Origin of the sequence: Streptomyces sp. NPDC004609 (assembly GCF_042873655.1) — a bacterium.
Classification (GTDB): domain Bacteria; phylum Actinomycetota; class Actinomycetes; order Streptomycetales; family Streptomycetaceae; genus Streptomyces.
In genome coordinates, this window is record NZ_JBIALS010000007.1 from 254,149 (window position 1) to 310,421 (window position 56,273).

Annotated in this window: 49 protein-coding genes and 2 pseudogenes (2 of these 51 only partly in view); 27 read left to right on the top strand and 24 right to left on the bottom strand. The window is 72.7% G+C overall.

Annotated elements, in window-relative coordinates; genetic code table 11:
* A protein-coding gene (locus ACFYT4_RS10070; protein WP_389267059.1) for a LacI family DNA-binding transcriptional regulator crosses the window boundary here: on the bottom strand, positions 1 to 423 show its start. 702 nt of this gene lie to the left of the window's left edge; the window shows 423 of its 1,125 coding nt (coding positions 1-423); it begins with the start codon at positions 421 to 423; its stop codon lies beyond the left edge, outside the window.
* Positions 424 to 639: 216 nt separating this feature from the next.
* Between ACFYT4_RS10070 and ACFYT4_RS10075 the strand changes: the two genes are divergently transcribed.
* From ACFYT4_RS10075 to ACFYT4_RS10090, 4 genes are read left to right on the top strand one after another with little or no spacing between them, the layout of a single operon-like run.
* Positions 640 to 1,533, top strand: a complete 894-nt coding sequence (locus tag ACFYT4_RS10075) for an ABC transporter substrate-binding protein (RefSeq protein ID WP_389267060.1) — start codon at positions 640 to 642, stop codon at positions 1,531 to 1,533.
* Positions 1,534 to 1,541: 8 nt separating this feature from the next.
* Positions 1,542 to 2,642 (top strand): amino acid ABC transporter permease, encoded by a 1,101-nt coding sequence (locus ACFYT4_RS10080; RefSeq protein ID WP_389267061.1) that lies wholly within the window; start codon positions 1,542 to 1,544, stop codon positions 2,640 to 2,642.
* Positions 2,642 to 3,385, top strand: coding sequence for an amino acid ABC transporter ATP-binding protein (locus ACFYT4_RS10085; RefSeq protein ID WP_389267062.1), 744 nt, complete (start codon positions 2,642 to 2,644; stop codon positions 3,383 to 3,385). The genes ACFYT4_RS10080 and ACFYT4_RS10085 overlap by 1 nt, the downstream gene beginning before the upstream one ends.
* Positions 3,382 to 4,206 carry a type 1 glutamine amidotransferase gene (locus tag ACFYT4_RS10090; RefSeq protein ID WP_389267063.1) on the top strand — a complete coding sequence of 275 codons (825 nt, stop codon included), beginning with the start codon at positions 3,382 to 3,384 and terminating at the stop codon, positions 4,204 to 4,206. Before ACFYT4_RS10085 ends, ACFYT4_RS10090 begins: the two co-directional genes overlap by 4 nt.
* 280 nt (positions 4,207 to 4,486) lie before the next feature.
* On the opposite strand, the gene ACFYT4_RS10095 is transcribed toward ACFYT4_RS10090, so the two are convergent.
* Genes ACFYT4_RS10095 through ACFYT4_RS10105 form a run of 3 tightly spaced genes read right to left on the bottom strand, consistent with a single transcriptional unit; the run spans position 4,487 to position 6,044 of the window.
* Positions 4,487 to 4,906: an arsenate reductase ArsC gene (locus ACFYT4_RS10095; RefSeq protein ID WP_389267064.1), complete on the bottom strand. Its 420-nt coding sequence runs from the start codon at positions 4,904 to 4,906 to the stop codon at positions 4,487 to 4,489.
* Positions 4,903 to 5,655, bottom strand: coding sequence for an aquaporin (locus ACFYT4_RS10100; RefSeq protein WP_389267065.1), 753 nt, complete (start codon positions 5,653 to 5,655; stop codon positions 4,903 to 4,905). The genes ACFYT4_RS10095 and ACFYT4_RS10100 overlap by 4 nt, the downstream gene beginning before the upstream one ends.
* Positions 5,652 to 6,044 (bottom strand): ArsR/SmtB family transcription factor, encoded by a 393-nt coding sequence (locus ACFYT4_RS10105; protein WP_389267066.1) that lies wholly within the window; start codon positions 6,042 to 6,044, stop codon positions 5,652 to 5,654. The genes ACFYT4_RS10100 and ACFYT4_RS10105 overlap by 4 nt, the downstream gene beginning before the upstream one ends.
* 90 nt (positions 6,045 to 6,134) lie before the next feature.
* Here ACFYT4_RS10105 and ACFYT4_RS10110 point away from each other — a divergent pair, with 90 nt between their 5' ends.
* A complete protein-coding gene (locus ACFYT4_RS10110) occupies positions 6,135 to 6,572 on the top strand; it encodes an ArsI/CadI family heavy metal resistance metalloenzyme (protein ID WP_389267067.1) in 438 nt (145 codons plus the stop codon).
* A gap of 355 nt (positions 6,573 to 6,927) precedes the next feature.
* On the opposite strand, the gene ACFYT4_RS10115 is transcribed toward ACFYT4_RS10110, so the two are convergent.
* Positions 6,928 to 7,908 (bottom strand): DUF3152 domain-containing protein, encoded by a 981-nt coding sequence (locus ACFYT4_RS10115; RefSeq protein ID WP_389267068.1) that lies wholly within the window; start codon positions 7,906 to 7,908, stop codon positions 6,928 to 6,930.
* 152 nt (positions 7,909 to 8,060) lie between these two features.
* On the opposite strand from ACFYT4_RS10115, the gene ACFYT4_RS10120 reads away from it, so the two are divergent.
* Together ACFYT4_RS10120 and ACFYT4_RS10125 are read left to right on the top strand one after the other, a co-directional pair.
* Positions 8,061 to 8,717, top strand: coding sequence for a response regulator transcription factor (locus tag ACFYT4_RS10120; protein WP_389267069.1), 657 nt, complete (start codon positions 8,061 to 8,063; stop codon positions 8,715 to 8,717).
* Positions 8,714 to 10,036 carry a sensor histidine kinase gene (locus tag ACFYT4_RS10125; protein WP_389267070.1) on the top strand — a complete coding sequence of 441 codons (1,323 nt, stop codon included), beginning with the start codon at positions 8,714 to 8,716 and terminating at the stop codon, positions 10,034 to 10,036. Before ACFYT4_RS10120 ends, ACFYT4_RS10125 begins: the two co-directional genes overlap by 4 nt.
* 161 nt (positions 10,037 to 10,197) lie before the next feature.
* Here ACFYT4_RS10125 and ACFYT4_RS10130 read toward each other — a convergent pair whose 3' ends face one another.
* Together ACFYT4_RS10130 and ACFYT4_RS10135 are read right to left on the bottom strand one after the other, a co-directional pair.
* Positions 10,198 to 11,103 carry a serine hydrolase gene (locus ACFYT4_RS10130; protein ID WP_389267071.1) on the bottom strand — a complete coding sequence of 302 codons (906 nt, stop codon included), beginning with the start codon at positions 11,101 to 11,103 and terminating at the stop codon, positions 10,198 to 10,200.
* Entirely contained in the window at positions 11,100 to 11,999 is a 900-nt protein-coding gene (locus ACFYT4_RS10135) for a LysR family transcriptional regulator (protein WP_389267072.1), read from the bottom strand. The genes ACFYT4_RS10130 and ACFYT4_RS10135 overlap by 4 nt, the downstream gene beginning before the upstream one ends.
* Before the next feature lie 171 nt (positions 12,000 to 12,170).
* On the opposite strand from ACFYT4_RS10135, the gene bla reads away from it, so the two are divergent.
* Positions 12,171 to 13,127 carry a class A beta-lactamase gene (gene bla, locus ACFYT4_RS10140; RefSeq protein WP_389267073.1) on the top strand — a complete coding sequence of 319 codons (957 nt, stop codon included), beginning with the start codon at positions 12,171 to 12,173 and terminating at the stop codon, positions 13,125 to 13,127.
* Positions 13,128 to 13,653: 526 nt separating this feature from the next.
* Here bla and ACFYT4_RS10145 read toward each other — a convergent pair.
* From ACFYT4_RS10145 to ACFYT4_RS10185, 9 genes are all read right to left on the bottom strand, one after another.
* A complete protein-coding gene (locus tag ACFYT4_RS10145) occupies positions 13,654 to 15,252 on the bottom strand; it encodes a class I adenylate-forming enzyme family protein (RefSeq protein ID WP_389267074.1) in 1,599 nt (532 codons plus the stop codon).
* Entirely contained in the window at positions 15,252 to 16,151 is a 900-nt protein-coding gene (locus tag ACFYT4_RS10150) for a crotonase/enoyl-CoA hydratase family protein (RefSeq protein WP_389267075.1), read from the bottom strand. Before ACFYT4_RS10150 ends, ACFYT4_RS10145 begins: the two co-directional genes overlap by 1 nt.
* Positions 16,148 to 16,765, bottom strand: a complete 618-nt coding sequence (locus ACFYT4_RS10155) for a TetR/AcrR family transcriptional regulator (RefSeq protein WP_389267076.1) — start codon at positions 16,763 to 16,765, stop codon at positions 16,148 to 16,150. Before ACFYT4_RS10155 ends, ACFYT4_RS10150 begins: the two co-directional genes overlap by 4 nt.
* A gap of 436 nt (positions 16,766 to 17,201) precedes the next feature.
* Positions 17,202 to 18,392 carry a hypothetical protein gene (locus ACFYT4_RS10160; RefSeq protein ID WP_389267077.1) on the bottom strand — a complete coding sequence of 397 codons (1,191 nt, stop codon included), beginning with the start codon at positions 18,390 to 18,392 and terminating at the stop codon, positions 17,202 to 17,204.
* Positions 18,393 to 18,870: 478 nt separating this feature from the next.
* Positions 18,871 to 20,118 (bottom strand): sugar ABC transporter permease, encoded by a 1,248-nt coding sequence (locus ACFYT4_RS10165; RefSeq protein ID WP_389267078.1) that lies wholly within the window; start codon positions 20,116 to 20,118, stop codon positions 18,871 to 18,873.
* On the bottom strand, positions 20,111 to 21,019 hold the full coding sequence (locus ACFYT4_RS10170) for an ATP-binding cassette domain-containing protein (RefSeq protein WP_389267079.1): 909 nt from the start codon (positions 21,017 to 21,019) through the stop codon (positions 20,111 to 20,113). The genes ACFYT4_RS10165 and ACFYT4_RS10170 overlap by 8 nt, the downstream gene beginning before the upstream one ends.
* Positions 21,020 to 21,341: 322 nt before the next feature.
* Positions 21,342 to 22,421 carry a substrate-binding domain-containing protein gene (locus ACFYT4_RS10175; RefSeq protein ID WP_389267080.1) on the bottom strand — a complete coding sequence of 360 codons (1,080 nt, stop codon included), beginning with the start codon at positions 22,419 to 22,421 and terminating at the stop codon, positions 21,342 to 21,344.
* A 227-nt stretch (positions 22,422 to 22,648) separates the two neighbouring features.
* A complete protein-coding gene (locus ACFYT4_RS10180; RefSeq protein WP_389267081.1) occupies positions 22,649 to 24,142 on the bottom strand; it encodes an FGGY family carbohydrate kinase in 1,494 nt (497 codons plus the stop codon).
* 69 nt (positions 24,143 to 24,211) lie between these two features.
* Complete coding sequence (locus ACFYT4_RS10185) at positions 24,212 to 25,267, bottom strand: 2-hydroxyacid dehydrogenase (protein WP_389267082.1); 1,056 nt, start codon at positions 25,265 to 25,267, stop codon at positions 24,212 to 24,214.
* Between the two features lie 138 nt (positions 25,268 to 25,405).
* On the opposite strand from ACFYT4_RS10185, the gene ACFYT4_RS10190 reads away from it, so the two are divergent.
* The 3 genes from ACFYT4_RS10190 to ACFYT4_RS10200 all read left to right on the top strand — a co-directional run bounded on the left by ACFYT4_RS10190 (position 25,406) and on the right by ACFYT4_RS10200 (position 28,584).
* Entirely contained in the window at positions 25,406 to 26,056 is a 651-nt protein-coding gene (locus ACFYT4_RS10190) for a histidine phosphatase family protein (RefSeq protein WP_389267083.1), read from the top strand.
* A gap of 4 nt (positions 26,057 to 26,060) precedes the next feature.
* The gene (locus tag ACFYT4_RS10195) at positions 26,061 to 26,837 is read left to right on the top strand and encodes a DeoR/GlpR family DNA-binding transcription regulator (RefSeq protein ID WP_389267084.1); all 777 of its coding nucleotides are present in this window, start codon (positions 26,061 to 26,063) and stop codon (positions 26,835 to 26,837) included.
* A gap of 274 nt (positions 26,838 to 27,111) precedes the next feature.
* The gene (locus ACFYT4_RS10200; protein ID WP_389267085.1) at positions 27,112 to 28,584 is read left to right on the top strand and encodes an FGGY-family carbohydrate kinase; all 1,473 of its coding nucleotides are present in this window, start codon (positions 27,112 to 27,114) and stop codon (positions 28,582 to 28,584) included.
* Between the two features lie 30 nt (positions 28,585 to 28,614).
* Here ACFYT4_RS10200 and ACFYT4_RS10205 read toward each other — a convergent pair whose 3' ends face one another.
* The gene (locus ACFYT4_RS10205; protein ID WP_389267086.1) at positions 28,615 to 29,814 is read right to left on the bottom strand and encodes an erythromycin esterase family protein; all 1,200 of its coding nucleotides are present in this window, start codon (positions 29,812 to 29,814) and stop codon (positions 28,615 to 28,617) included.
* 58 nt (positions 29,815 to 29,872) lie between these two features.
* On the opposite strand from ACFYT4_RS10205, the gene ACFYT4_RS10210 reads away from it, so the two are divergent.
* From ACFYT4_RS10210 to ACFYT4_RS10250, 9 genes are all read left to right on the top strand, one after another.
* Complete coding sequence (locus ACFYT4_RS10210; protein WP_389267087.1) at positions 29,873 to 30,604, top strand: TioE family transcriptional regulator; 732 nt, start codon at positions 29,873 to 29,875, stop codon at positions 30,602 to 30,604.
* Positions 30,605 to 30,827: 223 nt separating this feature from the next.
* Positions 30,828 to 31,847, top strand: a complete 1,020-nt coding sequence (locus ACFYT4_RS10215) for a helix-turn-helix domain-containing protein (RefSeq protein WP_389267088.1) — start codon at positions 30,828 to 30,830, stop codon at positions 31,845 to 31,847.
* A gap of 819 nt (positions 31,848 to 32,666) precedes the next feature.
* Positions 32,667 to 34,373 carry a hypothetical protein gene (locus ACFYT4_RS10220; protein WP_389267089.1) on the top strand — a complete coding sequence of 569 codons (1,707 nt, stop codon included), beginning with the start codon at positions 32,667 to 32,669 and terminating at the stop codon, positions 34,371 to 34,373.
* Positions 34,360 to 34,806 (top strand): hypothetical protein, encoded by a 447-nt coding sequence (locus tag ACFYT4_RS10225; protein WP_389267090.1) that lies wholly within the window; start codon positions 34,360 to 34,362, stop codon positions 34,804 to 34,806. The genes ACFYT4_RS10220 and ACFYT4_RS10225 overlap by 14 nt, the downstream gene beginning before the upstream one ends.
* 5 nt (positions 34,807 to 34,811) lie before the next feature.
* Positions 34,812 to 35,669, top strand: coding sequence for a hypothetical protein (locus ACFYT4_RS10230; protein WP_389267091.1), 858 nt, complete (start codon positions 34,812 to 34,814; stop codon positions 35,667 to 35,669).
* Between the two features lie 190 nt (positions 35,670 to 35,859).
* The gene (locus ACFYT4_RS10235; protein WP_389267092.1) at positions 35,860 to 37,668 is read left to right on the top strand and encodes a protein kinase; all 1,809 of its coding nucleotides are present in this window, start codon (positions 35,860 to 35,862) and stop codon (positions 37,666 to 37,668) included.
* Between the two features lie 530 nt (positions 37,669 to 38,198).
* Positions 38,199 to 38,714, top strand: coding sequence for a lytic polysaccharide monooxygenase auxiliary activity family 9 protein (locus ACFYT4_RS10240; RefSeq protein ID WP_389267093.1), 516 nt, complete (start codon positions 38,199 to 38,201; stop codon positions 38,712 to 38,714).
* 314 nt (positions 38,715 to 39,028) lie between these two features.
* On the top strand, positions 39,029 to 40,069 hold the full coding sequence (locus ACFYT4_RS10245; protein WP_389267094.1) for an NlpC/P60 family protein: 1,041 nt from the start codon (positions 39,029 to 39,031) through the stop codon (positions 40,067 to 40,069).
* Positions 40,070 to 41,202: 1,133 nt separating this feature from the next.
* The gene (locus ACFYT4_RS10250) at positions 41,203 to 42,726 is read left to right on the top strand and encodes an AMP-binding protein (RefSeq protein WP_389267095.1); all 1,524 of its coding nucleotides are present in this window, start codon (positions 41,203 to 41,205) and stop codon (positions 42,724 to 42,726) included.
* A gap of 154 nt (positions 42,727 to 42,880) precedes the next feature.
* Here ACFYT4_RS10250 and ACFYT4_RS10255 read toward each other — a convergent pair.
* Positions 42,881 to 43,501, bottom strand: a pseudogene (locus ACFYT4_RS10255) (hydroxymethylglutaryl-CoA lyase); the annotation flags it as partial.
* A 162-nt stretch (positions 43,502 to 43,663) separates the two neighbouring features.
* Here ACFYT4_RS10255 and ACFYT4_RS10260 point away from each other — a divergent pair.
* Positions 43,664 to 44,371: a TetR family transcriptional regulator gene (locus ACFYT4_RS10260; protein ID WP_389267096.1), complete on the top strand. Its 708-nt coding sequence runs from the start codon at positions 43,664 to 43,666 to the stop codon at positions 44,369 to 44,371.
* Between the two features lie 281 nt (positions 44,372 to 44,652).
* Here the strand turns inward: ACFYT4_RS10260 and ACFYT4_RS10265 are convergent, their stop codons facing one another.
* Both ACFYT4_RS10265 and ACFYT4_RS10270 read right to left on the bottom strand, forming a co-directional pair.
* Complete coding sequence (locus ACFYT4_RS10265) at positions 44,653 to 45,729, bottom strand: Zn-dependent alcohol dehydrogenase (protein WP_389267097.1); 1,077 nt, start codon at positions 45,727 to 45,729, stop codon at positions 44,653 to 44,655.
* 23 nt (positions 45,730 to 45,752) lie between these two features.
* Positions 45,753 to 47,210 carry an aldehyde dehydrogenase gene (locus ACFYT4_RS10270; protein WP_389267098.1) on the bottom strand — a complete coding sequence of 486 codons (1,458 nt, stop codon included), beginning with the start codon at positions 47,208 to 47,210 and terminating at the stop codon, positions 45,753 to 45,755.
* A gap of 815 nt (positions 47,211 to 48,025) precedes the next feature.
* Between ACFYT4_RS10270 and ACFYT4_RS10275 the strand changes: the two genes are divergently transcribed.
* The 5 genes and pseudogenes from ACFYT4_RS10275 to ACFYT4_RS10295 all read left to right on the top strand — a co-directional run bounded on the left by ACFYT4_RS10275 (position 48,026) and on the right by ACFYT4_RS10295 (position 50,778).
* Positions 48,026 to 49,048 carry an alpha/beta hydrolase gene (locus tag ACFYT4_RS10275; RefSeq protein ID WP_389267099.1) on the top strand — a complete coding sequence of 341 codons (1,023 nt, stop codon included), beginning with the start codon at positions 48,026 to 48,028 and terminating at the stop codon, positions 49,046 to 49,048.
* On the top strand, positions 49,011 to 50,132 hold the full coding sequence (locus ACFYT4_RS10280; protein WP_389267118.1) for a flavin-containing monooxygenase: 1,122 nt from the start codon (positions 49,011 to 49,013) through the stop codon (positions 50,130 to 50,132). Before ACFYT4_RS10275 ends, ACFYT4_RS10280 begins: the two co-directional genes overlap by 38 nt.
* Entirely contained in the window at positions 50,084 to 50,353 is a 270-nt protein-coding gene (locus ACFYT4_RS10285) for a hypothetical protein (RefSeq protein ID WP_389267100.1), read from the top strand. Before ACFYT4_RS10280 ends, ACFYT4_RS10285 begins: the two co-directional genes overlap by 49 nt.
* A gap of 126 nt (positions 50,354 to 50,479) precedes the next feature.
* Positions 50,480 to 50,623 (top strand): annotated as a pseudogene (locus tag ACFYT4_RS10290) (winged helix DNA-binding domain-containing protein); the annotation flags it as partial.
* A 29-nt stretch (positions 50,624 to 50,652) separates the two neighbouring features.
* Positions 50,653 to 50,778 carry a hypothetical protein gene (locus ACFYT4_RS10295; RefSeq protein WP_389267101.1) on the top strand — a complete coding sequence of 42 codons (126 nt, stop codon included), beginning with the start codon at positions 50,653 to 50,655 and terminating at the stop codon, positions 50,776 to 50,778.
* A 121-nt stretch (positions 50,779 to 50,899) separates the two neighbouring features.
* Here ACFYT4_RS10295 and lysA read toward each other — a convergent pair whose 3' ends face one another.
* The 4 genes from lysA to ACFYT4_RS10315 all read right to left on the bottom strand — a co-directional run bounded on the left by lysA (position 50,900) and on the right by ACFYT4_RS10315 (position 54,676).
* The gene (lysA, locus tag ACFYT4_RS10300; RefSeq protein ID WP_389267102.1) at positions 50,900 to 52,243 is read right to left on the bottom strand and encodes a diaminopimelate decarboxylase; all 1,344 of its coding nucleotides are present in this window, start codon (positions 52,241 to 52,243) and stop codon (positions 50,900 to 50,902) included.
* A gap of 30 nt (positions 52,244 to 52,273) precedes the next feature.
* A complete protein-coding gene (locus ACFYT4_RS10305) occupies positions 52,274 to 52,810 on the bottom strand; it encodes an SAV_915 family protein (protein WP_389267103.1) in 537 nt (178 codons plus the stop codon).
* 184 nt (positions 52,811 to 52,994) lie between these two features.
* On the bottom strand, positions 52,995 to 53,642 hold the full coding sequence (locus tag ACFYT4_RS10310; protein WP_389267104.1) for a LysE family translocator: 648 nt from the start codon (positions 53,640 to 53,642) through the stop codon (positions 52,995 to 52,997).
* A 203-nt stretch (positions 53,643 to 53,845) separates the two neighbouring features.
* A complete protein-coding gene (locus ACFYT4_RS10315; RefSeq protein ID WP_389267105.1) occupies positions 53,846 to 54,676 on the bottom strand; it encodes a response regulator transcription factor in 831 nt (276 codons plus the stop codon).
* Between the two features lie 112 nt (positions 54,677 to 54,788).
* On the opposite strand from ACFYT4_RS10315, the gene ACFYT4_RS10320 reads away from it, so the two are divergent.
* On the top strand, positions 54,789 to 56,273 hold the 5' portion of the coding sequence (locus tag ACFYT4_RS10320) for an AMP-binding protein (protein ID WP_389267106.1). 195 nt of this gene lie beyond the right edge of the window; 1,485 of the gene's 1,680 nt are visible here — the first part of the coding sequence; the start codon lies at positions 54,789 to 54,791; the stop codon falls past the right edge of the window.

Below are 56,273 nucleotides of genomic sequence, written 5' to 3' on the forward strand. Positions count from 1 at the left end.
GCGGTCGACCGCCTCCACCATGGCGCCCGCGGTGAGGGAGGCGTAGTAGGGGCGGTAGGTGCGTTCCCACGCCTCGGCGCTCTGGTGGCCCGCCGCCAGCCCGACGACACCGGTGCGGCCGGTGAGGAGGACCTGCGCGGCGGGGTTCGGGCGGTAGCCCAGCTCGTTCGCGAGCAGGCGTACGCGCTCGCGGGTGCGGGCGCTGACCTTCCCCTTGCCGTTGAGGGCGTGCGAGACGGTGGTGATGGACAGGCCCGCGGCGCGGGCCACGTCCTTGATCCCCACGCTGCGGGCCGGTTCCTGGGCGGGCTCCGGCCCTTCGGCGGCGGGCGTGCCGGCGGGCGAGGGAGCGGGCTCCCGCCCCTCGGCGGCAGGGGTGTCGGCGGAAGCGGCGTCGGCGTGCGGTCCGGCCGGTCCGGGCATCACGTCTCTCCTCTGGTGGTCTCCTGGCGGCGGCCCATGGCCGTACCGACTCCTGGGGGCATGTCCCGGAGTCGACCGTATCGGCAGCATTCTGCGGAGAACTCTTGACTGCCAAAACCTTTTGGTTGAGCATAACGGCCATCCCTTCCGCCCAAAAGGTTTTGGCTGACGCTGCACCTGCCCCGGGCGGTCCCCCTCGGAAGCCTGGAGCAACACGTGCGCCGCCGCCCCGTCCAAGTCCTCGCGCCCGCCCTGGCGGTCGCCGCCGCCCTCACCCTCAGCGCCTGCGGCGAGAACAGCCCCGGCGGCTCCTCCAGCGCCGCCGTCACCTCCGCCAAGGGCGGCGCCTACGGCGACTGCAAGGTCTCCGGCACCAAGGGCTCCGTCAAGCTGAAGACCGTCGAGTCCGGCACCCTCACCGTCGCCGGAGACCTGCCCTCGCGCGGCTGGTGGAACGGCAACACCGTCGCCGACATCAAGAGCGGCTTCGAGTACTGCCTCGCCGCCAACATCGCCCACCGGGCCGGGCTGGAGAAGCTCCGCATCCGCAATGTCTCCTTCGACGCGATGGTCGCGGGCAAGGGCAGCGGCTACGACCTGGCCATGGCCGAGATCTCCATCACCGAGGAGCGCAAGAAGGCCGTCGACTTCTCCAGCCCCTACTTCGCCTCCAACATCGGCGTCCTCGCCAAGCCCGGCAAGGTCACCGCCGAGAACATCCGCGGACTGCGCCTCGGTGTCAAGCAGGCCACCTCCGGCGCCAAGTTCGTCCAGGAGACCGTCAAGCCCACCAAGGCCGCCCAGGTCTTCCCCGGTGACGCGGAGATGCTCGCCGCGCTCCAGGGCGGCCGGATCGACGCCGTCCTCACCGACACCGCGATCGTCCTCGGCCAGGCCAAGGGATCCGGCGGAGCGGTCGCCGTCGTCGGCCAGTACGAGACCGGCGAGTCGTACGGCGCGCTCCTGCCCAAGAACAGCGCCAACACCGCCGTGGTGAACGGCGTGCTCGCCGACCTCACGTCCGAGGGCGCGCTCGACGGCCTGTCCAAGGAGTACCTCGGCGAGGCGCTCGGCGGCGACCCGGCCGCCGTCCCGGTCTGGAGCCTGTGAGGCCCGTCATGAGCACCGTCACCCTCAAGACCGCCGCACCGGCCGCGCCCGCGCGCGTGCCGCTGCCCGCGGTCCTCGCCCCGGCGTCCCTCGCGGTCGCCGCCGTGAGCTGCGCGTTCGCCGCCTGGACCGCCGCCACCCTGTGGCAGGCCGCCCCGGACCAGGGCACCTGGTCCTGGGTGCTGCGCGCGGTCGCCGCACTCGGCGGACTGACCTCGCTCGCCGTGCTGAAGCCCTCGTCCGAGGCCCTGCGCCGCACCGGCCGCGCCCGTGCCGCGGCCCAGCGCCCCGGGCAGGTCGCCGAGGCCCGCGCGGAGGCCGCCGACGCCCGGGAAGCGGCGTGGGTCGCGATCGGGGGCTCGCTCGCCGTCGTCGCGCTCACCCTGCTCACGGTCTTCCTGCTCGCCAACGACCATGCCGTCCAGGCCACGTTCTTCAGCCCGGCCGCCATCGCCTCCAGCGCCTGGAACGTCACCCAGGCGTTCGGCACCAACGTCTTCATCGCCGTGGCCGCGGAGATCCTCGTCCTCGTCTGGGGCCTCGGCCTCGCCGTCGCCAAGCTCGCGCCCGGCCGCGCCGGACGACCCCTGCGCTGGCTCGCCACCGCCTACATCGACATCTTCCGCGCGGTGCCGAGCATCGTCATCATCTACCTGATCGGCTTCGGTCTGCCGCTGGCCCAGATCCCCGGGCTCAGCTCGCTCACCCCGACCTGGGCCGCGATCCTCGCGCTCACCCTCACCTACGGCGCGTACGTCGCCGAGGTGTACCGGTCCGGCATCGACTCCATCCACTGGAGCCAGACCGCGGCCGCCCGCTCCCTCGGCCTGTCCCACGGCCGCACCCTGCGCCACGTCGTGGTGCCGCAGGCCGTACGCCGGGTCACGCCCCCGCTCCTCAACGACTTCATCGGCCTCCAGAAGGACACCGCGCTGGTGACCGTCATCGGCACCATCGATGCCTTCAACCAGGCCAAGATCTACGCCTCCAACGAATTCAACCTCTCCTCGGTGACCGTGGTGGCCGCGCTCTTCGTCGTGATCACCATCCCGCAGACCCGGTTCGCCGACCGGCTTCTCGCCCGCAGCGGCGCGGGGAAGGACAGCTGATGGCATTCCTGGACATCGAGGGCATACGCAAGTCCTACGGCCGCCACGAGGTCCTGCGCGGACTCGATCTGACGGTGCGGCAGCACCAGGTCGTCACCCTGATCGGCGCCTCCGGCTGCGGCAAGTCGACCCTGCTGCGCTGCGTCAACGCCCTGGAGGAGATCGACAGCGGCCGCATCCTCCTGGACGGCGACCCCATCTCGGGGCGCGGCGTGGACGTGGACCGGCTGCGGCGGGACGTCGGCATCGTCTTCCAGCACTACAACCTCTTCCCGCACATGGACGTGCTCCGCAACATCACCCTCGCGCCCACGGTCCTCGGCCGCAGCGGCAAGGAGGAGGCGGAGGCCCGGGCCATGGAACTGCTGAAGCGGATCGGTCTCGCCGACAAGGCGACCGCCCTGCCCGACCGGCTCTCCGGCGGCCAGCAGCAGCGCGTCGCCATCGTGCGGGCCCTCGCCATGCGCCCGCGGCTGCTGCTCCTCGACGAGATCACCTCCGCGCTCGACCCCGAGCTGGTGGCGGAGGTCCTCTCCATCGTCCGGGACCTGGCCGAGGACGGCATGACCATGCTCCTGGCCACCCATGAGATGGGCTTCGCGCGTGAGGTGGCCCACAAGGTCTGCTTCCTGCACCAGGGAACAGTCCTGGAGGAAGGCCCGCCGGAGCAGATCTTCGGCGACCCCCGTGAGGACCGCACCAAGGCGTTCCTCCAGCAGATCGTGGAGGCAGGGCGACTGTGACGGCGTCGGCAGACAATCAGCGGCCCGCGGACGTACGGGAGGCGGCGGACCCGGCGCGCCCCGCGGATGCCCGGGAAGCGGCGGGCGTACGGGAAGCCGGGGGCGCGCCGCGGGTGCTGGTGGTCCAGCACGAGGACGGGACCGGTCCCGGACTGGTCGGGGAGCAGCTCGCGCAGTGCGGACTGGAGCAGCGGATCGCCCACCCCTGGGCGGGCGGGGAACTTCCCGGGTCCCTCGCCGGATACGCCGGACTGCTCGTCCTGGGCGGCGCGCCCAACTGCGAGGACGAGGAGGCCGCGCCCTGGCTCCCGGCCGTACGGACCCTGGTGCGCGAGGCCGTCGGCTCCGGCGTCCCGCTCCTCGGTATCTGCCTCGGCGGCCAGATCATGGCCTCCGCGCTCGGCGGCTCCGTCGTGGTCCGGCCGCAGGGGCCCGAGGTGGGCGCCGTGCGCGTACGGCGGCTGCCCGCGGCGGACGGGGACCCGGTGTTCGCGGACGTGCCGGACGGCGCGCCCGCCGCCCAGTGGCACTGGGACGAGATCAGCGAACTCCCGCCGGGCGCGGTGCCGTTGCTGACCGGGGACGACTGCCCCCACCAGGCGTTCCGGGTCGGCGAACGAGCCTGGGGCGTCCAGTTCCACCCCGAGGTCCTCGGTGACGCCGTCGCCGAGTGGGCGGCCTCCGACGGCCCCTCGGTCGCCCGTGCGGGGGCCGACCCGGTCAGGGCGGTCGACTCGGTCCGCGAGAGTGAACCCGCGCTCCGCGAGATCTGGTCCCGGACGGCACGCGCCTGGGCGGCCGTGGTCCACGAGTACGCCTGAGCGGGGGAGCGCCTGCCGTCCGCGCATGAGCACGGGGTACGGCAGGGGCGCTGGCAGCGCACTCCCGGGACGGTTGCCCGCGCCACGGCCCGACCCGGCCCGGGCCGCGCCCCTGTCCCGTACCGGTGCGGCCGGGCGGTGCCCGGGCAGCTCGGCGGCGTCCCCACGCCTCCCGGGTCGGGGTGCTGCCCCTCGTCGGCACCGAACCGGCGGATCGCCGGGACCCGCTGGGCGTGCGCGGGCCGCATCGGCCGGATGCGCACGCCCGTCACGGCGGCGGTCAGGCCGTCGAGGGAATGCCGAGTTCGGCGAGCAGTCCGCGGACGCGCTGCTCGATGGCGTCGCGGATCGGGCGCACGGCCGCGACGCCCTGCCCGGCGGGGTCGGCCAGCTCCCAGTCCAGGTACCGCTTGCCCGGGAAGAAGGGGCAGGCGTCGCCGCAGCCCATCGTGATCACGACGTCGGAGGACTGAACCGCCTCCACCGTGAGGATCTCGGGTGTCTCGGCGGAGATGTCGATGCCGACCTCGGCCATGGCCTCGACCACGGCCGGGTTCACGGCATCGGCGGGCGCGGAACCGGCCGAGTGGACCCGGACCCGGTCACCGGCGAGGCGGGTGAGGAAGGCGGCTCCCATCCGGGAGCGGCCCGCGTTGTGCACGCAGACGAACAGCACGGACGGGACGGCGGGAGTGCTCATGAGGTCGGGGTGCTTCCTTCGGCAGGGCGGGCGGGAGCGGCGAGGACCGTGTCCGTCGCGGTGGGGGCCGGGCGGCCGAAGCAGGCCGCCACCAGGCCCAGGCCGAGGACGCCGCCGAGCAGTTGGGCGGCGATGAACGGTGTGAGGGAGGCGGGGGCGATCCCGGCGAAGGTGTCGGTGAACGCACGGCCGACGGTGACCGCGGGGTTGGCGAAGGACGTGGAGGAGGTGAACCAGTACGCCGCCCCGATGTAGGAGGCGACCAGCACCGGAGCGAGGTGGGCGCGGCCCGCGCGGGCGAGGCCGAAGACGAGCCAGACCAGCCCGGCGGTCGCCACCACCTCGCCCAGCCACAGGTGTCCGGCCCACCGGTCGTGGGTGGAGAAGGACAGCACCGGCTCGGCGAACATCGCGTCCGCGAGCACCGCGCCGCCGATCGCTCCCACGGTCTGAGCGGGGACGTACGCGGCGACCTCGCGCAGGGTGGGCCCGTCGCCGCCGCGGCGGCCGGTGAACCAGGCGGCGAGCGTGACGACCGGGTTGAAGTGCGCCCCGGAGACCGGGCCGAGGAGCGCGATCAGCACGCCGAGGCCGAAGACGGTCGCCAGGGAGTTGGCCAGCAGCCGCAGGCCGACGTCGTCCGTCAGCCCGGTGGCCTGTGTGCCGGAGCCCACGACCACCGCGACCAGGGCCGCCGTGCCGGCCGCCTCGGCCACCGCCCGGCGCGGCAGCGGCGCGGGGACCCTCACGCGCGGGCCTCCGCGGGCGCCTTCGCGGGCGCGGCGGGGATCCGGAGCAGGCCGGACAGCCGGCTCAGGGCCTCGGGGAGCACCCAGTAGTACACCCAGGTCCCGCGCCGCTCGGAACCGACCAGTCCGGCCTCGCGCAGCACCTTCAGATGGTGGGAGATCGTCGGCTGGGAGACGTCGAACGGGCCGGTCAGGTCGCACACGCACGCCTCGCCGCCCTCGTACGAGGCGATCAGCGACAGCAGTCGCAGCCGCACCGGGTCCGACAGCGCCTTGAACATCCGCGACAGCTCGGCCGCGGCCTCCTCGCCCAGCGGCTCGCGGACCATCGGCGCGCAGCACTCCGCATCGTCCTGCCCGAGCACCGGCAGAACTGATTGTTTCGACATGCCTCTATATTGACGGTCATCTCATTCGGGGGCAAGGTATCTGTATCGACAGATGTCGAAGCAGTGATGTCCGGAATGAAGGAGACCGCCATGTCCCGTGTCCAGCTCGCCCTGCGCGTCGCCGACCTGGAGGGCGCGATCGCCTTCTACTCCAAGCTGTTCGACACCGAGCCGGCCAAGCGCCGGGACGGCTACGCCAACTTCGCCGTCGCCGAGCCGCCGCTCAAGCTCGTCCTGATCGAGGGGGAGGCGGGCGAGGCCACCCGCCTGGACCACCTCGGCGTCGAGGTCGCCACCACCGAGGACGTCACCGCCGCCACGACCCGCCTGAAGGAGGCCGGGCTGGTCACCTCCGAGGAGAACGACACCTCCTGCTGCTACGCACTCCAGGACAAGGTGTGGGTGACCGGCCCCGGCGGGGAGCCGTGGGAGGTCTACACCGTCAAGGCCGATGCCGGCACCCTCGGCAGAAGCGCCGACGGCGCACCGCAGGCGGGCTGCGGCACCACCGCGCCCGCCGCACCCTGACGGTCAGGCGGTAGGCCCCGCACGGACCCCGGCCGAAGCGCGGGCCGGCGTACGGCGGGGCCGCCGTTCCTGCGACGTCATACGGTCAGGCGCTCGCCCGCGCCCATCAGCGGATCGGTGTCGAACAGGTCCATTTCACGGCCGAGCCTGCGGTGGTCGTTCATCGGGGTCTCCTCGCGGTACGGGGGGCGAGTGACCCGACGACGAAGCCCCGGGGCATTCGCCCCGGGGCTTCGAAGGACATCTGTCAGCGCGCCGGGACACTCTCCGGCGTTGTCGTCATGGCAGCGCGCTTCATACCGGCAACGCTAGCAGAGGGCACCCGCGCGCCCGGCGGCCCGGGGAAGCCCGCGCGTCAGGGCACCCGGGGGCCGTCGATGAGCCGTCCGTCCCCGTCGTACACCCAGGGGTTGGGCGTACAGCCCTTCAATCCCTTGATCTGCTGCATCATCGCGGGCGCGGGCCGGCCCGGACCCGGGCAGCCGCTGTGACCGTGGCCGAGCACATGTCCGGCCTCGTGATTGATGATCAGCGCGTGATAGTCGGCGGCGCGCCCCCGGTACTGCTCGCTCAGCTCGACCCAGCGCCGCACGTTCACCACCAGGTCCGGTGCCTGGGCGCAGTTGACCTGGCCCCCGGTGTCGAGCCCCCAGGCGCCGCACAGCCGGTCGGTCGTCCCGGGGGAGACCACGTGCACCAGCATGTCGTACGGGGGTGAGGCCACCCGCTGGAACGAGGCCGTACCCCCGCGGGTCCAGCCGCGCGGATCGCGCAGGATGCCGTCGATCTCGGCGGCGATGTCGTCGACGTCCAGGCCGGTGCCGTCCTCCAGCTTCACCCCGTACCGGATGAGCCGGCCGCCCGTGCCCGCCCGGCTGCCGGTGCCCCGGGCCCAGGTGTAGGTGCCGGGGCCGTCTTCACGGTAGGAGCGCCGGTCCGCGGTGTCGGGCGCGGCGGACTTCTCCCCCGCGGGCGCCTGTGCCGACCGTGACGGCTTCGGGGACCGCGTGGCCGGGGCCTCCGGTTCCGCGGTCGCCGGGCCGCCGACCGTGAGCGGCGCGGACGTCGGCCGGAGGCCGGGGCCGGTGGCGGCCGGCTCGGCGGAGGAGTCGGGCAGCAGGCCGAGCGCGCCCCAGCACACGGCCGCGGCGCACAGCAGTGCCACGGCGGCCCGCCCCGCGATACGGCCGTGCGAGGGCCGCTTGCGCCGGCCCGTCCGGTGGTCCGGGTCCACAGTCCTGCGGCCCCGGTCCGTCCTGCGGCGGTCCCGGTCCGCGGCCCGGCGGGACCGGCCGTCGCGGCGGTGCGAGCCGTTCGTGAGCCGGTGATGTGACATGCGGGGTCCAGCCTTTGCGCGTGGGGTCAGCGGTGCGTACCCAGTGCACGCGAGGGCGTGTGGAACGTCGGTGAGCGAAGCAGCTCACACCCGCTTCACATCGGACCCGGATACTTGGTGCAGTTCGATCGGGGTGAGGAGAGGTGAGGCGCATGCGGGTGCTGGTGGTCGAGGACGAGGAGATGCTCGCCGGGGCGATGGCCGAAGGGCTGCGCGACGAGGGCATGGCGGTGGACGTGGTCCACGACGGCGAGGTGGCCCTGGAGAACCTGGCGGTGCACGCGTACGACGTGATGGTGCTCGACCGCGATCTCCCGCTGGTCCACGGCGACGAGGTCTGCCGGCGTACGGTCGCCTCCGGCGCGGATGTCCGCGTCCTCATGCTCACGGTCTCCACGACCGTGGCCGAGCGCGTCGCCGGGCTGGGCCTCGGCGCCGACGACTACCTGACGAAGCCCTTCGCCTTCGCCGAACTCGTCGCCAGGATCCGCGCACTCGGCCGCCGCTCGCGGCCCGCGGTCCCGCCGGTGCTGGAACGCTCCGGCATCCGGCTCGACACACATCTGCGCCAGACGACCCGGGACGGCAAGTACATTCCGCTGTCGCGCAAGGAGTTCGCGGTCCTGGAGGAGCTCCTGCGGGCGGAGGGCGCCCCGGTGTCCGCGGAATCCCTGCTGGAGCGGGCGTGGGACCAGAACGTCGACCCGTTCACCACGGTCGTACGGGTCACGATGCGCTCGCTGCGGCGCAAACTCGGCGGCACACCCGTCATCGAGACCCTGACCGGTGTCGGTTACCGCATCCGATGATTCTCCGAGCACTCGGCGGGAGCCTGAGGGTCCGGCTCACGGTCGTCTTCGGCCTGATGTTCTTCATGGCGGGCGCGGCGATCTTCAGCGGTGCGGTGATCCTCGTCGGCAACAGCATGGAGTACACGCTCAAGCTGCCGTTCCCCTCGTCGGAGCAGTCCACGTACGTGCCCGCGCCCATGGACAAGCCCCTTCCCGCGCAGACGCCGGTTCCCACGCCGTGGCAGAGCGCCCCCGCCGAGGCGCCGACGGAGCAATGGGCGCGGCCGGCCGGCGGGCCCGTCCTGATCGACGCGGTGTCCCGGGAGCAGATCCTCGACTCCATGCAGCGCAATCTGATGGCCAAGGGCGGTCTCACCGTGCTGGGTGTGGGCGTCGTCGCCACCACCACGGGCTGGCTCGTCGCGGGCCGGCTGCTGCGTCCGCTCAACCGGATCACCTCGACCGCCGAGCGCATCGCGGGCCGTACGCTGCACCGGCGTATCGACCTCGACGAGCCGCCGGGTGAGGTCAAGCGGCTGGCCGACTCCTTCGACAGCATGCTCGACCGGCTGGACGAGGCGTTCGCCGGCCAGGACCGGTTCATCGCGAACGCCGCGCACGAGCTGAAGACCCCGCTGGCGGTGGGGCGGACGCTGGTCGAGGTCGCCGTCGCCCGGCGGAGCGCGCCGCCGGAGGTGAAGCAGCTCGCGGAGAATCTCCTCGCCGTCAACGAGCGTCACGAGCGGCTCATCGACTCACTGCTGACCCTGGCCCGCGCGGAGAGCGCCGTCACGGGGCTGCTGCCCCTCGATCTCGCGGAGATCGCGGCGGCCGTGGTCACCCACACCGCGCCGGGCGCGGAGGAACGGGGCATCGCCGTCGAGGTCGTGCTCGCTCCCGCGCCCGCGATGGGCGACCCCGTGCTGCTGGAGCAGCTCGTCCGCAATCTCGTCGACAACGCCGTCAAGTACAACGTCGGGGGCGGCTGGATCCGGGTGGAGACCGGGAGTGCCGCACAGGGCTCCCGGATCACCGTCGCGAACACCGGCGCGTTCATCGGCGCACACGAGATCCCGGTGCTCTTCGAGCCGTTCCGCCGCCTCACCGACCGGGTCGGCTCGGCGCGCGGCAGCGGGCTCGGCCTCTCCATCGTCCGCGCGGTCGCCCGTACCCACAACGGCGATGCCACCGCGGTGCCACGACCCGGCGGCGGCCTGGAGGTCACGGCGACGGTTCCCGCGGTCGCGGAGAGCCTGGTCCGCTCGCACCGGCAGCCGCAGGGCCCCGACACGACGATGCGGCTCCGGGCCGGGGAGGGGACACGTGCCTTCGGCTGAGGGAGGGCGGGGCCGGGACCTCGGCGGCTGAAACGGCGGGGTGCCGGGACCTCGGCGGCGATGTGACCGGGTGGCACCCGGGGACGGCTCCGTGCTCCCGGGAGCCCCGGCGGAGCCGTACGGCGGTGCCGCCGCGGACGCTGGGGACACTGCGGTACGGGTCAGCGCAGCTGACGGAGGTGGTCACGGAGTCCGCGGGCGACCTGGGCCATGAGGGCTTCGGCGCCGGGCTGGGTACCGGCCGGAACGAGTGACTCGGTCAGAACGGCGACGGCGAACACCTGGCCGTCGGAGTGCTCGACGACACCGACCTCGTGGCGGAGGTTGAGGAGGGTGCCGGTCTTGGAGGACCAGGTGGTGGCGTCGGAGCTGAAGTCCGGGGAGAGCCGGTGCCGGAGCACGTTGTGGGCCATGAGGCCGCGCACCCGGCCGGCCACGTCGGGGTGGATCGCCGAGGGGGTCCACAGGGCCTGGAGCAGTTCGACGAAGGCGCGTGCGCTGCCGGTGTTGGCGCGGGTGGTGTCGAGCTGGGGCACCCGGTGTCCGCGCCCGCCGGTGCCGGAGTCGATGGCGAGGGCGTGGGCGAGATGGGCCTGGGCGGCGCCGAAGCGTTCCACGGGGGTGTCGGACAGCTCGCCCATGCGGTGCCGGACGGTGATGCCGCGGAGGCCGAGCCCCTGGAGGATGCGGGAGACCTCGGCGGGCGGGGTGAGGTCGAAGAGGGCGTCGGCGGCCGTTCCGTCACTGACACAGGTGCTCAGGTAGAGCAGGTCGTCGATCGCGATCCGGGCCGGGTGGCGGAAACGGCTCAGCCCGGTGGGACCGGGCGTGGTGATCCGCCCGGGTCGCACATCGAGCATCGTCGCTCCGTCGAGCTCGCCCCGGCGGATGCGTTCCGCCGTCGCCAGCGCGAGCGGGACCTTGACCAGGGAGGCGGAGGGCAGTTGGGTGTCCGGCTCGATGCCCAGCTCCTCGCCCGTGTGCAGATCCCGTACGAGCAGACAGCCGTGCAGACCGCCGTCGCGCAGTTCCCGGCGCATCCCGTGCAGCAGCGCCTCCGTGCTCACACCGCCCCTTTCGCGGTGCCGGCCCCGGTGGGCGCGCCGAGGCAGCGGGCGATCGCGTCGCCCAGGCGGGCCGCGATGTGCCGGGGGCTGCCGTCCGCGGCGGCGGCGAGGGCGAACCCGCGGCTGAGCGCGATCCCGCCGACGGGCCGCCAGCTCAGGGCGAGTTCCGCGGCCTGGGCCGGGGAGCACAGCAACAGGTCGCCGCCGCACAGGACTTCCGCCGCGGCGGTCGTCAGATCGGCCGCGGCGACGACCTGTGAGGGCCGCAGGCCGACCGCGTCGCGCAGGCGTGTCAGCGGGTCCCGGATGTGCGGTACGTCGTCCTCCGGCTGGATCCAGACACGGCGGGCCGGGCCGGGGGAGGCCCGGCCGATCCGCAGTGTTTCGAGGTACACACGCTGCACACCGGGATCGTGGGCGCCGGCCAGTCCGAGCGGCACGGACCACTCCGCCTCGTCCGCGGGCACCGCGAGCAGCGCGGCACGCACCTGCTGCGCGTGGATGAGCTCCCTGCGCCGCGCCGGTGCCGCGACACGGAGATCGAGCGTGATCCCGTGCCCTCGTGCCTCGGCGACGAGGCGGGCGAGACCGGCGGTGGGGCAGACGCCGGGCACCGCGAGCCGCCACGGCTTGCTCTTGACCGCTTCCGCCTCGTGCAGCAGCAGATCGGCCGCCTGCACGAGCTGTCTCGCGGCCGGCAGCATCTCCCGGCCGAAGGGGGTGAGGACGGCCCGCCGCGCGGTGCGCACGAACAACTGCTCACCGAAGCGCTCCTCCAGGGCCGCGACACGACGGCTGGCCACCGACTGGGACATCCGGGCAGCGGCCGCTCCGACGGTGAAACCGCCGTGCTCGCTGACGCTGACGAAGGCGCGACTCGCTCCCACAAGATCCACGGCCCGAACTCTATGCCAGTTCGGCATGGAACGGCGCGTGAGCGTATTGGACCGCATGGCTGCCCGGGAGTGAGGGTGGTCCCGGCACTGATCGTCAGTGCCGGGACGGGGGCCGTGCCGCTCCCTCCCCTGCGCGCCCCGGGTGCGGGGCGACCCGGAGGTAACTGGACCATGCAGTACACCCGTGCCCGGCGGGCCGTTCTCGGCGCGGCGCTCGCCACGCTCGTTCTCGTCCCGCTGACGGCCTGTGGGCAGGACGCGTCCCCCCGCTCGCCCGACCCGTCCCCGAAGGCGACCCGTCCGGTCACCCAGTCGGCGGGGCCGGGTGCGGCCGGGGCCGTGAAGCCGTTCGCCGCCCGGTTCAAGGCGCTTGAGCGGAAGTTCGACGCGCGGCTGGGGGTCTATGCCGTCGACACCGGCACCGGGCGCGAAGTGGCGTACAACGACCGCGAGCGGTTTCCCCACCTCTCCACCTTCAAGGCGCTCGCCGCTGGTGCCGTGCTGGAGAAGTACACCCTGGGCGGGATGGACAAGGTGATCACGTACTCCAGGGAGGATCTGGTCCCGCACTCCCCGGTGACGGAGAAACACGTCGGGACCGGTATGAGCCTGCGCGCGCTGTGCGACGCCACCGTCCGCTACAGCGACAACGCGGCCGTCAATCTGCTGCTCGAAGAGCTCGGCGGACCGAGGGCCCTCGACGCCGCGCTGGAGAAGCTCGGTGACGACACCACCAGGATGGAGCGGACCGAGCCGGAGCTCAGCCGGTGGACCCCGGGAGACACCCGGGACACCAGCACACCGCGTGCGCTGGCCGGGGATCTGCGCGCGTACGTACTCGGGGACGTCCTCGGCAAGGCCGAACGCGCGCAGCTCACGACGTGGTTGCGGACCAACACCACCGGCGACGAGGTCATCAGGGCGGGGGTGCCGAAGGGCTGGGTGGTCGGCGACAAGACGGGTACCGGCAGCAACTACGGCGCCCGCAACGACATCGCCGTGGTGTGGCCCCCCGGCTCCGCTCCCATCGTCATGGCGATCCTCACGAACCGCAGCGGCGAGGACGACGACTACGACAACAAACTGATCGCGGAAGCGGCGTCCGTGGTCGCCGGGTCGCTGTCGTAGCGGGAGGCGCGCGCCGCGGGTGGGCAGCGCTCGCGCCCGGGGTCTCGTGTGGGGCTACCACTCGCTGAGGAAGCTGTTCCAGCGCGCGGGCTCGACTGCGGTCACGGGAACCGTCCTTGGCCGTCGGCTGAGCCTGGATTGAGCGTAGGGAGCACCGGAGGTGAACGGTTCGTCGTCCCGGCCAAGCCCGTGGTGGAGGCCCGCCCGGCGGCCGGCCGGGGAACCCCGGGCCCCGGGGCCGGAGTTCCCCGGCGACGGCCGGACCGGTGCCGCCCCGGGCACGGACGACACCCCGCCCCCGCGCCCCCGACGGCCCCGCCCGCGCGACCCGCGACCGGGCGGGCGACACCGGACTCCGTACGCGGGCGGGGGCTGGTGGTCCGTACGGCGGTGGGTGTGCCGGACTCCGTAGCCGGGCGGGGGCCGGTGGTCCGTACGGCGGTGGGGGAGCCGGACTCCGTACGCCGCCGTGCTTCGGCGGCCCGTGCGGCCGGGCGCCGCCGGAGTTCTCCGGCGGCGCCCGGGCTCAGGGCAGGCGCGGCAGATCCGGGAGCCGGTCCCGGAGGAGGAACTTCTGGATCTTGCCCATCGCGTTGGCCGGGACGGCCTCCGCGAGATACCAGTGCCGCGGGGTCTTGTGCGCGGCGAGGCCCGCGCGCAGATACTCGTGCAGTTCGGCCGCCGACGGCGGTCGCTCCGGATCCGCCGGGGTGATCACGGCGGCGACCTGCTCGCCCCACCCGCCGTCCGGCACACCCAGCACCACGGCGGCGCGGACGGCGGGATGGCGGACGAGGGCCGCCTCGATCTCGGCGGGGTAGATGTTCTCCCCACCCCGGATGATCATGTCCTTGAGCCGGCCGGTGATGGTCAGATAGCCGCGCTCGTCCATCGTGCCCAGATCGCCCGTGTGCAGCCAGCCGTCACCGTCGACGGCCGCGGCGGTGGCGTCGGGCTGTTCGTGGTAACCGAGCATCACCTGGTAGCCGCGGGCGCAGATCTCGCCGGGCACCCCGGCCGGCACCACCTCCCCGCTCACCGGGTCGATCACCTTCACCTCGGCCTGCCACAGCGGCTGCCCGGTCGTGGCGGTCTTGTCGGCGATCGTGTCGTCCGGGCTGGTCTGCGCGACGATCGGGCTCAGCTCGGTCTGCCCGTACACGGTGGAGAACCGCGCCCCGAACCGCCGCTCGGCCTCGGTGACCATGGGGGCGGGAACGCTGTCACCGCCGGACATGACGCGGGCGCAGGCCGACAGGTCGTAGGTGTCGAACCCGGGGTCGGCCAGCAGGCCCCCGAGCATGGCGGGCACCCCGCCGAAGGTGTCGGCGCCCCAGTGCTGCATCGCGGAGAGGACCAGACCGGGCTCGTAGAACGGCGGCAGGACGAGGGTGCCGCGCCGCTGCGCCGCCCCCAGGACCGTCAGCCCGCACCCGGCGGTGTGGAACAGCGGCAGCGCGCTCACCCACACCCCGCCCTCGGGGAAGCCGACCCGGGCGGCGACATGGTCCGCGTTGGTGACCAGTCCGCGGTGGTGCAGCACCGCGCCCTTGGGCACTCCGGTGGTTCCGGAGGTGTACTGGATCTGCGCCGCGCTGCCGGGCGCGACCTCGGGCAGCGGCCGGAGCGGGGTGCCGGCCAGCCCGTCGTACCAGCCCGTGAAACCGACGCGCTCGCGCAGCGCGGGCAGCGCCGGCGCGATACGGTCCACGACCGCGGCCGTGTCCGTGCCCCGGAAGGACTCCAGATACACGATGCCGGCCGCTCCGGACTGCCGGAGCACATGCTCCAGCTCCGCCTCGCGCAGGGCCGGGTTCGCGGTGACGAGGACGAGTTCGGCGAGGCCCGCCCCGTACTGGAGGATCACCCACTCGGGAAGGTTCAACGACCAGACGGCAACGCGCTCACCTGGGGAGAAACGTTCCAGCAACCAGGACGCGGCACGTTCGGCGTCCCGCAGCAGAGCGGCGTAGGTCCACTGCCGTCCGGTCTCGCCCGGCGGGAGGAACTCCGCCAGCGCGACGGTGTCCGGTGCGGTGGCCGCCGCGTCGCGCAGCACGCCGCCGCAGGTGTTCTCCAGGACCGGCCGACGGGTGTCGGCGGGCCAGTACGAGAGCGCGGTCATCAGTTCTCCCCCTTCGCCCCGGGACCTTCCGCGCCGGGACCCCCGGCGCGCAGCTCGTCGGCGGTCGGGGCGGGTCCGCCGCCCTCGGGAATCCACCGGCCCGAATCCCGCCACCGCACCGCCTCGTGGAAGCCGTGGGTGGCGGCGAACTCCTGGAACCAGCGCCCCTCGGGGGAGTGCCGGGTGATCCCGTCGAACAGGGTCGCCAGGATCTGCGTGCCCTGCAGCCCCATGTTCTCGTACGCCTGGTTGATCATGAGCTTCTGCATGGCGAGCTGGTTCACGGGCACCCCCGCCATCCGGTCGGCGAGCGCCTCGACCCGGGCGTCCAGCTCCCCGGGCGGCGCGGACTCCAGCACCAGCCCCCACTCGGCGGCCCGGGCACCGTCGATGGTGTCGCCGGTCAGCAGCATCCGCTTGGCCCGCTCGGCACCCAGCCGGTACACCCACATCGCGGTGGTCGGACAGCCCCACACCCGCGCGGGCATGTACCCGATCCGGGCGTCCTCGGCCATCACCACCAGATCGCAGGACAGGGCGATGTCGCTGCCGCCGGCGACCGCGTATCCGTGGACCTTGGCGATGGTCGGCTTCAGTGAGCGCCACAGCGAGAAGTAGTCGTCGGTGTTGCGCTTCATCGACCGGTAGTCCTTGATCGGATCCCAGACCCCGCCCTGGGTACCGACGCCTTCCTCGGCGTAGTCCTTGAGGTCGTAGCCCGAGCAGAACGCCCGGCCCGCGCCCTGCACCACGATCACATGCACGGCCGGGTCGTCGTTCGCCCGCTCGACCGCCGCGGACAGATCCCGCGCCAGCTCGAAGGTGATGGCGTTCAGCCGTTCCGGCCGGTTCAGCGTGATGTACGCCTTGCGGTCCCGGGTCTCGTACAGGATGGTCATGCAGGTCCTCCGGAAGGGTCGTACGGGGGTGGGGCGCCCAGGATCGTCCGGGCGACGGCGGCCCACTGCTCCAGCAGGGCCTCGTCGTCCCGGTCGCGGTACAGGGCGTCCGAGATGGCCAGCCCGCGCAGCAGCTGGACGGTCAGCTCCGCCACGAGCGGATAGCCGGGGGCCGCGGCGATCTCCGGGCCGAGGAGATCCCCGATGACCCGGTACAGATCGCGTCTGGCCGCGCCCTCGGCCCGCCGCAGCACGGTGCGCAGCTCCTGATCCGAACGGGCCGCGGCCCACAGCTCCAGCTCCGCGCCGAACGCGGGCCGGGCGTGGGAGGCCCGCAGTACCCGAAGGGCCCGCGACAGCGGGTCCGCCCCGGGCGGGGACTCGGCCAGCAGTTCCCAGACCGCCGCCTCGTTCCGGGCGACCAGCTCGGTGATGGCCGCGCCGAACAGCTCGTGCCGTGAGGGGAAGTGGTGCAGCAGGGCGCCCCTGCTGACCCCGGCCCGCCGCTGCACCTCAAGTGTGGTGCTGGCCGCGTAACCGGCCTCGATCAGCGACTCCACGGCCGCTTCCACGATCCTGCGGCGAGTGGCCTCCCGCTGGTCCTCCCGTGGCATGCGCCCACCTCCTTGACAGTCAGGGCTGACTGTCAAGCGACCATGCCACAGTCAGCCCTGACTGTGAAGCCCCGGCGAAGGGAATGTCCGCAGGCGGGCGGCCTTCGCGGCGCCGGACCGGGCGCCCGCACGTCCGGCCCGGCCCCGGCACGCGCCCTACGGCGGGCACGGAAACGAGGAGCGCTCCACGGCGAGGGCGAGCACGAGGAGCGGCCCCGCGTCGGCCGGGCACACGAGGTGCGGCCCCACCGCGGCCGGACATACGAGGTGCCGCCCCGCGTCGGCCGGGCACACGAGGCGCCGCCCCACCACGGTCGGACACACACGGCGCCGCCCCACCGTGGCCGGGCACACGAGGAGCGGGCGCCCGGCGTCGGCCGGAGCGCCCGCTCCCGATCACATCCCGTGGCCGCGGGTGCGGCCCGGTGGATTCCCGTCAGTCCGCCGGCAGCGGTGCGAACGGGTTCGGCGTCGCACCCGTCCAGCGGTGCAGCACCGCGCGGCCGGTCTGCAGGGTGACCCCGCCGGACGAGACGGTGCCCGCCTCGGCGACGTAGTGGCGGCCGTCGTCGAGCGAGATCAGCCCGTACTGCCCGGCCGACTCGTACCCGTACACACCCGACCCCTCGTGATGCTGCCCCCGGGGCAGCAGGGTGAGAAGGCGGCCGTACTCCTTCTCCCGCTGTCCGACCACCTCGCCCGTGCGGGCGCGCTTCGAGCCGTCGACCACGAAGAGGGAGTAGTTGGGGAACGCCGTCTTCCTGCCCTTGTACACGGCCATCAGCCAGTCGCCGCTGCGCGCGTCGTACTCCAGGTTCTGCACCCCGTAGGTGGTGTTGCCGGTGTACGCGAAGAACTTGCCCGAGGGCGACGCCGGGCCGCTGGTGTGCGGGGCGCTCTCGACGAGCGGCTTCTCGTACGCCCTCCAGGACCGCACGTCGTACTGGAGCAGCACCTGGTGGTCGTTGTCCGTGCGGGTGGTGTTCGAGTAGACGCCGTACGCGACGGTGAGCCGGGTGCCGCCCCGGCGGTCGAAGGAGGGCCCGAAGGCGACACCGTCGATGCCGCTGCAACCGTAGCGGTGGTCGGGCGTGTTGCCGGTGTTGCCGTCGAACCTGCCGTCGCCGTTCATGTCGGCCGTGTAGTCCTTGACGACCTCCTTGAGGTGGACGGTGGAGACCACCCCGGTGGACTGCGCGTCCATGTTCATCCGGGTGATGCGGTCCCCGTCGAAGATCGCTATGTAGAACGCCTGCGCGGCCTTGTACTCGAGGGAGCCGTACACCCGGCCGTCGCTTTTGTTGACGTCGAGGTCCCCGAGGTGCCCGGTGAAGCCGGTGACGGAGCCGAGCGGCCTGCCCCGGAGGTCGGTCTTCACCAGGAGGTTGGTGAAGGAGAAGTACATATGGCCCTTGCGGCGGTCCAGGGCCATGCCCTGGAGGTGCCCGGACTGCCAGGCGCCGCCGTCGACGGCCGGCGGAAGGGCGGGCGGGTGGTGCCGGGCCCGGTCGCGGGCGTCGTCGGACGGGGTGCCGGCCTGGGCCGTGCCCCCGCCCGCCAGGACCGCCGCCACGACGACGGTGGACGTGAGCAGTGCCGTGAGCCGGGCGCGTGCGTGCCTGTGCATGGGTGCCTCCGAGATCCTGATCCGGGTTCTGCGGTTCCTGGGCTGCGGTTCCGAGTTCGGGTACGGGGTACGGCTGGTGCGGGTACGGCGCTCGCGGGGGCGGCGTAACGAGATTTCACGGCCGACGTCACACGGGCGTGCACGGGGGATCAGCGCGAGGTGAACGGGACCCGGCGCCGTCGCGACGCCGCACGGGGTGAACGGGAGTGGCCCGCCCACCCGGTGACCCGGTGTCAGCCGTGTTCGCGGTACCTGAGTCGGGGCGGGCGCGCCGGAGCGGGGCATCGCTCCGGGCCGTGTGTACCGGCTCCACGGGGAACCGCGGGGTGTGGCGTACGGGACAGGGGACGCGGGCTGTCGGGCGATGGGAGTGTGGGGGATGCCGGCCCCGGGACCGGTCCCCCGTGCCGGTCCCGGGAAGCCGGCCCCGGCATCCCCTCCCGGCACGGTTCGCACCGGGGGTCGTGAACGTCGCGGCTCAGGCCCGCCCGTGGGCGACCCGCGACCGCCGCGCCACCGAGTCCAGCGCCACCGCCAGCAGGAGCACCCCGCCGGTGACCATGAAGCGGTACGCCGAGTCGAGGTTCAGCAGGGTGAGCCCGCTGGAGATCGACTGGATGACCAGCACACCGAGCAGCGCCGCGAACGCGCTGCCCCGGCCGCCGAACAGACTCGTACCGCCGATGACCGCCGCCGCGATGGCGTTGAGGTTGACGTCTCCGCCGCCGCTGCTCTGGTTGGCCGCCGCGAGCCGGGAGGCCGCGAGGATCCCGCCGACGGCGGCGAGGGTGGAGCACAGGACGAACGCGGCGGTGAACACCGCCTTGACGTTGATGCCCGCGCGCCGGGCGGCTTCGACATTGCCGCCGACCGCGTACATCGACTTGCCGAACCGGGTGCGGGACAGGACGTAGTGCAGGGCGAGCACCAGCGCGAGGAAGAACACGAACATCCAGCCCACGCCCCGGTCGCGGTTGAGGTACCAGACCGCGATCCCGAGCCCCGCCAGCAGGGCCAGACTGCGGCCCACCAGCATGCGTTCCGAGGTGGCGGGCAGCCCGGCCCGGCGCCGCTCCGCCGCCCGCGCGTGCCCCGTCACGTACAGCGCCACAGCGCCGAGCGCGACCAGGGTGTACGCCAGCCACGGCGGGAGGAAGTCCAACTGGGCGAAGGTCACCAGGCCCGAGTCGAAGGGGAGGTTGATCGAGCCCTTGGAGCCGAGGATCCACAGCTGGACGCCGAGGAAGCCGAGCAGTCCGGCGAGGGTGATGACAAAGCTCGGCACTCCGAGCCGGTTGTACACCTGTGCGTAGAACCAGCCGATCAGACAGGCCAGCAGCACGGCCGCGAGGACGGCGACCCAGGCGGGCAGGCCCCGGTCGACGAAGAGCACCGCGAGGACGGCGGCGCTGAGTCCGCTGACCGAGCCGACCGACAGATCGATCTGCCCGACGAGCAGCACACAGACGATGCCCAGCGCGATGATGCCGACCGGAACGCTCTCCATCGCCAGATTGGTGAGGTTGGCACTGGAGAGGAAGATCGGGTTGAGGATCTGCATCACGGTCCAGATCACGACGAGCCCGGCGATCACGGGCAGGATCCCGAGATCACCCCCGCGCAGCCGGTCCGAGATCGCCGAGAGGCCGCTCCGTTCGCCGCCGGAGCCCGCCGGCTTCGGCGGGGCCTTCTTGGTGAGATCGGGCTTCGTGGCCAGTTCAGACATGATCGGTACCCCTGTCGGTGACAGCTGTCGTGACGCCCGGCCCGCCCGTGGCGGGTCCCGCCCCGTCCGGCGGATCCGGTACGGCGGACTCCGGCCCGGGGGCGGGTCCGGTGCGCCCGGCGCGGCGGCTGACGACGTTGTCCGACGCGCCCGTGATCGCCGTCACCAGGTCCGACGCCGTCGCCTCGGCCGCGTCGAACACTCCGTTGTTACGGCCGAGACGGAGCACGGCCACGGTGTCGGCGACGGCCTTCACATCGGCCATGTTGTGGCTGACCATGATGACTCCGAGCCCCCGCTCCCGGAGCCGCTCGATCAGATTGAGCACCTCGGCCGTCTGCGCCACTCCGAGGGCCGCCGTGGGCTCGTCGAGAATGATCACCTTCGGGTCGCCGAGCAGCGACCGCGCGATGGCGACCGTCTGCCGCTGACCGCCGGACAGGGCCGCCACCGGGACGCGGACCGAGGGGATCTTCGCCGACAGCTCGCCCAGGAGCGCGCGCGAGCGCACCTCCATGGCCACATCGTCGAGGCGGAGGCCCCGCAGCTCACGGCCGAGGAAGAGGTTCTCCACCACGTTCAGGTTCTCGCAGAGGGCGAGGTCCTGGAAGACGGTCGCGATACCGAGCTGCTGGGCGGCGGCGGGGGAGGGGACGGTGACGGTCCGTGAGGCGAAGCTGATGGACCCGGAGTCCGGTGCGTGCACACCGGAGAGGACCTTGACCAGGGTGGACTTCCCCGCGCCGTTGTCGCCCACCAGGGCGACGACCTGGCCGGCGGCGACATCCAGGGCGACATCCGTGAGCGCGGCGACCGCGCCGAAGGACTTGCTGATCCCGCGCAGTGAGAGCAGCGAGTCCCCTCGCCCCGGCTGAGGCGACGGGAAGGACGGAGTGGACATGAGGGACCTTCGAGGCAGGGGACGGAGGCTGTCGCGGCCCGCCGCACGGCCGGGAGGCGGCTGATGCGCCGGGCGGCGGGTCGGACCCTTCTTGCGGACGGTGACGCGGACCGGCGGAAGCCGGTGGTGGCGGCCGGGGCCGAGAGGACCCGCGGCCACCGGCTCCGGCTCCCGGTGACCGGCCCGGCGCGGTGACGGGTGCCGACCGGCGGCCGTCGGCGCGGACCCGGAGGTCCGGGCCGGTGACCGGCGGGTCTTCACCCGGTGCGGCGGCCCGGCGCGGTGACCCGCTCCTCCCCGGCGAAGGAGCCGGCCGCACCGCCTACTTGATGCCGAGTTCGGTACAGGCGGCGGCGTACTTCGCGGTGCACACGTCCGCGGTCTTGAGGGGCTTCCCGGAACCCACCAGCACCTCGGCGATGTTCTTCTGCGTCACCACCGTGGGGGTGAAAAGCTCCGAAGGAGTGTCGAAGAGCGTCGCGTTCCCCTTGGGCTTCTTGCCCTCCGCGAACGCGAATGCCGCGACGGCCGCCGATTCCGCGACGGTCTTGATGGGTTTCGAGATGGTGTTGTACTGGTCGCCGCTGACGATGCGCTGTGCGGCGGCGAGTTCCGCGTCGTTTCCGGTCACCGGCGGCACCTGGGCGCCCGCGGCCTTGAACGCCGCGATGGAACCGCCGCCCGTACCGTCGTTGGCCGCCACCACTCCGGCGATCTTCCCGGGGAATTTCCTGATCTGACCGCCGACCCATTCCTGTGCCTTGCTCGGCTCCCACGCCGGGGTGTCGTACTCGGCCAGGAGATCGAATCCACTGGAGTCGACGGAGGTGTGGATGCCCTTCTTGATGAGACCGGCGGCGGCGTCCGTCGGCGAGCCGTTGACCTGGAGGATGCCTCCCTTCGCCGAGGACGCCTTGAGGTGGTCCACCAGCGACTGGCCGATCATGCTGCCGATCTTCTCGTTGTCGAACGACACGTAGTAGTCGGCCTTGGCCGCGGGAATCGGGCGGTCGTACGCGATGACCTTGACGCCGCGCGACTGCGCCGTGCGGACGGTGGTCGCCGCGGCGGCGGAGTCCACCGGGTCGATCACGATCACCTTGGCGCCCTGGGCGAGAGCCGAGTTCGCCTGCTGCTGCTGCTTCGCCGCGTCACCGCCGGCGTTCTGATAAAGGACGGAACAGCCGTCGCAGAGTTCCTTCATCTTGGCCTTGAAGAGCGGTGCGTCGTACAACTCGTAGCGCGTCGACGCGAGATCGGGCATGAGAAAGGCGATCTTCGCGTTCTTGGCGGAGCCGCCGCCGGAGCCACTGGACGGTTCATTCGTCGAACAGGCCGTGGCGGAAACGAGGACGGCCGTCGCTGATGCGGCTACGGCAAGCGTTCTGCGAGAGAGCTTCACTGGGTTCTCCTTGGAGTTCCGCCCTTGGCGAAGGGGGCGGTCGACTGGTGGAGCGACTGTCACCAGATGTGATGCGAAAGGTCGGTCCGTAGCCGGTCGATCCTGATTCCGCGCGGCAAACGTAACATTGATCACGTTAGTACTGTCAACACTTCTGTCAGAATTAACGTCGGCCCTGTCGAGTGCGCTGAGGACACGGCGGGTACGGAAGCGTGGAAACGCCCCACTCACCTGGCGTGGTGTGAGGTTTCCGAGTGCCCGGGAAGACGTGTGACATCGCCCCACCGCGAGCGTTCACGGGCCAGTTCGGCCCGGTACCGCCCGTATCCGTCCTCATGGAGGGCGTGTACACGGGGGCGCGGATCGACCGTGTGATGAGGCCCCGGCCCCGCGGGAGCCGCGAGACGGAGCGAGGCCCTGGCGACCGCCGCCACCCCCAGCGCGCCCACCTGTTCCTCCAGGGGGATACGGACCGGCCGGCCCAGGATGTCGGCGATCAGCTGCGCCCACATCACGGAGCGGGTGCCACCGCCGCACAGGGCGAGGGTGCCGCTCAGCCCGGCGGTGTCCAGGCAGTGCCGGGCCGCGTACCCGATGGCCTCGCACATGGCCCGCACGGCGTCCGCCCGGCCGGTGCCCAGGGTCAGTCCGTCGAGCCGCCCGGACGCGGCCGGTTCGACGAACGGCGCCCGTTCCCCGGCCTCGGACAGGAAGGGGAAGGCGGTGACCCCCCGCGCCCCCGGCGGGCTCTCGGCCAGCAGGGCGTCCAGTTCGCCGGTGGTCGCGCCGACCAGCCCCAGCACCCACTCCAGGGCAGCGGTCCCCACCATGGCGGGCATCGCGCGCAGCCACTGCCCGGGGTCGGGGGTGCACAGCCACATCCCGGCGGGTTCGGCGCGCGGATCGATCTCCACGCGGTCGGTGAGCACCTGGCTGGCGAGCGTGGTCCCGAGGATCAGCAGACCGTCCCCCGGCTCCCGTACCCCGCCGCCGATCGCGCAGGCAGGAAGGTCGTACGGGCCCGCCACCAGCGGCAGCCCCTCGGGCAGGCCCAGCAGTCCGCCCCCCAGCCGGTCCAGGGCGAGCACCGTGCCGGGCGCGGCGGGCGCGGGCAGCAGCCGCGCCTGGTCCGCGACCCCGCACGCGGCCAGCGCCTCCGGAGCGTAGGTACGGGTGAGGGGATCGAGGAACGGAAGCGTGGCGTCCGAGGCGTCCAGGCAGACCTCGCCCGTGAGCCGCTGGGCGACGGCGTCGACGCAGTAGCCCGCGACGGCCGCCCGGTCCAGGGATTCCGGCTCATGCTCACGGAGCCAGGCGAGCAGAGGCCCATGGCATCCGGGGAACATTCCGGATCCGGTGTACGCATAGGCCTTCTGGACCGTGCCGTCCATGAGCCAGCGCGTCACGAGGTCCGAGGCGCGGGCGTCCATCCAGGAGATCGCCGGACGCACGGAGCGGCCGTCGGAGTCCCGCAGCCACAGGCCGTCGCCCTGGCCGGTGAGCGCCACCGCGTCCGGGTCGCCGGGGAGCGCCGAGGTGATCTCGCGCACCACCTCCGCGACACTGGCCACGACATCGTCGAGGTCCTGCTCCACCCGTCCGCCGGGCAGTCTGTCCAGGCGCGAGCGCCGGGACGCCGAGGCCAGCGCGGCCCCCGTCCCGTCGAACGCCACGGCCTTGGTGACCGACGTACCCACGTCAACGCCGATGACGGTGCCCACGACCGGCTCCTTCCCTGTTCCGTACGGGCCGCCCGGCCGGTTCCGTACGCCGTCCGGGCCGCGGTCCGGTCATGGCCGCCCGGCCAGCAGGACGTCCGGGTTCGCCGGGTGGGCGAGTTCCTCGCCCCGGACGAACCGGCCGACCTCGGCGGCGGTGATCGACGCGGCCCGGTGTGCGGTCTCCTTGGTCGCGCCCGCCAGATGGGGCGTGGTGATGACGTTCGGCGCCTCCCGCAGCGCCCAGTCGTCCGGGATCGGCTCCACGTCGTACACGTCGAGCGCGAGCGCGCCGAGCCGGCCGCTCCTGAGCAGGCCGGGCAGCGGGGCGTGGTCCAGCAGGCCGCCCCGGGCGGAGTTGACCAGCACCGCGCCGTGCGGCAGCAGGGCGAGCCGGCGGGCGTCGAGCAGATGACGGGTCTCCGGGGTGAGCCGGGCGTGCAGGCTCACCACGCTGCTCCGGCGCAACAGGTCGTCCACCTCGACGGGTTCGACCCCGTCGGCGACCGCCGCGGCCGGATCCGTATAGGGGTCGGCCACCAGCACCTGGGCGCCGAACGCGAGCAGGACCCGGGCCACGATCCGGCCGATGGCGCCGTACCCGATCAGACCGACCGTGGCGCCGCTGAGTTCGATGCCGCCCTCCTCGTACGCGTACAGATCGCCGCGCCAGACGCCGCGCTTGAGGTCCGCGTCGGAGGAGTTGATGCGCCGCATCGCGGTGAGCATCAGGCCCACCGCGAACTCGGCGGCGGCGGGGGCGTTGCGCCCGGGGGCGAAGCTCACCGCCACCCCGTGCCGGGTGGCGGCGTCCAGGTCCACGTTGACCGGGCCGCCCCGGGAGACGGCGACCAGGCGCAGGTCGGGGGAGGAGGCGAAGACCCGCTCGGTGAACGGCGCCATCTGGGTCACACAGACCGCGGCGCCGGACAGGGCGTCGATGAGCTGGTCCTCCGTGCCGCTCGCCTCCCGCACCCCGGCGACCGGACCGAAGGGTTCGTAGGGCCACGGCAGGGTCAGTTCGGCGAGTTCGGGGGATTCCCGCCCGGTGTGCGCCAGCTCCCGGTCCAGGGCGGCGCGCAGCAGATCGGGACGGACGAAGTGGTCGCCTGCGGCGAGGATGCGCATGAAGACTGGGTCCTTCTGCAGGGGAGGCCGACAGCGCCGGGACCCCTGGTACCCAGAGGTTTCGGCTGCGGAAAGTCTGTTAAATTTAACAGCGAGAACGTGAAGGAGCAACGTTCTTCACACAGAAGGGGGTCCTCCATGACCGCTCGCCTCCTGCTCGTACGGCACGGCGAGACCGAGTGGCACGCGGAGAACCGGTACGCCGGTGTCTCGGACGTCGCACTGACCGGGAAGGGCCTCGCCCAGGCCGCCGCCCTCGCCTCCTGGGCCGCCGCCTCGGGCGTGGACGCGATCGCCTGCTCCCCGCTGAGCCGCGCCCGGCTGACGGCGGGCCCCGCGGCGGCGGCCCTCGGGCTGGAGCCGGAGGTCGTCGAGGAGCTGCGGGAGGTGGACTTCGGCTGGGGCGAGGGCCGCACCATCGAGGAGATGGGCCGCGAGGACCCGGGCGCCGTACGGCGCTTCCGCGAGGACGCCGAGACCGGCGCGTTCCCCGGCTCCGAGCCGCCGTCCGCCGCGGCCGTCCGCGCGACCGGGGCGCTGCGCTCCCTGGCCCGGCGCCACGAGGGGCGGCGCGTCCTGGTCGTCGCCCACAACACCCTGCTGCGCATCGCCCTGTGCGACCTGCTCGGCCTGCCCGTCGGGCGCTACCGGCGGATCTTCCCGCGCCTCGACAACGGCGCGCTGACCGAGATCGAGATCTCCGGCGACGACACGGCGCTGCGCGCGCTCAACGTTCCCGCGCACACCGTTCCCGCCCCCACGCCCTCCTCCCACGATGCGGGAAACTGAGCCCATGACGAAGACTTCCGCCGAAGCGCGCCGCCGGCTCATCGCCGACCATGTGGTGGAGCACGGCACGGCGACCGGCGCGGACCTGGCGCAGCTCACGGGCGTGAGCCTGATGACCGTCCACCGCGACCTCGACGACCTCGAACGCCGGGGAGTGCTCAGGCGCTTTCGCGGAGGCGCGTCCGCCCTGCCGTCCACGGTGTTCGAGTCGAACCTCGACTACCGGCTCGGGGTCAACACGGCGGAGAAGAACGCGATAGCGCGCGCCGCCGCCGAGCTGGTCGAGCCCGGTATGTCGGTGATGCTGGACGACTCGACCACGGTCCTGGCGATGGCCGGACTCCTCGCCGACATGGCCCCGCTCACGGTGGTCACCAACGCCCGGCGGGTGGTGGACCTGTTCACCGACCGGGAGGGCATCCGGCTGATCGCCCTCGGCGGCGAGTACTCCCGTACGCACGACTCCTTCCTCGGAGTGCCCTGCGTGGAGGCCGTAGAGGCGCTCTCCGTCGACCTCGTGGCGGTCTCCACCTCGGCGCTGGACTCCCGTATGGCGTACCACCAGGAGCAGGACGTCGTGCTGGTCAAGCGGGCCATGCTCACCTCGGCCGCGCGCAAGGTCATGCTCATGGACCACACCAAGCTCGCCCGTACCGCACTGCACCGGGTGGGGCCCGTCAGCGATCTCGACCATCTCATCGTGGACGACGGGGTGGGCTCCGACCTGCTCGCCAAGCTGCGGGAGCGGACACAGGTGACGGTGGCCCCGACCGGGGGCTGAGCCGCCGAGGTCCCGATCCGGCCCCCTCGGCCGCCGTGTGCGACCGCTCTTACCACGCTGATGGATCGTGTGTTAACTTCACAGAGATTGTTCACAGTCCGGCTGGGCGCATGCCACGGCCGGATCCTTCCCGACGTCCGAGCCGGCCTCCGCGGTGTCCGCGCCCGCCGGTTCCCCTGCTTCCCCGTCCTCGCGACCCCGAGAGCCCTGTCCCGGCACGGGACGGCCGGCCCGGCCGGTGCCGGACGGGTGACATGAAAGGACGCCCGCTTCCATGAGCAGTGGATCCCACCGGACCACCCGCCACCGCCCGGCCGTGATCGGCGTCGACGTGGCCACCGCCTCCGTCCGGGCGGTGTGCGCCGACGCGGAGGGGCGGGTGCTCGCCACCGCGCACAGTGAACTGCCGTCCCCCGTGCGCGGCGCCGGAGGCACGAGCGAGCAGGACGCCCGGCGGTGGTGGCCCGCCGTGCGGTCCGTCCTGCGCCGGACCACCTCCGCCCTGCCGCTCGGCGGACGCGAGGTCGTCGCCGTCGCCGTCTCCGCCACCTCGGGTACCTTCGTCCCCGCCGGGGCGGACGGGGAACCGATCGGCCCGGCCCTGATGTACGACGACCGGCGCGCCGCCGCCGTCAACGCCGAGGCCCAGGAACTGGGCGCCACCCGCTGGAAGGGGCTCGGCCTCTCCGTCGGTCCGACCGCCGCCTTGGGCCGCGCGGTCTGGTGCGGGCGCGCCTACGGCACCGACCTCCACCACATCCTGCACACCCCGGACCTCATCGGCCGCAAGCTCACGGGCCGTCCCGTCGCCGTCGACTGGAGCCACGCGCTCAAGTCCGGCTACGACGCCCGCGCCGGCACCTGGGCGGAGGAGGTCTTCGACGCCCTCGGCTTCCCCACGGCCCTGCTTCCCGAGGTCCGGGCCCCCGGCACCGAGGCGGGTGTCGTCTGCGCCGGGGCGTCGGCCGCGACCGGGCTGCCCGCCGGCTGCTCCGTACGCCTCGGCATGACGGACGGCTGTACGGGCCAGATCGCCACCGGAGCCGTCGCGCCGGGCCAGTTCGTCGGCGTGCTCGGCACCACCTACGTCCTCAAGGGCGTGTCCGAGGACCTCGTACGCGATCCGGCCGGAGCCCTCTACAGCCATCGCCACCCCGACGGCTGGTGGCTGCCGGGCGGCGCGTCCAACACCGGCGGCGAGGCGCTCGCGGCCGTCGACTCCGCGCGCCTGCCCGCGCTGGACGGCGCCGCGCGGGACCGGGGCCCCGCCTCGTATGTGCGCTATCCGCTGCTCCGGGACGGCGAGCGCTTCCCCTTCGTCTCGGGCGCGGCCCGCGGGTTCGACCTCGGCACCCCGGCCGACGAGACCGACGCGCACCGGGCGACGCTCGAAGGCGTCGCCTTCGTCGAACGCCTCGCCCTCGACCGGGTCCGCCACCTGGGCATCCCCGTGTCCGGTCCGCTGTACGCCGCCGGGGGAGGCAGCCGCAGCACGGTCTGGACGCGGATCCGGGCCACCGTGCTGGACCGCCCGGTCCGGGTCGTCGAGCGCGCGGAGACCGCCTTCGGCGCGGCGGTCCTCGCGGCGACCGGCACCCTGCACGAGAACCTCTCGGCGAGCGCCCGGGCCATGACCGGCGACGGAACCCTGGTCGAACCGGTCACCGCGGAGCGCCCGGCACTGGACGACGCGTACGGGCGCTTCCACGACGAACTCCGCCACCGGGGCTGGCTCGACGGCAGGTGACCCGTCCCCTCCGAGGCGTCCCGAAAATCCTCAGCTCTGCGGGACGTCCTTGACGAACACGATGCCGTCGCCGGCCGCCAGGTGGGCCGGGTCGAGCGGGGCGTAGCCGAACCAGGGGGATACGCGGGCCGCGAGGCGCGTGTCGCCGAGGGCGTTGGCCAGCCGGGAGGCGTCGACGACGCAGCGGTTCTCCGGGAGCGCGTACAGGAGTCCTTCGAGGGTGTCCGGCGGCGGGGTGTCCACGCCCTGGTGCCGGATCGTGCCGAGGGCCGTGGCCAGGAAGGCGTACCGCTCGCCCAGGCGGGCGCTCACCAGCGCGCCGGCGCTCCACCACTCCAGCGGCAGATCCCCCATCCGCATCGTGCTCTTCTCCCGCTGGAGATGGGCGTTGTGGGCGTGGACGAGTGCCGGGCCCCGAGCGGCGACGGCGAGGAGGTTGTCGGCCATCATCCGGTCCCGCACGCCCGCCAACCGCGTCATGCGACCCGGTGAGGTGTCGGCCAGCCAGTAGTGGTAGCGCAGCAGGCCGGTGGCGGTGCGCCCGTACAGGCGCGCCCGCTCCCAGTCCTCCCGCGAGGTCGCCGCGATCAGGTGCGGCGTCTGCTCGTCGAGCAACGCCACCAGCTCGTCGGCGAGCAGCCGCAACTCCCCGGCCTCGGCCGACCGCCCCACGGACCGGGACGGGTCCAGCATCACCGGCTCGGTCCACCGGTCGTCGGTACCGAACAGGCGGTCGAGGGTCTCCGCGACGCAGGGGAGCAGGTCCGCGTCCACCCAGGCCGCGAGGTAACCGTGGAGCGCGGTGAGGGCCTGCCGGGGGCTCGCGGCGCCGGTGATCTCCAGCGGGCCGTCGAAACCGGCGAAGCGGAGCCGTTCGGATACGGTCCGGCCGTCGTTGTAGGCGCGCATCCAGCGCACGAGCTCGCGATTGGCCGCGGACGCGCCGAACCCGTGGCTGAATCCGTGCTCCATGACCTCGTCGAGTGCGCCCGTGCCCGAGGCGACGTAGTCGTCCACGGCCAGGCCCGTCATGCAGTCGCTCTCGATCGCGATCCACCGGTAGCCCTCCTGCTCGACGAGCTGCCGGAAGAGCTCGTTGCGCAGGTCGAGCAGGGTGTCCTCGCCGTGGGTGGGCTCGCCCAGAGCGAGCAGCCGCGGCCGGCCCGGGAGGAGCCGCATGACAGCGGCAGCCTCGACAGCCTGGACGGTGTCCTTGATGTCAGTAGCCATGACGTCAACGCTATCGTTGAAGTCCCGGTTGAAACTTTTCCCCGATATCGGCGGTTCCATGGGACGAAACCTTCAAAACGCTGAGCGGCTCAGGCCGGTTGATCTGGCGCGTCGGCACGGTCTGTCCACGCAGGCGATCAGGAACTACGAGGAGGCCGGCATCCTTCCGGCCGCCGGTCGCACACCCCACGGCTACCGCACCTATACGCCGCTGCACGCGCGGGCCCTGGACGCGTTCCTCGCCCTGGTGTCCGGCCACGGCCACCAGACGGCGACGTCGGTCATGCGGGCCGTGAACCAGGGCGCAGCCGAGGAGGCGTTCCGCCTCATCGACGAGAGCCACGCCCAACTCCTCGACGACCGCCGGACCCTCCAGGCCGTGGAGAGCGCCCTCCGCGACCTGGAACCCACCACGGAGCCCGAGCCTGCCGCCGTGTCCGGGGCCGGGGGCACGTTCATCGGGCCGCTGGCGGGCAGGCTCGGCATCCGGCCCGCGACGCTGCGCGCATGGGAGCGCGCCGGGCTGGTGCGCCCGCGCCGCGACCCGCTGACCGGGTACCGCGTCTACGACGAGCCCGACGTACGGGACGTCCGGCTGGCGCACCAGCTCAGGCGGGGCGGCTATCTGCTGGAGCAGATCGCCCCGCTGATCGCCCAGGTGCGGGCGGCCGGCGGGCTGGAGCCGCTGGAGGCCGCGCTGTGCGACTGGCACGGTCGGCTGTCCGCCCGCGGGCGGGCGATGCTGACCGGGGCCGCCGGGCTGGAGGCGTACCTCCGCGAGCGCGGATGAGACGCCGGCCGCCGGCCGAAGAGAACATAGGGGCACCAACGGTTCCGTCCCGGCCGACGCGTCCGCCCGGTCCCGGGGCCGTTGTGAAGCTGCGTGGTGTGGCCGTCGGCCGTGTCCCGGGGAGCAGGCGGTGCCTTTGAGCCGGACGGGCACGGTGGTTGGCCGGGGAGCTTCTGTCCGCTCCGGGCCGGCCGCAGCAGGATGGTGTGGCGCTGGAGGGGGGATGGTGCTGAGGATCTTCGACACCGACGAGGCGCCCAGGAAAGAGCGGGCGTCCATGTTCACCGAGGCCACGTCGCGTTTCCTGATGCCCGTACGCGTCCACCCGCTCGACGCGGACAACTTCCGGGCCCGTATCGGGTACATGCCGCTCGGGTCCGCCGAGGTGACCCGGGCGACGTGCAGCCCGATGACGACCGAGCGCACACCCCGGATGATCAGGCAGAGTGATCCGGAGTGCTACCACCTGGTCTACGTCCTGGTCGGACACCACGGCCTCGAACAGGGCCGCACCCGCTCCCCGGTAGAGCCGGGGGAACTGGTCCTGTACGACAGCTCACAGCCGTACAAGGGGACATCGGGCACGGCCCGGGACACGGGGCACACCATCGTGCTCCAGTTCCCCCACCGGTCACTCCGGCTCCGGCCCCGGCACGTACAGCACCTTCTCGCCGCCCCGTTCTCCGGACGGACCGGAGTCGGCCGGCTCCTCGCCCAGTTCCTCACCGGCGTCACACAACAGTACGCACACTGCTCGCCCGGGGAACTGGTACGGCTCGCCCAGACAGCCCTCGACCTCACCGCCGTGGCCCTGAGCCACCACATCGGCCGGGACCCGGAACTGACAGTCGAATCACGGCAGCACATCCTGTTCCTGAAGATCACGTCGTTCGTCGACAGGCACCTCGGCGACACGGACCTGTCACCGGCCGCGATCGCCGCGGCTCATGGAATCTCATCGCGTCACGTCCAGCGCGTCTTCCAGGCGCAGGGCACCACCGCGACCGACTTCATCCGCCGGCAACGACTCTCCCGGTGCCGCCGCGACCTGGCCGACCCCGCCCTCCGCCATGTCCCGGTCCACGCGATCGGCGCCCGCTGGGGCCTCACCCGGCCCTCCGGCTTCAACCGCGCCTTCCGGGCGGCGGTGGGGATGAGCCCCGGCCGGTACCGGATCACCACCGGCAGCCCACCACGGTCCACCGCGGACCAGGCCGACTCCACCGTCGACCGTCACGCATAGCGCCCCCGTCACACGGTCACCGAGAGTACGTCCGGGGGCGGCCCCGTGACGGCTCCTCAAACGCCGGAGGGGCTGGAGCTGCTCACCCTCGCCAGGAGAGTGCGTGAGGCCCGGGCACAAGGAGCCCATAGCGGTCGACCCCCTGTCGGGGCTCCGCCCCGAACCCCGCTCCTCAAACGCCGGAGGGACTGGATTGCCGCTCCCCCGGCACCCACTCAGCCGGTTCGGGTGGCCGCCCAGTACCGCTCAGGCCTGTCCGGCGATTGAGGACAGACCCGAGGCACGTCTTCCCGTACGGCCCCGGACGCTCAGGGACGCCCCGGTTGTGTTCCCTACGGCCAGGGGCGTCAAGGCCCGGCGATTCCCGCCGGTCGTACCATGTCCCGCCGGTGGCACCGGACATCGCGGCAGCCGGTGGAGCCGAGCACCGTGAGGCGTGGGCCGCGGCCGGCTCCGCGGCTGTCGGTGCCACCGCCACGGAACGGCACCGGCCATCGCCGTCCCGATCCGTCCGTACGCCTCGGGACGGGACGTCGAGGGTGCCGTCGAGGCCCCGGGTGCCCGGGACTTCGCCCGGAGCCCGGTCGCCGGGACCGTACCGCCGTGTCCAAACGGCCGCGGGCGCGTTGCGTATGTCGTACGATCCCCCCGCGCCGCGCAGGAGGTCACGCCCAGCGCCGACCCGCCCGCGGCCGTACGGCGAAGGCGGCGACACCGCTCGCCTCGCGGAACGGAGAGACTGTGACCCGGATCCCCGTGCCTGGTCAGGCCGTTGGAGAACCCGATCGGAGCTGGGGCAGACCGCCCGTACGGCCCGCGGTGAGCGAGGCCACCCGGTATCTGTGCGCCGGGGCCCATCTCGACGACCGCTACCGCACCGCGGTCATCAACGAGTTGTACGTCCACGAGGAGCGCTTCACCGCGCCCTCGTTCGGCGTCGACGCGGGGCGCGTCCTCGCGCACGCCCTTCTGGCCCGCCGCCATGAGGTCGGGTGGGCGTTCGGCGTGCTGGCGCTGTGGGTGCTCGCGATTCCGCTCACCCGCGGGCTGTCCTTATCCCTGCTGATTCCCTGCCTGCTGCTCTCCTTCTTCTCCTGGGCCCACGGCCGGCTCCGGACGGCACCCCTGCTCGTCAGGGCCATCGCCTTCGGACTGCGCTGGTATCTGCGGCTGGCGCTGGCCCTGATGCTGCTGTTCCTGCTGTTCTTCGGGATCGCCGGAATGTTCGAGGACGACGAGGAAGCCGCCCCCGACCCGCTCGCCGAGGAGTGGGACTACCCGCAGGAGACCACCACGGCGAGCGAGGACGGCATCGCCGAGCTCCTTCTGCCGTTCTCCGCCTCCGACGGCTCCGTCGACTCCGGCCGGGCACTGCTGGCGGTCTTTCTGTTTCTCCTGGTCACCTGTCTGGTGGGGCTCAGGCGCGGCCAGTTCGCCCGGCTGATGGCGGGCCCGCTGTCCCGGGACCGTTTCCCCGACGCGGCCTCCGACCCGGCCGAGGTGACACTCGGCCACCGGGCACGGCGGCTGATCGCCCTGGTGCGCCGGGAGCAGCACTCGCCGCTGGTGATGTACCACTCGGCGAACCCGTTCCGCGGCGCCGGAGACGCCTTCCGGACCTGGACGCTCGCCGTCGAACTGCGGCCCCGCAAGGACCGCGGGCCCGAGCCCGTCGACAACCGCACCATCCTGGAGCGCATCCGGCCGCTGGTCGAAGCCCTTCGGGTGCCGTCCGCCCACGGCTCGCCCGAGGCCGCCGAGGCGGTCCGCGACCGGCTGCGGGAACTGCTGGTCGACGAGTGCGTCTTCCTCCCCGCCGAGGGCATCCCCGGCCGGGACGGCGCACCGTACGACCACGACGGCTTCGCCCGGCAGTGCCGGGACGCCGTGGAGGAGGGCGGCGAGGCTCGCCGCCACTTCCTGCGGATCCGGGTCGGCGGCTGGGACGAGGAGGTCGTCGTCACCGTGTTCGTCCGCGTGCACACCCAGGGCGGGATGCTGATGCTGGAGGTCGCCCCGCATGTGCTCCTGCCGGTGCACCGGCGGTTCCGGGAAGCGGAGCGGACGGCACACCGCTACGCGAAGAACAGCGCGATCGGCAAGGCCGCCTGGGCGCTCACCCACACCCCCCGCTCCGCGGGACAGTCCGCCCTGACGATCGGCCGCTGGGCGGTCAGCGGCTGGGAGCGGCTGACCGGCGGCAACCGCGACGCCCTGCCGGACGGCCCCGCGCTCTCCGTGCGGGAGTACGCCAGCGACCCCGACGGCTCGCTCTTCCAGGAGATGGACGTCCTGCGGTATCTGAAGAGCATCGAGGACCGGGTGGCGGCCGGCGTCAAGCGGGCGCTCCACGAAGCCGGCTGGCAGACCGACGAGTTCGAGCAGAGGATCATCAACGTCAGCGGCGGTGTCTACATCGACTCGGCGAACAACAGCGCCTTCGGATTCGGTGACCACAGCACCGCCACCACACGCAACACCACCACGGGCAACACCACCAAGGGGGCAGGCCATGGCAGGGACTGACGGCGGTACGGGGCAGCGGGGCGGGGAGCCGGGGGCTTCGCGGGAGCCCGGGGCCCAGCAGCCGGGGACACCGCAGGGGATGAACATCCGGATCGGTTCCCTGGACGGGAGCGCCGTCAACTTCGGTTCCCACGGCTCCGCGACGACCACCCATGTGACGCACGCGGCCGTGGAGCCCGTACAACAGCGGGAGTTGCTGGAGGCGGTCCGGGCGCTGCGGGGGGACCTGGCGCGCTTCGCGGCGACGGAGGACAGGGAGATCCTGGACGCCGAACTGGTGGCGACGGAGGAGGAGATCACCGCGTCCGGCGCGGCCGACCGGACCCGGCTGCAGAGGCTGCGGGACTCCCTGGCGTCCGCCGGTGACGTGGTGGGCGCCCTCGGCTCGGGCCTGGCCGTCGGTGAACTGGTGGCCTCCCTGCTGGGGAGCTGACCGCGGTGGCGCAGCACAGGGCCCGGTGGAACGCGGAGACCCAGAGCTGGGACCGGGGCGGGGAACCGGCCGCGTACGCGCCCCCGCCCCCGCCGCCCCCGGGCCACGCGCCGGGGACCGGGGCCCCCGCCGGAGCGCGTGCGGGCTCACCTCTCGTCCGTACGCCCGTCGTGGTGGCGGCCGCGGCCGCGGTCCTGGCGGCGGCGGGCACGGCCGTGTGGCTCACCACGGCCGCGGGGGACGACAAGAACACGGCCACCCCCGGACCGGCCGCCTCGGCGGCACCGTCCGGCACGGACTCCGTGCCGTCGGAGCCGGACGTCTCCGCCGGCACGGCGGGGGACACCTACGCCTCGGAGGAGCCCCCGGGCGGCGAGGACACCGCGACGCCCTCGGCGTCGTCCCCGCCCCCGGCCTTCCGGATCACCGAGGACGAGGAGGGATTCACCATCGCCGTCCCCGAGGGCTGGGAACGCACCTCGGGCCGGAACGGCGTGTTCTACACCGCCGGGGACAGGCGCAGCCTGCTGCAGGTCTTCGTGATCTCCGAGACCTTCATGACCCCCCTGGGCGCGGTCCGGGCGGCGAGCGAGGGCCTCGCGGCGCGGACCGAGGAGTACCGCGAACTCAGCCGGGGCCCGGTGGGCGGCGGCCCCGAGAACCCGGAAGGCGACGCCGCCGAACTGCACTACGCGTACCGGAGCGAGGAGGCCGGCGGTGTACGCGAGTGCGTCGAGCGCGCGTTCACGGCCACGAACGGCACCAAGTACGCCGTCCTGGCCTGTGCGCCCGCCGAGCAGCCGGGCGAGCGGCACTCCGTGCTCACCACGGCCCTGGAGCACTTCGCCCCGGCCGCCGGCTGAGCACCGCGCCCGCCGCCCCGCGCTCCGGCCCGCACGGGCGGCGGGCCCGCCCGGTGACCGCCCGCCGCCCCGCGTGCCGCCCCCCGGTGGGCGAACCGGCAGGCGCGCGCCGCCGTCCCGGCCCATGCACCGCCTCACCTGTGCGGACCGCGTGCCGGGGAAGTCAGCGGCATCTCGTAAGCTCCCGGCCATGAACGGCGGGGATGCGGGAAGACGGGTCATCGACGGGCGGTTCGCGCTGGAGGCGAGGCTCGGCGGCGGCGGGATGGGCACGGTGTGGCGGGCACGCGATCTGGTCCTGGACCGGGCCGTGGCACTGAAGGAGGTGCGGCCCCCCGATCCGGCCCTCGCCGAGTACGACCCCGAGGGCGCGCGCACCCTGCGCGCCCGGGTCCTGCGGGAGGCCCGCGCGCTCGCACGCGTCGACCACCCCAACGTCGTGACCATCCACCACGTCGTGGACGGCGGCGAGGACACCTACCCGTGGCTCGTGATGGAACTGGTGACGGGCGGCTCGCTCCAGGACCGGCTGGACCGGGGGCCGATGGAGCCGGTCGGGGCCGCCCGGCTCGGCAGGGAGGTGCTGGCCGCGCTGCGGGCCGCGCACGCCGCCGGCATCCAGCACCGGGATGTGAAACCCGCGAACGTCCTGCTGAGGCCGGACGGCCGCCCCGTGCTCACCGACTTCGGCATCGCCGCCATCCGGGAGTCGGCTCCGCTGACCGCGACCGGGTCCATGATCGGTACGCCCGACTACATGGCCCCCGAGCGGATCACCGGGGACGACGGCGGCCCCGGCTCCGACCTGTGGTCGCTGGCGATGATGCTGTACGTCGCCGTCGAGGGGCACCATCCGCTGCGCAGGGGGACGACGCTGGCCACCCTCGCGGCCGTCCTCAGCGAGCCGCTGCCGCCGCCGCTGCGGGCGGGGGAGCTGACCGGGGTGCTGAGCGCCCTGCTGGTCAGGGACCCGGCCGCGCGGCCCGGTCCGGAGACCGTGGACCGGATGCTGGCGGACGCCGCGCACGGGATGCCGGCGCCGCCGCGGGTCGCGGTGTCCCCGCCGTCCGCCGGTGCGCCGCCGGACACCTCGTACGGACCGGAGTCCTCGTACGGACCGGAGACTTCGTACCGGCCGGAGACCTCGTACCGTCTGACGCCTCCGGGCGCCGCGGCGGCCCCGCCGCCGGGGGGCGTTTTCGGGCCACCCCTTTCCCCGGGCGGAGTGACCGGGGGTGGGGGCTCCGCCACCTTCCCCGGCGCGGACGCCCTGGCGTCGGCCACCGCGCCGCACCCGGCGGACACGACCCGGCGACGGGTGGTACGGCGGGTCGCGGTCCCGGCCTCGATCCTGTCCACGGTGCTCACGGGCGTGCTGGTGTGGGCGCTGCTGCCCGGCCCGGACAAGGACGACTCCTCGTCCGCGCCGCCCGCTACGGGGTCCTCCCGGCCGAGTGCGCCGGACGCCGGCCCCTCCGCTTCGTCCGGGCCGTCGCGGCCGGAACCGGACACCGGTAGCGGTACCGGTACCGGCGAGAAGCAGCCGGCGAATCTGCTGACACCCGACGGTATCCGGACGGCCGTGAAGGCGCTCAAGGCGGAGATGGGCACCGACCAGGTCGGCCGATGCGTCGTGTACCCGGAGCATGTGTCCGTGTGGGGCATGGCCAAGGGCAGCACGAAGCGGTACGACAGCTACACCTACCGCGTCGAGCAGGGAGTCACCCGTGATCCGATCAGCGGCACGCTGTCGGGCGGCGATCTCCCGGTCGGTCTGGACACGTTCGACTGGGATGTGGTCCCGGCGCTCCTTAAGCGCGCCGAGAAGGACCTGAACGTCAAGAAGCCGACCTCGCGTTACCTGGTGGTACGGCAGCCCAACGACACCTTCGACGATCCCGCCGGAATCGCCGTGTATCTCTCCGACGAGTACGCCGGCGGCTATCTGGAGGCCGACCGCAAGGGCAAGGTGACCCGGGTGATGCCGTCCGAATCCTGACGGTGCGGCCGAACAGCCGGAACAGCGGCCGGAATCGGACCCTCGCCGGTCGACGCTCCGGAGGCGGCACGGGACGCCGGGAGCCACGAGCGCGGTCGGAATCGGCCCGCCACCGCCCCCGCGTGGCCGGATCGGCGGTCGCGGGCGGCCGGAGCTTCCCCGTGCACCGGACCTCCCGCCGGGCCCGTCCGGGGCCGGGTCCGGCCCTCGTACCCGGTCTGCCTGCGGCTTCGCCCGGGACCGGGTGGACGTGCCGTACGGGCCCTCCCGGGCTCCCTGTGCCGCCGTCCGCTCCACGGACGGCACCGCAGCGTTCTCGGCCATATCCGGAGTGCTCGCCTCCGACCCACTTGACCGAGATCCGTCAAGCGCTATGGTCTGGACCAAGTAGTGATGTGGACGTCGAGAACACGCCGACTGCCGGTGCCCCCACGGCCGGTTGCCGCAAGGCGTGTTCACGTCCGTGTCTTCGCTGTCCCCCGACGGGGTCCGTGCGCCCACCGGCGGACCTCCGCAGTGAAGGAGCTGACATGCACGGGAAGAAGAAGCTGGCCATCGTCATCGGCGCGGGAGTCGCCCCGCTCCTCGCGGTGTGCCTGCCGGCGGGCACCGCCAACGCGCACGGCTACATCTCGTCACCCCCGAGCCGGCAGGCGCAGTGCGCCGCCCGCACGATCCCCTGCGGCGCGATCCAGTACGAACCGCAGAGCGTCGAGGGCCCCAAGGGCCTGCGGAGCTGCAGCGGAGGCAACTCCGGCTTCGCGGAGCTGGACAACGACAGCAAGGGCTGGCACGTCACCCCCGTCAGCAGCTCGACCAGCTTCAGCTGGCGGCTGACGGCGCGGCACGCGACCAGCACCTGGCAGTACTACGTCGGCGGCCGGAAGATCGCGGAGTTCAACGACGGTGGCGCCCAGCCCGGTTCGACCGTCTCGCACCAGGTGAACTTCGGCGGTCTGAGCGGGAAGCAGAAGGTGCTCGCGGTGTGGAACATCGCCGACACCGCGAACGCCTTCTACGCCTGCGTGGATGTGAACATCCGCTGATCCTCCGCTGATCCGGGGCGGGCGGGCCGCGTGCGTACGGCGCGGCCCCTCCGTCGCCGTATCACCCTCGTTCCTGCGTGGTTTGCGGCGAACGGCACCCCGTTCGCCGCAAATGTCACACCATCCGCCACACCCGTACGCGTATTGAACGAAACAGCTAAACGGATTAGCATGCGCGACTGAACCTTCGTACAGTCGGCCGCTCGCCCGGGGTGGCGGCGGAGGTGTCGCCGCTCCCGCCGGTGTCCGAGCGGGGCCGGGTGAGGTCAGCACCCTTGACCCGACAGGCGGCTGAGGAAAAGGAGCTCGCCTCAGTGGCGTCCCACCGTCGTGCCAAGCAGCCGAATACGCGCTACGCGAGCGTGCTCACCGTGACAGCGGCGGCCGCCGTGGCCATGTCGACCCAGTCGGCCTCGGCCGACCCGCTGCCCGACCCGAACAAGAAGGGCGTCAAGGCGCAGGTCGACCGGCTGTACGAGGAGGCCACCCAGGCCACCGAGAAGTACAACGGGGCGAAGGAGAAGGCCGACGGGCTGGAGAAGCAGGTCGGTGACCTCCAGGACGCCGCCGCCCGCAAGCAGGGCGAGCTCAACGAGATGCGCAACCGCCTCGGGTCGATAGCCGCGGGGCAGTACCGGGCGGGTGGTCTGGACCCGTCGATCCAGCTGCTGCTGTCGACGCAGCCGGACGCCTATCTGGAGAAGGCGTCGGACCTCGACCGGCTGAGCTCGCGCCAGGCCGAGGAACTGGACCAGTTCCAGGCGCAGCAGCGCCAGCTCCAGCAGCAGCGCACCCAGGCGGCGCGGAAGCTGAAGGACCTTGAGGACACCCGCACGGAGCTGGGCAAGAAGAAGAAGGAGATCCAGGGCAAGCTCGCCGAGGCCCGCAGGCTGCTGAACACGATGACGGCCAAGGAGCGCGCCTCCATCGTCGCCGAGGAGGACCGCGCCAACCGGTCCAGCGCCCGGGCCGACCTCGGCAACGAGGCCAGCGCCTCCCAGCGTGCCGCGGCCGCCTTCAACGCCGCCAAGAGCAGGGTCGGTATGCCCTATGTGTGGGGCGCCACCGGGCCGAACTCCTTCGACTGTTCCGGGCTGACCTCCTGGGCCTTCCGCCAGGCCGGCGTCTCCATCCCCCGCACCTCCCAGGCGCAGGCCAACGTCGGCACCCGGATCAACTCCATGAGCGCGCTCAAGCCCGGTGACCTCATCATCATGCGCAGCGACCTGAGCCATGTCGGCTTCTACGCGGGCAACGGGCAGATCCTGCACGCCCCCAAGCCCGGCGCCCAGGTGCGGTACGAGTCGATCGCCCGCAGTGGCATGCCCTTCATGTGGGGCGTGCGCATCAGCTGACCGCACGGTCCGGGCGCCGGGGCGCCGTCGTCCGGGGAAGTCGCAGGGGGTCCGGGAAACGCCCTCGCCGGGCACCGGACACCCCCGGCTTCCGTGAGCCCCTTCTTTCCGCGCGCTCCTGTGAACCCCTGTTTCCAGGGCGATGCGCGGCCCTGCGGCACAGGGCGCCGGGACCACGGTCCCGATCAGCCCGGGGCCGGTGCCGGGTGCCGAATGTCCGCGCCCGCTCCAGTGCGTGAGCTGGAGCGCCTCACCGAACCCCCGGCGGCGGGGTGCGGGCACCCGCGCCCGCACCGTGGTCGTGGAGATGCCGCTCCCGGCGGGCCCGGGCTGCCGCGGCCGGCGAGTGCCTCGCCGGGACACACCGCCTCCGGACCTGTCCGGGGGAGCGAGGCCGTACGGGCGGCCGACAGCCCCGGACCGCATCCCTGCGCCCGGTGAGCTCCCGAGCCCGACTTCTGCTTTGGCGCCTGCCGACGGTGTACGTACCGAGCCGGACGGCACGGGGGGCCCGGCCGGGTCCGTGCGCGTACGGCCGGGCGTACGGCCGACCCGCGACGGCGTCCATGACCGCCCGCCCGTCGCCCTCGGAGGCGTGCCCCGGCCCGCGACGGGAGCCCGGCCGGAGCCCGGCCGACACGACTCCGGCCGCAGCCGCCCCGCCGGTGCACGCCCCCCGGGGTGGAGACCGCGGGCGACCCGTCGGCGTGCCCTCTCCCGCGCCCCGGACGATTCCTCCGGACCTCCTCGTTCCCATGGCCGCCGAAGTCATGGACAAGGCAAACTGACCGCACGTACGGTCGTTATGGTCGTCGCCGCACACGGTGACGACCGTGGCCACGAACGGGATCCCGCGAAGGAGGCACCGCACACGGTCCGCCCTCCCCGGCGACGGCGCGGTCCCCGCACCGGCCGACGTGTCGCAGGGCGGTTGCCGGGCGACGAGGAGTGGCGCCCGGTAGGGTCCTTCGCCCCGGCCGTACCGGGCGATACGGCCCGGTCCCCGTACCCGTGACCGGCTCCACCCGGACCGCGCGGGCGGGAAACCGCCGTCACCCGACGCCCACACCGCAGATCCCAGTCCCCCGACGTGGTGCTCCCCGCACCGAACAGAGCCGCCCACGGAGGCAGCGTTGTTCTTCCCTCTCACCATCCGTGACTTCCTCGACCGGGCGACGACCGTCTATCCGGACCGCGTCGCCGTCGTCGACGAGCCCGACCAGCCCGCCGCGTCGTGGGGCACTCTCACCTACGCCGAACTCGGCCTGAGGGCGCGCCGGCAGGCCGCCGCGCTCGACCGCCTCGGCGTACCGGCCGCCGCCCGGGTCGCCGTCGTCTCGCAGAACTCGGCCCGGCTGCTGGCCTCGTTCTTCGGTGTCTGCGGCTGGGGCCGGGTCCTCGTACCCGTCAACTTCCGCCTCACATCGGCCGAGATCGGCTACATCGTGAACCACTCGGGCGCCGAGGTCCTGATGGTCGACCCGGCCCTGCGCTCCCTGCTCGACGAGGTCGACTGCAAGCACACGTTCGTCCTGGGCGAGGACGACGACCGGATCTGGGCCGACGCGTCGGACCCCCGGCCCTGGGAGGCGGACGAGACGGCGACCGCGACCATCAACTACACCTCCGGGACGACGGCCCGGCCCAAGGGCGTCCAGATGACGCACCGCAATCTGTGGGTCAACGCGAGCGTGTTCGGCTGGCAGGCGTCGGTCGACGACCGTGACGTCTATCTGCACACCCTGCCGCTCTTCCACGTCAACGGCTGGGGCCACCCCTTCGCCGTCACCGGCATGGGCGGACGGCACATCATGATCCGGCAGATCGACGGGACCGAGATCCTGCGGCGGATCGAGGAGCACGGCGTCACGTATCTCTGCGCCGCCCCCGCCGTGGTCGCCACCATCCTGGACGCGGCCGAGAGCTGGGAGGGCGAGGTCCCCGGCCGGGACCGGGTCCGGGTGATCGTCGCCGGAGCCCCGCCGCCCACGCGCACGATCGAGCGCGTCCGGCGCGACCTGGGCTGGGAGTTCATCCAGATCTACGGTCTGACCGAGACCGCGCCCCTGCTGACGATGAGCCGGATGCGCGCGGAGTGGGCGGAGCTGGACCCCACCGAGCAGGCCCGCCTCCTCGGGCGGGCGGGCGCTCCCGCCCTCGGCGTACGGCTGATGACCGACGACGACGGCGAGGTGCTCGCGCGCTCCAACCACAACCTCGACGGCTACTGGGACAATCCCGAGGCCACCGCCGAGGCGCTGGCAGGCAACTGGTTCCACACCGGCGACGGCGGGACCATCCAGGACGGCTATCTGACGATCGCCGACCGCAAGAAGGACGTCATCATCACCGGCGGTGAGAACGTCTCCTCCATCGAGGTCGAGGACGCGCTGATGTCGCACCCCGCCGTGCGCGAGGCCGCCGTGATCGGGATTCCCGACGAGAAGTGGGGGGAACTGGTCACCGCTCTGGTGGTCATCGACGGCGAGGTGTCCCCGGAGGAGCTGATCGCCCACTGCCGTGCGCGGCTGGCGGGCTACAAGTGCCCCAAGCGGGTCGAGTTCCGCCGGGAACTGGTCCGTACGGCCACCGGCAAGCTGCAGAAGTTCAAGCTGCGCGAGCCCTTCTGGGAGGGCCACGACCGCCAGGTCCACTGAGCCGGTGCCGGTGCCGGCACCCGTACCCGCGTACCGGGCGGACAAGGACGTCCCGCCGTGGTCATCACGACGACGGCGGGACGTCCTTCTGCTGTGAGGGGGCGCCGGACCGGCCCTCACACCGGATCCGGGCCCTCACAGCGGCTCCCGGCTCTCACACCGGATCGGCGGCCAGGGCCCGTACGACCCGGGAGGGGCTCGGACGCCCCAGGTGGTCCGCCATCCAGAGGCTGGTGCGGACCAGCGCGTCCAGGTCGACCCCGGTCTCCACACCGAGGCCGTGCAGCGGCCACACGAGATCCTCGGTCGCGAGGTTGCCCGTGGCGCTCTTCGCGTACGGACAGCCGCCCAGCCCTCCCGCGGAGGAGTCCACGGTCGACACCCCGGCCCGCAGCGCGGTGAGGGTGTTGGCCAGGGCCTGGCCGTAGGTGTCGTGGAAGTGCACCGCGAGCCGCGACGGCGGATGACCGGCCTCGCCGAACGCGGCGATCAGCTGCTCGACGTGGCCCGGTGTGCCCACCCCGATCGTGTCGCCGGGGCTCAGCTCGTCACAGCCCATCTCCAGCAGCCGCGAGCCCACCCGTACGACGTCCTCGATCGCGGTCTCGCCCTCCCGGGGATCGCCGAAGCACATCGACACGTAGCCGCGTACGGAGATCCGCCCGCCGCCCGCCCTCCGCGCCTTGGTGATCACCTCCTCGGTCATGGTCAGCGACTCGGCGACGGTGCGGTTGAGGTTCTTGCGGGAGAACGTCTCCGTGGCCGAGACGAACACGGGATCGACAGATAGCTCTGCGCCGCGGCCGCCGGGCCGATCCGTAGGCCGTCGACGCGTTCCCGGAGAAGCGGCGGCCCCGTTTCATCGGACGGTGAGGGTGTCGCTACGGAGCGCGCTCACGTCACCTACCGGACGAACGGTCAGTGTAAAGTCCCGTCCATGGCTAGTGTGAGAACCCCCCGTGCGAGTTCCCGCGACGACATTCTCCGCGTATTTGCCGAACATGTCGCCCGGCAGGGATACAGCGATACGAGCCTGAGCGAGATCGCCGCGGTGCTGGGTCTGAGCAAGGGCACGATTGTCCACCACTTCGGCAACAAGGAGCGCATGCTCCACGAAGTGCACTCCGCCTACTACGAACGCCGTTTCGCCGAGGCGGAGTTCATCCACCGCGAGCTGGACGACCCGGTCGCCCAGCTGGCCGCCGTCATCTACGCCCTGCTGGCGGCGCACCGCGACGACCGGGCGGCGACGATCACCTTCCTGCGGGAGTTCGTGCGCTACGCCGAAGGCGGCGGTCTCAGCGTCGAGATGCGCAGAAGGCGGATCGAGTACCGCGACATGGTGGTGGGGATCATCCGGCGCGGGGTGGAGCAGGGCGTGTTCCAGTCGAGCGATCCCACGCTGTCGGCACTGCACATCTTCGGCATGTGCGACTACGCCTGGACCTGGTACCGGCCCGAGGGCAGCAAGTCCATCGAGGAGATCGCCACGTTCTTCGCCGGTGATGTGCTCCTCGGGCTCTGCCGGGACCGGCGGGAGTCGCTGGCCGACGTCGACGCCGCCATCGCGACGGCCATCGGCACGGTGGTGCGCACCCCCGACCGGCTGCCCCCGAAGTCCATGGCGCGGGCCGCCGCCAAGTAGCCCCTGCCGGTGCGGACCGGCCCACCGGGACCCGTCGTACGGGGAGCCGGGTGCGGGCCGCCGCGCGGGCGCTGCCCGGCCCCCGCCGCCGGCCTCGGGGTCGCCGCGGGGAACACACGCCCGGGGGGTTCTTCTCCGTACGCACCCGTGACGGCCGTGACGGGACCCGCCGGGTCTACGGGCCGCCGTCACCGCCACGGGTGAGCGCGGATGGCCGGCTGTCCAGTGTTCAGGTGTTCAGGTGTCGGGCGCCCGGTGTGCCGGGCACCCGACACCCGGTGTCAGGTGATGTCGATGACCGTGCGCAGCGCCTCGCCCGTGTGCATCTGGCGGATGGCCTCGTTGATGTCCGAGAGCGGTACGTGGTGGGTGATCATCGAGTCGAGGTCGAGCCGGCCCGCGCGCCACAGATCGATGATCTTCGTGATGGTGCGCCGGACGTCGTCACCTCCGTAGAACGAGGGGAGGATCTTCTTCTCGTTCCGGCACAGCTCGAACATGTTGATGTCCGGCATGTCGGTGCGGGCGCCGACGCCGACCAGGCAGACCGTGCCACCGGTGCGGGCGGCGTCGTAGGCGGTGCGCAGGGTGGCCGGCTTGCCCACGGCCTCGAAGGTGTAGTCGAAGCCGAAGCCGCCGGTGAGGCGCTCCTTGACCTCGTCCAGCCCGTCCGGGCCGACCGCCTCGGTGGCCCCGAACTTCAGGGACAGATCACGGCGGTTGGCCGTGGGGTCGACGGCGACGATCTGGGCCGCGCCCGCCACCCTGGCACCCTGGACGATGCTCATCCCGACCCCGCCGAGGCCGATGACGGCGACGGAGGAACCGGGCCGTACCTTCGCGGTGTTGAGGGCCGCGCCGATACCGGTGGTGATCCCGCAGCCGATCAGCGCGGCGAGGTCGTAGGACACGTCGTCCGGGATCGGCAGCGCGCCCTTGGCGTCGATGACGGCCTCGTCGGCGAAGGTGCCGGTGCCGACGATGCCGGGGAGCAGCGTCCCGTCGTGCTCGAAGTTGGGCTTGGCGAGGTTGGCGTATCCGCTCAGGCACAGATGGCCCTCGCCCGACTTGCAGGAGGGACAGACGTCACAGGGGGGCATCCAGCACACGAGGATCCGGTCGCCGGGCTTGACGTGGGTGACGCCCTCCCCGACCTCCAGCACCTCGCCCGCGCCCTCGTGCCCGGGGACGAAGGGCGTGGGGTGGGCGAGCACCCCGCTCATCGCCGAGAGGTCCGAGTGGCACAGTCCGGCCCGGTGCATCTTCACCCGGACCCGGCCGGGCCCGAAGGAGGCGGTGGTGACATCGGTGACGTCGAGGGTCTTGTCCCCGGTGTGGTGCAGTACTGCCGCGCGCATGGAGGTCTCCTGGTGGATACGGGTCAGGCCTTGGCCGGAGCGGGGAGGGTGATGGTCTTGTTCTCCAGGTAGGCGTTCATGCCTTCGGCGCCGAATTCGCGGCCGAGGCCGGAGTTCTTGTAGCCGCCGAAGGGGCCTGCGGTGTCGAAGCGCTGGCAGTTGACGGAGTAGGTGCCGGTACGGATCTGCCGGGCGATCTCGATGCCGTGCGCGTCGTCGGCGGTGAAGACGGTTCCGGCGAGGCCGTAGTCGGAGTCGTTGGCGATCCGGATCGCCTCGGCCTCGTCCTCGTACCGGATCAGGCACACCACCGGGCCGAAGATCTCCTCGCGGGCGATCCGCATGTCGTTGGTGACCTCGCCGAAGAGCGTCGGTTCCACGAACCAGCCGGTCTCCCGGCCCTTCGGCACCCCGCCGCCGGTGAGGACCTTGGCGCCCTCCTCCTGGCCGACGCGGATGTAGTCCAGGACCCGCTGCTGCTGGGCCCGGGTGACCAGCGGGCCGACGACCGTCTCCGGGTCCGCCGGGTCACCGACGGTCAGGCCCGCGACGGCCGCAGTGAACCTGGCCGCGATCTCGTCGTAGCGGGAGGCCGGAACGAGGATGCGGGTCAGCGCCACACACGCCTGACCGCTGTTGGGGAACGCGCCGCCCATGAGCTGGGGCAGCGCGGCGTCGATGTCCGTGTCCTGGAGGATGATGCCGGCGGACTTGCCGCCCAGCTCCAGGGTGACCCGGGTGAGGTTCTCCGCGGCCGCTGCCATCACCTTCTTGCCCGCCGCGACGGAGCCGGTGAAGGCGACCTTGTCCACCTGCGGATGCGCGACCAGATAGGCGCTCGTTTCGCGGTCGGCGGGCAGCACGCTGAGTACGCCCTCCGGCAGTCCGGCCTCCTGGCAGATCTCCGCCAGCAGGAACGCGTCGAGGGGGGTCTCGGGGGAGGACTTGAGGACCACCGTGCAGCCGGCCAGGAACGCCGGGGCGAGCTTCGCGGCGATGGTGAACTGGGGTACGTTCCACGGCGTCACCGCCGCGACCACACCCACCGGCTCCTTGCGCACCAGCAGCGGTCCGCCGAGCCCCGTGCGCTCCTCCTCCCACACCAGGTCCGCCGCCGCGGCCAGGCTCGCGGCGATGACCGCGACCGGACCCATCGTCTGGGAGGTCAGCGAGTAGGTGATCGGGGAGCCGTTCTGGAGGGTGATCAGCTCCGCCATTTCCTGCCGGCGCGCGAGGAGCCCGTCCTTGATCCGGGTGACGATCCCGCTGCGCTCGGCGAGGGACATCCGCGGCCAGGGGCCGTGGTCGAAGGCGTCCCGGGCGGCGGCCACCGCCTTGTCCACATCCGCCTCCGTCGCGTGCGGCACCCGGGCGACCACCTGCTCCGTGACGGGTGAGACCACCTCGATCACGTCACCACCGGCGGGCTCGACCCATGCGCCGCCGATGAACAGCTTGTCGCGTACCACGATCTGGGACATGTCGTAACTCCTGAGGGTGTTGCATCGGGACAGGGGCCAGGGCTGCACGAGGGAGAAGCTGGAGCCGGGCCGCTCCAGCGGCCCGAGGGGTGACGGGAAGGGAGGCGCCGGCGCCGGGGGTGTCATGCCGGACGGACCCGCCCTCGCCGAGGCGGAACCCGGTGAGGCGGCCCTGCGTGAGGCCGTCTCGATGGGGCGGCCTCGGGTGGGGCGGATGCGCCCGGCCCGGGTCCGGCCGGTCAGGCGCGGTGCTGGCTCCGAAGACCCGCCACCTGATATCGGGGTGCCCCTCTCCGTCTCCGTCCCCGGCCGGGACCCTCCGCGTTCCGCCGGGCCCGGACCGGGCTTCCGGCACTTCTGCGGACCGCGGGCGCCACCGGGGCCGCGGCGGACCGCGGGCCGGTGAAGGACCCGCTCCCGACGGGGACGGCTCTTTCCCGCGTCGTGAGTTCGCCCATGGACTGAACCCCCTTCGACTTCACGAGGACAGCAACCACTAGCCGGTTTTTGATGCCGTCACCGTATCGACCGTCCGTACGGTTAGCAATAGTCGCGGCGGTGCGTCGCGCTCGGGGGCTCGGGGCGCCGATGCGCGGGACGCAGAGGCTTGACAGCGGGTGTCGTCGACTGAAAAGTAAAGAACCGGTCCGCTGCATGGAAACGATACACCGCTCGAAGCACGGCGAACATCAGTGAGGAAACTACTGAAAAACCCCTTCTGGTGACCGCGCAAGGCGAATATGTATGCGACAGTTCGGGCTGCCGCTCGGTGGCATTCTGCTGCCGACGCGGGGCTCGTGACAAGGAGGTCGACCATGGCCCTCGACACGGCGACGTCAGCACTCCTGGCCCAGCTCGCGGCCCAGCCCGGCAGAAAGCCGATCCACCAGAGCACCCCCCAGGAGGCCCGGGCCCAGAACGCGGCCCTGCGCGCGCTGTACCAGCCCCGGCCGGACATGGCCCGCGTCGAGGACCGCACACTCGGCGACGGGGACGACCGTTTCGACATCCGGCTGCTGGTGCCCGACGAGGCGCCCTCCGGCGTGCTCGTGTATTACCACGGAGGCGGCTGGGTCATCGGTGACCTGCCCGGATTCGACACCCTGGGCCGTATCCTCGCGCACCGCACCGGCTGCGCGGTCGCCCTCGTGGACTACCGGCTCGCCCCCGAGCACCGCTTCCCCACGGCCGTCGAGGACGCCTGGACGGCCCTGCGCTGGGTCGACGAACACCTCGCGGACATCGCCGGCCGACGGGTACCGCTGATCGTGGCCGGAGACAGCGCCGGCGGCAATCTGGCCGCCGTGACCGCCCTGCGGGCCAGGGACGAGGGCGGACCCGACATCGCCCTCCAGGTCCTGGTGTATCCCGTCACCAACAGTGACATGGACACCGCCTCCTATCGGGATCCGGCCAACCAACTCGTGCTCAGCAAGGACACGATGGCGTGGTTCTGGGACCACTACGCCCCTGCGGAGGCCGACCGGGTCCGTCCCGACGCCGCACCCCTGCGCGCCGCCGACCTCTCCGGACTGCCGCCCACCGAGGTGCTCACCGCCGAGCACGACGTCCTGCGCGACGAGGGCGAGGCGTACGCGGCCCGGCTGAAGGAGGCCGGAGTCCCCACGCGGCTGCGCCGCTTCGACGGGCAGATGCACGGCTTCTTCACCCTGCCCGGACTGCTGCCCGGCTGCACCGCCGCGGTCGACCACCTCGCCGAGGCCGTCGCCAAGCGGCTGGCCGAGCTGCCGATGGGAGTGGAGCGAGCGCTACGCCTCCCAGCCGGAGATCCTGCGCTATCTGGAACACGTCGCGGAGCGGTTCGACCTGCTCCGTGATATCCGGTTCGGCACCCGTGTGGTGTCCGCCCACTTCCAGGAGGACGCCGAGGTGTGGCGCGTCCGCACCGAGAACGGTACGGAACTGACCGGCCGCTACTGCGTCATGGCCACCGGCAGCCTGTCGGTGGGCAAGGACCTGGAGTCCGCGGGCCTGGAGGACTTCGAGGGCGACTGCTACCGCACCAGCCGCTGGCCCCACGAGGGCGTCGACTTCACCGGCAAGCGCGTGGCGATCATCGGCACCGGCTCGTCCGGAGTCCAGTCGATCCCCGCCATCGCGGAGCAGGCCGCCCATGTGACGGTCCTCCAGCGGACGCCCGGCTTCACCCTGCCCGCGTACAACCGGCCGCTCACCGACGAGGAGCGGCGCGCCGTCAAGGCCGACTACGCGGCGCTGCGCCACGCGTCCCGTACCTCCCCGCTCGGGATCCCCGTCACCGAACCGCCCACCCGGTCCGCGCTCGAAGACGGCCCCGAGGACCGCACGGCGCGGTACCAGGAACGCTGGGACGACGGTGCCATCTCCCGGCTGAGCGGTGCCTATACCGACATCGTCACGGACATGGACGCCAACGCCACGGTGGTGGAGTTCATCCACTCCAAGATCCGCGAGATCGTGAAGGACCCGGCCACCGCCGAGAAGCTCCTGCCGCGCGCGTTCCCCTTCGGCGCCCGCCGCACCTGCTTCGACACCGGCTACTACGCCGCCTTCAACCGTGACAACGTCGAACTGGTGGACGTCAGTGCCACGCCGATCACCCGGCTCACCGCCAAGGGGGTGGCGACCACCGACGCCGAGTACCCCGTCGACGCGGTCGTCTTCGCCACCGGCTTCGACGCGATGACCGGCGCCCTGCTGGCCATGGACATCCGTGGCCGGGGCGGACTCCCCCTGGGCGAGAAGTGGGCGGCCGGGCCCCGCACCTATCTGGGCCTCGGCACGGCCGGGTTCCCTAACATGTTCCTGATGGCCGGCCCCGGCAGCCCCTCCGTGCTGAGCAATATGGTCGCCTCCATCGAGCAGCACGTGGAGTGGATCGGCGACTGCACCGCTCCCTGCGCGACCGCGACGCCACGGTGATCGAGGCGACCGAGGAAGCCGAGAACGACTGGGTCGACCATGTCAACACGGTGAGCGCGGGCACCGTCTTCATGCGTGCCGACTCCTGGTACCTGGGCGCCAACGTGCCCGGGAAGCCCCGGGTGTTCATGCCGTACGTCGGAGGGGTCGGCCACTACCGGCAGACGTGCGACCGGATCGCGGCCAACGGCTACGAGGGCTTCTCCGTCAACGGCGCCTGACCGGCGCGGGCCATCGACTCCGCCCGGGGAGCCGATGGCCCGCGCTGCCCGCCCACGGTGGGTGTCAACGCCCTGAGCCCCCGCTTGAGGACCATAGCTGTCCGCAAGCCTCAGTAGCGTACGGGCATGGCTTCGACGACGAACCCCGTGCTGAGCGACCGCGCCCTCAACCGTGCCACCCTGGCGCGTCAGCTGCTGCTGCGCCGCGAGCCGAGGTCCGGGATGTCCGTGAAGCGGGCCGTCGAGCATCTGATCGGCCTCCAGAGCCGGACGCGCCGGCGGAGTCGGCGACCCTGACCGTGCAGCCCTTCGGGCGGCTCACCGGGGCGGAGCGCGACGCGGTGGCCGCGGAGGCGGAGCTGACGCTCACCACCCTGTCCACGGCCACCGCGTACGACATCCGGTTCGGCACGGTCCTGGAGTAGCGGCGGACCCGGACCCCGACAGGGCCCGGGCACAGGCCCCGGACCCGGGCGCGGAGCCAGGTACGGAAACCGGCGCGGCCCGGGACCCGGACGCCGGCACACCCTGGGGCCTTAGCACGGCCTACAGGCCCACGTCCCGGGCGCGGTGGTCGTCGAACGTCTCACGGCGCATCAGCAGCCGTGGCCGCCCCGACGCCACCGCCACCACCGGCGGCCTTCCCGTCATGTTGTACCCGGACGCCATCGACATCTGGTACGCCCCCGATGCGGGCACCGCCAGCACATCACCCGGCCGTACGTCCTCCGGCAGTTCCGCCGCCTCGGTGAGCACATCACCCGCCTCGCAGTGCCGGCCCACCACCGTCGTCGAGCGCATCGGTGCGGACGACGAACGCCCCACCATCCGCACGGTGTAGCGCGCCCCGTACAGCGCGGGCCTCGGGTTGTCGCTCATGCCGCCGTCGACGGCCACGAAGACCCGTCCGCCCGTCCGCTTGACCGCCAGCACCCGGTAGAGCGCGATCCCGGCCGGGCCCGTGATCGAGCGGCCAGGCTCCACCGTGAGCCGCGGCATCGGGAAGTCGAACTCCGCGCAGCAGCGCTGTAGTTCACCCTGGATCCGGCGGCCGTAGGCGCCAGGCGCCGGGGCCGGATCGCCCGGCAGATACGACACGGCGAACCCGCCGCCCAGATCGAGTTCCGGCAGGGCGATCCCATAGCGGTCCCGGATCCTCGCCATGAACGCGATGACGCGCCGCACCGTCTGCGCGTACGGCTCCGGGGACGTGATCTGGGAGCCCAGATGACTGTGGAGCCCGGTCAGTTCCAGGCGCGGCTGCCCCAGGATCCGGGCCACGGCGTCCTCCGCGTCCCCGCCCGCGATGGAGAGGCCGAACTTCTGTCCCTCCACTCCGGTACGGATCTTCTCGTGGCCGCCCGCCTCGATTCCGGGCAGCACCCGGACCATCACCTGCTGGGCCTCCGGCCCCGGCACCTGCGCCGCGAGCCTCGCGATCTCGCAGTCCGAGTCGATGACGATCCTGCCGACGCCGAACCGCAGCGCCGTCCGCAGATCCCGCGGTGACTTGGCGTTGCCGTGCAGCACGATCCGCTCGGCCGGGAAGCCCCGGCCGGCGGCCAGCTCCAGTTCGCCCGCCGAGCAGACGTCGAGGCCGAGGCCCTCCTCCTCCATCCAGTCCACGACGGCCCGGCAGACGAACGCCTTGGCCGCGTACACGATGTCCGCGTCCGGGAGGGCCCGCCGCCACGCCCGGGCACGGGAGCGGACCTCCTCCTCGTCGAGGACGTAGACCGGGGTGCCGTAACGCTCGGCGATCTCCGTGAGCGGGACTCCGCCCACGGCGACGTCACCCCCGGGCGCCAGCACGGCGGACGCGGGCCACACCGAGGGAGCGGCGAGTTCGGGAATCGACACCGGGACCGGGACCGCGGGTACAGCCGTCATCCGTACACCTCCATGAATCGCGGGTGAGCGTCAGTCGAGAAAGGCGTGCACCGCGGTGACCGCCGACCAGACGAAGGCGGCGGCCCCGGTCACCCGGAGCACTCCCATGGCGTCCCGGTCCCAGCCGTCGCGGCGCGCGCACGGCCGGACGGGCCGCTGGTCCGGCTCATGCGCGGAAGGCCGCACCGAAGCCCGGGCGGGAAGCGGGGGCCGCGCGGACGCCGGGTGCACGAGGGTGTCCGGGGCCGGCGCGGAAGAGAGCGAAGGGACGGGGGTGGGGGCGCTGAGCTGAGGGTCCACCGTCAGCATCGTCACCCCGAGGGGTTCGGCGAGCGTACGCAGCGCGGGCGCCGCGAGCCTGATCCACCGCTGGTCCGCGCCGAGGACGGCCGCCAGGCGCTCCCTGCTGGTGAATCCGACGGCGGTGCGTACGCCGAGCGGTGTGCGCATGAAGCGCAGCTGGTGTCCTCCGGCAGAGCCGAGCCGAACCGGCACGTACAGCGGCCCTGCCGGGCGGCGTTCGTCGGGGTCCGCGGTCTCCGCGTCCTCACGGGTGAGTGTGTCCATGATGTCCTCCGCCGGGGGTCGGGCGTGGTGTCCGGCAATCGAAGCTATGCCCCCGCGGCGGGCGGAACGCCGGTTCATGACGCGCTGCTGACCTTCCGGGGCCGGTATTTGACGCGCTCCTAGCGGCTTCCGGCGTCCTGGACCAGTGCCCGTACGCCGCGTTGCGGATCCCGTGCCCGGCCGGTCAGTCCGCGCGGCCGGTCGCCGCCACGGTCACCCCGAGTCCGATCATCGCGAATCCCCCCGCGCCGCCGACCATCGAGAGCCGTCGGTCCGAGCGGGCGAACCAGTTGCGGGCCGCCGCCGCGCCCAGGCCCCACAGCGTGTCGGTGATCAGCCCGATCCCGATCGGCACCAGCCCCAGCAGCAGCATCTGCGCGGGCAGGTTCCCGGCCGAGTGGTCCACGAACTGCGGCAGCACCGCCGCGAAGAACACGATCCCCTTGGGGTTGGTCACCCCCACCAGGATCCCGTCCACCACCGTGCGCACATCCCCGTGCGCGGGCTGCGCGGGAGGCGTGTCCATCGCGCCGACCTGCATCCGCCTGCGGTGCCGGAACGCCTGGACGCCGAGGTACACGAGATACGCCGCGCCCACGAGCTTCACCGTCACGAACACCGTGACGGACTGCTCCACGAGCGAGCCCACACCCAGCGCGACGGCCACGACCAGGACGTACGAGCCGAGCACATTGCCGAGGGCGGTGGCCATGGCGGTACGGCGCCCGTGCGCGAGGGCGCGACCGATGACGAAGAGGACGCTGGGGCCGGGGATGACGATGACGAGGAGGGACATCGCGGCGAACGCGAGGAGGCGGTCGGTGGACACCATGGGGGTCATGAGAACACGGGGGGCGGGTTCGGCTCCAGGGGGCGTCGGCGCGATTCTCGTGGTCCCGGGCCCCGTGGCGGGGCCGTTCCCGGGGCCCGGTCGCGGAGCCCGGTCCTCAAGCGCCGGACGGGCCGGTTCGGCCGACTCCGGTACGGGAGTGGCGGCACGTGCCGCAAGGAGCAGGCGGGGCGGCCAGGGGCGGGTCAGGGCAGGAGGCCGGCGCGGCGGGCGGCCACCACCGCCTCCAGACGGGTGTGGGCGCCGAGTTTGCGCATGGCGCTGCGGAGGTAGCCCTTGACGGTCTCGGGGCGCAGACCCAGGCGTTCCGCCGTCGCCGCGTTGGTCGAACCGGCCGCGACGCAGGAGAGGACGTCCAGCTCACGCGGGGCGAGAGTGACGGGGCGGACGTCCGGCGGGGGCTCCGCGCCCGCCGCGGCGAGGCGGCCGCAGACGCTGAGCAGGGTCTCCCTGAGGGCCGGGTCGGTGATCCGCGGCGCCAGGGCACGCAGCTCGCCGTGGGCCTCGCGGACCTCCTCCCAGGCGCCGGGCCCCGCGACCGGCTCCCGGACGAGGGTGAGCAGCTCCTGGGCCTGATCCCGGACGACGAGCGCCTGCTCCACATCGCGGGCCGACGCGACCGCCGCGTCGAAGGTGCGGTCGCCCAGGGGGACCGGCCGCCGGATCGCCCCGTACAGCACCCCCCGCACCTTGCGGCGTACGACGACCGGGACCGCGAGCACCGAGCGCAGGCCCTCGGTCGAGACCGGTGCGTCGTACTCGTGGCTGATGTGCCGGGCCTCGTGGTAATCGACCACCGCGCACGGCCGGGACAGCGCGATGGACTTGCCGCCCAGACCGTGCCCCGTGTTGATCCCGAGCCCGTGCAGGGCTCGGGTCTGCGCCCCGCTGACCTGCGCGATCCTCAGCCGCTGCGTATCGTGCAGCAGCCCTCCGAAGACGACCGGGAGCCCGGTCGCACGGCGCAGCCGCAGCAGCGCCGCTTGCATCTCCACCGCCTCGGCCGGATCGGACATCGCCCTGCTTCCTGTGGATCTGTTGATGGATTCCACCCCCCGATCGGGGGTGGTGAGACGTACGTCACTGATTACACGATGCTACTGAGTGCTGCGGCAATGAGGAGGGCACATGTCGGCAAGCGGCGCGACCGAGGAGTTCCGGGAGGCCCGGGACTTCCTCCTGCGACACCGGGAGGACTACGAGAGGGCGTACGACGGCTTCACCTGGCCGCGCCCGGAGAGCTTCAACTGGGCGCTGGACTGGTTCGACGCGATCGCGGACGGCAACGACCGTACCGCGCTCCACATCGTCGACGAGGACGGCACCGAGACCCGGCTCTCGTACGCCGGGCTCTCCGCCCGCTCCAACCGCGTCGCCAACTGGCTGCGCGCCCGCGGGGTGCGGGCCGGCGACCGGATGGTCGTCATGCTCGGCAACCAGCGCGAACTGTGGGAGACCGCGCTCGCCGCGATGAAGCTGCGTGCCGTCGTCATCCCGGCCACCCCCCTCCTCGGCCCCCTCGACCTGCGCGACCGCGTCCGGCGCGGCCGGGCGGCCCATGTCCTCGTGCGCTCCGAGGACGTGCCGAAGTTCGCGGAGGTGCCCGGCGACTACACCCGGATCGCGGTGGGCGACCGAGTGGAAGGCTGGCTTCCGTACGAGGAGGCCGACGGTGCCGACGCCCGGTTCACGCCCGACGGTGTCACCCGATCCGACGACCCGCTGATGCTCTACTTCACGTCCGGCACCACCGCCCGCCCCAAGCTTGTCGAGCACACCCATGTCTCGTACCCCGTCGGCCATCTCGCGACGATGTACTGGATCGGTCTGCAACCGGGCGATGTGCATCTGAACATCTCCTCGCCGGGCTGGGCCAAGCACGCCTGGTCCAATCTGTTCGCCCCCTGGAACGCCGAGGCGACCGTCTTCATCCACAACTACAGCCGCTTCGACGCGGCCCGGCTGATGGTGGAGATGGACCGCGCGGGGGTGACCAGCTTCTGTGCCCCGCCCACGGTGTGGCGGATGCTGATCCAGGCCGACCTGACCCAGCTGCGCACCCCGCCGCGTGAGGTCGTCGCCGCGGGTGAGCCGCTGAACCCGGAGGTCATCGAGACCGTGCGCCGGGAGTGGGGCGTCACCATCCGGGACGGCTTCGGGCAGACCGAGACCGCCGTCCAGGTCGCCAACAGCCCAGGCCAGCTCCTCAAGGCCGGCTCGATGGGGCGGCCCAGCCCCGGCTACCGGGTGGAGCTGCTCGACCCCGTGACCGGGGAGCCCGGCGCGGCCGAGGGGGAGATCTCCCTGGATCTGTCGGCCCGGCCCGTCGGGTTGATGACCGGCTACCACGGCGACCCCGAGCGCACGGCCGAGGTGATGGCGGGCGGTTACTACCGCACCGGTGACATCGGAGCGCGCGACGCCGACGGATACATCACCTATGTCGGCCGCTCCGACGATGTGTTCAAGGCGTCCGACTACAAGATCTCCCCGTTCGAGCTGGAGAGCGCGCTCCTGGAGCACGAGTGTGTCGCGGAGGCCGCCGTGGTGCCCGCGCCCGATCCCCTGCGGCTCGCCGTCCCGAAGGCGTACATCGTCCTCGCGGAGGGCTGG

What these genes read in the sequence shown, in the direction of transcription:
- ACFYT4_RS10165 (WP_389267078.1), bottom strand. Translation starts at nt 20,118, where the DNA reads ATGTCTGAACTGGCCACGAAGCCCGATCTCACCAAGAAGGCCCCGCCG.
- ACFYT4_RS10315 (WP_389267105.1), bottom strand. Translation starts at nt 54,676, where the DNA reads ATGTCCGATCCGGCCGAGGCGGTGGAGATGCAAGCGGCGCTGCTGCGG.
- ACFYT4_RS10085 (WP_389267062.1), top strand. Translation starts at nt 2,642, where the DNA reads ATGGCATTCCTGGACATCGAGGGCATACGCAAGTCCTACGGCCGCCAC.
- ACFYT4_RS10095 (WP_389267064.1), bottom strand. Translation starts at nt 4,906, where the DNA reads ATGAGCACTCCCGCCGTCCCGTCCGTGCTGTTCGTCTGCGTGCACAAC.
- ACFYT4_RS10145 (WP_389267074.1), bottom strand. Translation starts at nt 15,252, where the DNA reads ATGACCGCGCTCTCGTACTGGCCCGCCGACACCCGTCGGCCGGTCCTG.
- ACFYT4_RS10195 (WP_389267084.1), top strand. Translation starts at nt 26,061, where the DNA reads ATGACGAAGACTTCCGCCGAAGCGCGCCGCCGGCTCATCGCCGACCAT.
- ACFYT4_RS10210 (WP_389267087.1), top strand. Translation starts at nt 29,873, where the DNA reads ATGGGACGAAACCTTCAAAACGCTGAGCGGCTCAGGCCGGTTGATCTG.
- ACFYT4_RS10110 (WP_389267067.1), top strand. Translation starts at nt 6,135, where the DNA reads ATGTCCCGTGTCCAGCTCGCCCTGCGCGTCGCCGACCTGGAGGGCGCG.
- ACFYT4_RS10305 (WP_389267103.1), bottom strand. Translation starts at nt 52,810, where the DNA reads ATGGACACACTCACCCGTGAGGACGCGGAGACCGCGGACCCCGACGAA.
- ACFYT4_RS10215 (WP_389267088.1), top strand. Translation starts at nt 30,828, where the DNA reads ATGGTGCTGAGGATCTTCGACACCGACGAGGCGCCCAGGAAAGAGCGG.
- ACFYT4_RS10125 (WP_389267070.1), top strand. Translation starts at nt 8,714, where the DNA reads ATGATTCTCCGAGCACTCGGCGGGAGCCTGAGGGTCCGGCTCACGGTC.
- ACFYT4_RS10270 (WP_389267098.1), bottom strand. Translation starts at nt 47,210, where the DNA reads ATGTCCCAGATCGTGGTACGCGACAAGCTGTTCATCGGCGGCGCATGG.
- lysA (WP_389267102.1), bottom strand. Translation starts at nt 52,243, where the DNA reads ATGACGGCTGTACCCGCGGTCCCGGTCCCGGTGTCGATTCCCGAACTC.
- ACFYT4_RS10080 (WP_389267061.1), top strand. Translation starts at nt 1,542, where the DNA reads ATGAGCACCGTCACCCTCAAGACCGCCGCACCGGCCGCGCCCGCGCGC.
- ACFYT4_RS10160 (WP_389267077.1), bottom strand. Translation starts at nt 18,392, where the DNA reads ATGCACAGGCACGCACGCGCCCGGCTCACGGCACTGCTCACGTCCACC.
- ACFYT4_RS10170 (WP_389267079.1), bottom strand. Translation starts at nt 21,019, where the DNA reads ATGTCCACTCCGTCCTTCCCGTCGCCTCAGCCGGGGCGAGGGGACTCG.
- ACFYT4_RS10185 (WP_389267082.1), bottom strand. Translation starts at nt 25,267, where the DNA reads ATGCGCATCCTCGCCGCAGGCGACCACTTCGTCCGTCCCGATCTGCTG.
- ACFYT4_RS10200 (WP_389267085.1), top strand. Translation starts at nt 27,112, where the DNA reads ATGAGCAGTGGATCCCACCGGACCACCCGCCACCGCCCGGCCGTGATC.
- ACFYT4_RS10275 (WP_389267099.1), top strand. Translation starts at nt 48,026, where the DNA reads ATGGCCCTCGACACGGCGACGTCAGCACTCCTGGCCCAGCTCGCGGCC.
- ACFYT4_RS10205 (WP_389267086.1), bottom strand. Translation starts at nt 29,814, where the DNA reads ATGGCTACTGACATCAAGGACACCGTCCAGGCTGTCGAGGCTGCCGCT.
- ACFYT4_RS10105 (WP_389267066.1), bottom strand. Translation starts at nt 6,044, where the DNA reads ATGTCGAAACAATCAGTTCTGCCGGTGCTCGGGCAGGACGATGCGGAG.
- bla (WP_389267073.1), top strand. Translation starts at nt 12,171, where the DNA reads ATGCAGTACACCCGTGCCCGGCGGGCCGTTCTCGGCGCGGCGCTCGCC.
- ACFYT4_RS10260 (WP_389267096.1), top strand. Translation starts at nt 43,664, where the DNA reads ATGGCTAGTGTGAGAACCCCCCGTGCGAGTTCCCGCGACGACATTCTC.
- ACFYT4_RS10240 (WP_389267093.1), top strand. Translation starts at nt 38,199, where the DNA reads ATGCACGGGAAGAAGAAGCTGGCCATCGTCATCGGCGCGGGAGTCGCC.
- ACFYT4_RS10120 (WP_389267069.1), top strand. Translation starts at nt 8,061, where the DNA reads ATGCGGGTGCTGGTGGTCGAGGACGAGGAGATGCTCGCCGGGGCGATG.
- ACFYT4_RS10190 (WP_389267083.1), top strand. Translation starts at nt 25,406, where the DNA reads ATGACCGCTCGCCTCCTGCTCGTACGGCACGGCGAGACCGAGTGGCAC.
- ACFYT4_RS10150 (WP_389267075.1), bottom strand. Translation starts at nt 16,151, where the DNA reads ATGACCATCCTGTACGAGACCCGGGACCGCAAGGCGTACATCACGCTG.
- ACFYT4_RS10155 (WP_389267076.1), bottom strand. Translation starts at nt 16,765, where the DNA reads ATGCCACGGGAGGACCAGCGGGAGGCCACTCGCCGCAGGATCGTGGAA.
- ACFYT4_RS10235 (WP_389267092.1), top strand. Translation starts at nt 35,860, where the DNA reads ATGAACGGCGGGGATGCGGGAAGACGGGTCATCGACGGGCGGTTCGCG.
- ACFYT4_RS10115 (WP_389267068.1), bottom strand. Translation starts at nt 7,908, where the DNA reads ATGTCACATCACCGGCTCACGAACGGCTCGCACCGCCGCGACGGCCGG.
- ACFYT4_RS10225 (WP_389267090.1), top strand. Translation starts at nt 34,360, where the DNA reads ATGGCAGGGACTGACGGCGGTACGGGGCAGCGGGGCGGGGAGCCGGGG.
- ACFYT4_RS10310 (WP_389267104.1), bottom strand. Translation starts at nt 53,642, where the DNA reads ATGGTGTCCACCGACCGCCTCCTCGCGTTCGCCGCGATGTCCCTCCTC.
- ACFYT4_RS10265 (WP_389267097.1), bottom strand. Translation starts at nt 45,729, where the DNA reads ATGCGCGCGGCAGTACTGCACCACACCGGGGACAAGACCCTCGACGTC.